Here is a 57,425-nt window from a genome sequence, read left to right on the forward strand (position 1 = left end):
CAACACGGAGAACGTGGACTACTACGTGGCCTACGACAACTTCCAGGTCGGCGAGCTCCAGGGCCAGGCCCTGCTCGACGGCATGGAGGCGGCCGATCCTGAGGGCCCCTACAATATCGAGCTCTTCGCCGGCTCGCCCGACGACGCCAACGCGAAGGTCTTCTTCGACGGTGCCATGAGCATCCTGCAGCCGGAGATCGACAACGGCGACGTCGTCGTCGTCTCGGGCCAGGAGACCTTCGACCAGGCCGTCACGCAGGGCTGGAAGGCCGAGAACGCGCAGAAGCGCATGGACACGCTCCTCTCCGGCAACTACGGCTCCACCGAGCTCGACGGGGTCCTCTCCCCCAACGACACCCTCGCCCGCGCCATCCTGACCTCCGTCGAAGGTGCCGGCAAGGAACTGCCCGTGGTCACGGGGCAGGACTCCGAGGTGGAGTCCGTGAAGTCGATCATGGCCGGCAAGCAGTACTCCACCATCAACAAGGACACGCGCGCACTCGTGGAGCACACCATCGAGATGGTGAACAACCTGCAGGCCGGCGAGGAACCCGAGATCAACGATCCCGACTCCTACGACAACGGCGTCAAGACCGTTCCCGCCTATCTCCTCGAGCCGCAGATCGTCACGAAGGAGAACGCCGCCGAGGCCTACGAGAACGACCCGACGCTCGCCGAGCTGACCAAGTAGTACGATCCACCGGCCTGCGGGCCGACCCACGGAGCGCCCCGGCCACCGGCCGGGGCGCTCCTGGCGTTCCGGGACACCGCCCGTCCTCGTCGGCGGACCCTACCGGCGTCGAGGATGGACGCCGGACCGGGCAGCCGCGAGGATGGTGCCATGAATCCCCACCGCATCGTCCCTGCCCCCTGCGCCAGAGCAGGCGCTCCGAGTCCCCTCGCCGCCACCGGCCGTCCCCTGAGGTGGGGCGTCGTCTCGACCGGCGGCATCGCGCAGAAGGTGACGGGAGATCTGGCCCTGCTCGAGGACTCCGTCCTCCACGCCGTCAGCTCCCGCAGCTCCGACAGCGCTGCCGCTTTCGCCGCCCGCTTCGGCTTCTCCAAGAGCTATGGGGACGACGGCGGGACGACCGGCTACCAGCGGCTCATGGACGATCCGGAGGTGGATGTCGTCTACATCGCCACTCCCCACGGCCAGCACTTCGAGGTGGCCCGGGCCGCGCTGGACGCCGGCAAGCACGTCCTGTGCGAGAAGGCCTTCACCATCAATGCGGCCGAGGCACAGGAGCTCGCCGACCTCGCGGCGGCGCGCGGGCTGTTCCTCATGGAGGCGGTCTGGACCCGATTCCTGCCGAGTGTCACCCGCGCCTGGGAGTTGATCGACGCCGGCGTGCTGGGCGAGATCCGGTGGATCCAGGCCGATCTCGGTTTCACGGCGCCGCAGGATCCCACCAGCCGCCTGTGGGATCCTGCGGCCGGCGGAGGAGCACTGCTCGACCTGACGGTCTATCCGCTGACCTGGGCCCTGGGGTCCCTCGGCTTCCCCGACGTGGTCGCGGCGGTCGGGAGCCTGAACGACGACGGCGTGGACGTCCAGAACGTCCTGACGCTGAGCTACGACAGCGGCGCCTTCGCCCAACTGTCGTCGTCGTTCGTCTCGTCCTGTCCCGGTCAGGCGACCATCAGCGGGTCGAAGGGGTGGCTGAGGACCGAAGGCAGGCTCAATAATCCCAGCGACCTCACGATCGTGGTGGACCAGGAGGAACCCCGCACCGAGCGCTTCGAGCAGATCGGCGCCGGCTACACCCACGAGCTCCGCGAGGTCACCCGCTGCGTGCAGGAGGGTCTGACCGAGAGCCCCACCATGCCCGTGGGCGACACCCTGCGGACCCTGCGCCTGTTCGACGACGCCCGCGCGCAGCTCGGCGTCCGGTATCCGAACGACGACGCCTGATCCTCCCACCGCCCACGCGTGATGCCCCTCCGCGCCCGAACGGTCCGGGCGCGGGGGGCCGGGCGCACCACCGGCCGGCCCAGCGCACTGGACCGGCCGGTGGTTCGTCCTAGGGTGTGGGGATCCTACGGCGTGAGGATCGCCAGGACCTCGGAGAGCTTCGCCGACGGACGCATCACCTGCGTGACCTTCTCGACGTCGGGGTGGAAGTACCCGCCGATGTCCGCGGGGGACCCCTGCACGGCGAGCAGCTCCGCCGCGATGGTGTCCTCGTTGCCGGTCAGGGCCTCGGCCACGCGTGAGAAGCTCTCCGCCAGCGCGGCATCCTGCTCCTGCCGCGCCAGTTCCTCGGCCCAGTAGCGGGCCAAGAAGTAGTGGCTGCCCCGGTTGTCGATCTCCCCGACCTTCCGGCTGGGCGACTTGTTCTCCAGCAGGAAGGTCCCCGTGGCGCGGTCCAGCGTGTCCGCGAGGATCTGGGCGCGCTCGTTGCCGGTGGTGGTGGCCAGGTGTTCGAAGCTGACGGCCAGGGCCAGGAACTCGCCCAGGCTGTCCCAACGCAGGTGGTTCTCCTTGACCAGCTGCTGCACGTGCTTCGGAGCCGATCCGCCGGCGCCGGTCTCGAAGAGTCCGCCGCCGTTCATGAGCGGCACCACCGAGAGCATCTTGGCGCTGGTCCCGAGCTCGAGGATGGGGAAGAGATCCGTCAGGTAGTCACGGAGCACATTGCCCGTGACGGAGATGGTGTCCTCGCCCCGGCGGAGCCGCTCGAGCGTGAACGCCGTGGCGTCCTCGGGCGTCATGATCTCGAGCGTCACGTCGTCGGTGGTGTGCTCCGCCAGGTACCCGGTGACCTTGGTGATGAGATTCGCGTCGTGTGCGCGGTGCTTGTCGAGCCAGAACACCGCCGGCGTCGCGGAGGCCCGGGCACGGGTCACGGCCAGCTTCACCCAGTCGAGGATCGCGGCGTCCTTGGTCTGGCAGGCGCGCCAGATGTCACCCGGGGAGACGTCGTGCTCGATCAGGACCGTGCCCTCGGCGTCGACCACCTGGACCTTGCCCTCCGACCGGACCTCGAAGGTCTTGTCGTGGCTGCCGTACTCCTCGGCGGCCTGGGCCATGAGGCCCACGTTCGGCACGGTGCCCATGGTGGTGGGATCGAAGGCCCCGTTGGCGCGGCAGTCGTCGACGACCACCTGGTACACCCCTGCGTAGCTGCTGTCGGGGATGACGGCGAGGGTGTCGGCCTCCTCGCCGTCGGGCCCCCACATGTGGCCGGAGCTGCGGATCATGGCCGGCATGGACGCGTCGACGATCACATCGCTGGGCACGTGCAGATTGGTGATGCCCCTGTCGGAATCGACCATGGCGAGGTCGGGGCCGTCGGCCATGCCCCTGTCGATGGCCTGCCGGACTCCCTCGCGGACGTCGTCGGGCAGCGTGTCGAGTCCGGCGAGGATCGAGGCCAGGCCGTTGTTCGGGCTCAGGCCGGCCGCGGCGAGCTGCTCGCCGTAGGTCTCGAAGAGCTCCGGCAGGAAGGCGCGGACCACGTGACCGAAGATGATCGGATCGGAGACCTTCATCATGGTGGCCTTCAGGTGCGCCGAGAAGAGCACGCCCTCCTCCTTGGCCCGGGCCACCTGCGCCTTCAGGAAGGCGTTCAGCGCACCGGCGCGCATGACCGTACCGTCGACCACCTCGCCCTCGAGCACCGGGAAGGAGCTCTTCAGCTCGGTGACGGCGCCGTCGGCCCCGAGGTGGCGGATGCTGATGCTGCCGTCCGCGGAGATGATCACGGACTGCTCGTTGGAGCGGAAGTCGTCGCTCGTCATGTGCGCCACGTTGGTCTTCGACTCCGGTGTCCAGGCACCCATGCTGTGGGGATTCTGGCGCGCGTAGTTCTTCACCGAGGCCGGCGCGCGGCGATCCGAGTTGCCCTCGCGGAGCACGGGGTTCACGGCGCTGCCCTTGACCCGGTCGTAGCGCGCGCGGATCTCCCGCTCGGCGTCCGTGGTCGGGTGGTCCGGATAGTCCGGCAGGGCGTAGCCCTGGCCCTGGAGCTCTGCGACGGCGGCCTTGAGCTGCGGCACGGAGGCGCTGATGTTGGGCAGCTTGATGATGTTGGCCTGCGGCGTCTTCGCCAGGGCGCCGAGCTCGGCGAGCGCATCGGCTTGTCGCTGGTCCTCGGTGAGGTGGTCGCCGAAGAGCGCGATGATGCGGCCCGAGAGCGAGATGTCCCGCACTTCGACCTCCACACCTGCCGTGGAGGCGAACGCCTCGATGATCGGCAGGAACGAGTAGGTGGCCAGCATCGGCGCTTCGTCGGTGTGGGTGTAGATGATCGTGGACATGGGCGGCATCTCCTGCGGTGCGTTGCGGTGAGCGGTCTGGTGGGGCGAACCCGTCGGCTCCAACCTATCGCGTCGCCCGCAGGCGGGCGGCCCGGGACGCAGGCGGGGTGAGGTGGGAGGGCAGGTCGGCTGGCGGCCGGGCAGGCCGGAGGGCAGGCGGACGTCAGTGGTGGAAGTGGCGTGCCCCGGTGAGGTACAGCGTCACTCCCGCCGCGTTCGCCGCGTCGATCACTTCCTGGTCGCGGACCGACCCGCCGGGCTGCACGACGGCGCGGACGCCGGCGTCGAGCAGGAGCTGCAGTCCGTCGGCGAAGGGGAAGAAGGCATCGGAGGCGGCCACGGAGCCACGTGCCCGTTCGGAATCGGTGAGCGTGTTCGCCCGCTCGACGGCGAGGCGGCAGGAATCCACCCGGTTGACCTGTCCCATGCCGATACCCACCGAGGCACCGTCGCGGGCGAGCAGGATGGCGTTGGACTTCACGGCGCGGCACGCCGTCCAGGCGAAGGCGAGATCCGCGAGCGTGGCGTGGTCGCCGGGCTCGCCGGCGGCCAGGGTCCAGGCGGAGGGGTCGTCGCCGTCGGCCTGCAGCGTGTCCGCGACCTGCATGAGCACTCCCCCGGACACCTGGCGGAACTCCACGGGGTTCCGGCCGTAGCCCTCGGGGAGGGTCAGCAGGCGGAGGTTCTTCTTCCGGCTCAGGATCTCCACGGCGTCGGCGGAGAACGACGGCGCGATCACGACCTCCGTGAAGATGTCCTGCACCGTCTCGGCCATGCCGGCGGTAACCTCGCGATTGGCGGCGATCACCCCGCCGAACGCCGAGACCGGGTCGCAGGCGTGCGCGCGGGCATGCGCGTCCGCGATCGGGTCCTGGGCGTCGGTCGAGCCGACGGCGACGCCGCACGGATTGGCGTGCTTGACGATCGCCACGGCCGGTTCGTCGAAGTCGAAGACCGCGCGGAGTGCCGCGTCGGCGTCCACCACGTTGTTGTAGCTCAGGGCCTTGCCGTGGAGCTGGTCCGCCTGGGCGATGCCCGGCACGGCCCCCTGCTCCACGTAGAGGGCCGCCTGCTGGTGCGGGTTCTCGCCGTACCGCAGCACCTCGGAGCGCTCCAGCGCCAGGCCCGCGTAGCCCGGCCACGTCACCTCACCGCTCGCGTCGTCCTCCACGTCGAGGTGCTCCGCCGTCCAGGCGGCCACCGCCGTGTCGTAGGCGGCGGTGTGCGCGAACGCGCGTGCCGCAAGCCGGCGTCGGGCCCCCAGCCCGAAGCCGCCCTCACCGGCTGCCGTGACCACGTCGCCGTACCGTGCCGGGTCGACCACGACGGCGACGGACGGGTGGTTCTTCGCCGCGGAGCGGACCATCGCAGGTCCGCCGATGTCGATCTGCTCGACGACGGCGTCGGGCTGCGCACCCGAGCGCACCGTCTCCACGAAGGGGTAGAGATTGACGACGACGAGATCGAACGCCTCGATGCCCAGGTCGGCGAGCTGCTCCACGTGCTCGGGACGCCGCCGATCGGCGAGGATGCCCGCGTGCACGCTCGGGTGCAGCGTCTTCACGCGCCCGTCGAGCGTCTCCTGGAAGCCGGTCACCTCGGACACCTCGGTCACAGGGACGCCTGCGGCGGCGATCCGCTGCGCCGTCGACCCGGTGGAGACGATGGACACACCGGCGCGGTGCAGGCCCTGCGCAAGCTCCTCCAGGCCGGTCTTGTCGAAGACCGAGATCAGGGCTCGGCGGATGGGTACACGGTCCAGCTGGTCAGGGCTCACGCGGGTCTCCGTCACTAGGGCGTCGTGGGGGCTCGGACGAGTCTATCGGTGCGGGTGCCCTGCAGGGATTGCCGCCGTGCGAACGGCTACGTCGCCAGGTCAGGCTCCAGGTGGAGGTACCGGCCTCGGTAGAACAGCAGCGGATCACCGGAACGGTGGATCCCCAGTCCCTGCACCGACGCCACCACGATGGTGTGGTCGCCGCCGTCGTGCTCCGCCTGCAGGTCGCAGTCCAGCGAAGCGAGGATTCCCGGCAGGCGGGGGGACCCGTTCGGTGACACCGTCCACTCCACACCGGCGAACCGGTCCACACCGGACCGGGCGAAGGTCGTGGACAGCACCTCGTTGCCCGCGGACAGGATGTTGATGGTGAATCTGCCCACGCGCCTGATGCGCGGCCAGGAGGACGACGTCCGCGCCGGCGAGAACGTGACCAGCGGCGGATCCAGCGACAGCGAACTGAAGGACTGGCAGGTGAATCCGAGCGGCCCCTCCGCGCCCAGCGCGGTGATCACCGTAACACCGGTCCCGAAATGTCCCACCACGTCGCGGAACGTGCGCTGGTCGACGACGCCGGGACGGGCCTGTGGAACGGCTGATGTGGTCATGACTCGTCCTTGCCCGACGTGCCGGGCGTCCCGGGTGCCATCAGGACGCAACGGCATGGTCGCCGACCCGGAACCGGCTGCCCCTGTGGTCCGGGGGAAGCCTGTCCCCGGCCCCGAAGAGCTTGTTCCGCAGCGTCCCGGGCTGATACTCCTCCGGATAGGCGCCACGGCTGCGCAGCTCGGGCACCACGTACTCCACGATGTCCTCGAAGGTACCGGGCGTGATGGCGTACGCCAGATTGAAGCCGTCCACGTCCGTCTCCTCGACCCAGGAGATCAGTTCCTCCGCCACCTCGGCACCCGAGCCGACCAGCCGCGGACCGAGCCCGCCGATCCCCGCCCGCTCGACGATGTCGCGCAGCGTCCAGACATGGCCGTCGTCGTTGCTCTGCTGCAGGTTCGCGACGGCCGACTGGATGGCATTCGACTTCACGTCGCCGATGGGCGCATCGAGGTCGTACTGCGAGAGGTCGATCCCCATCCACCCGGAGAGCAGCACCAGGGCACCCTCGTGGCTGGCGTACTCCTTGTAGTCCTCGTGCTTGGCCTCGGCCGCCTCGGGTGTGGCACCCGTGATCACCGTGAGCAGCGTGTAGATGCGGACCGAGTACCGGTCCCGGCCCTCGGCCTCGACGGCGTCGCGGATCCTCGCCACGGTGTCCCGCAGGATCGCCGTGGTGGGCGAGGCGACGAAGACGGCCTCGGCGTTCCCCGCGGCGAACTCGATTCCCCGGGACGAGGCACCCGCCTGGAAGATCACCGGCGTCCGCTGCGGCGACGGCTCGCTGAGGTGGATGCCGGGGACCTGGAAGAACCTGCCGTCGTGGGCGATGCCGTGGACCTTCGAGGGATCCGTGAACACACCCGTCGACCGGTCGCGGACGACGGCGTCGTCCTCCCAGGACCCCTCCAGCAGCTTGTAGACCACCTCGAGGTACTCGTCCGCGTGGTCGTAGCGCTCGTCATGCTCGAGCTGGTCCTCGTTACCCATGTTCCGTGCTGCCGACGGCAGGTAGCCGGTCACCACGTTCCAGCCCACGCGACCATTGGTCAGGTGGTCGAGCGTGGAGAGCCGCCGCGCGAACGGATACGGATGCTCGTAGGCAGTGCCTGCGGTCACACCGAACCCGAGGTGCTCGGTCACCAGCGCCATGGCGGAGACGAGGAGGAACGGGTCGTTCACGGGCACCTGCGTACCCTGCCGCAGCGCCGCGTCGCTGGATCCGCCGTAGGTGTCGTAGGTGCCCAGCACGTCGGCGATGAAGAGGCCGTCGAAGAGGCCCTTCTCCAGGGTCCTGGCCAGGTCGGCCCAGTAGCGCAGGTCCTTGTACCGCCACGACTGGTCGTCGGGATGGCGCCAGAGTCCGGGCGACTGGTGGCCCACGCAGTTCATGTCGAAGGCGTTGAACCGGATGTGCCGACGCTGCTGTGGGCTGTCGGTGGACGCATGAGTCATCAGGAAGATCCTCTCCATCGGTCCTGGCAGTAGCACCCTGAGCAGGATTTCTCCTGTCATGGTTGCTGCGGCGTCACAGAGCCAGATCTCTCGGCCGCTCGGGATGGTTACGGACACAGTCCACACCACAGTGGGCCGCGCGTAAACAGGTGTCCGTCACATGTCGTAACGCGCCCATCCGGACAACGTCGCTCCCCGGCGTCCTTCACGGTCCCTGCGGAAGGACGAAGGTGCAGCCGCGCAGCGGTACAGTTCTCGCAGGAACCCGCCCCTTCACGAAGGCATCATGAGCATCAATACTCAGCTACCCACAGGCGACCAGGTGGTCCAGGAGCTCCCCTGGCGCTGGAGGGTCCAGGGCAAGATCTTCCTCATCGGTGGTCTCGGCTTCATGTTCGACGCCTGGGACGTGACCCTCAACGCCTATCTGATCCCCCTGCTGATCGGGGACTGGGGCATCTCCCCCGGCCAGGCTGCCTGGATCGCGACGTCGAACCTGATCGGCATGGCCGTCGGCGCCTTCGTGTGGGGTTCCGTGGCGGATCTGATCGGGCGGAAGAAGGCGTTCACGCTCACGCTCCTCGTGTTCTCCGTCTTCACGGTCCTCGGCGCGTTCTCCCCGGACATCCTCTGGTTCTGCGCCTTCCGGTTCCTCGCCGGCTTCGGCCTCGGCGGCTGCATCCCGGTGGACTACGCGCTCGTGGGCGAGTTCACCCCCCGGCGCCAGCGCGGCCGCGTCCTCACCGCCATGGACGCGTGGTGGCCCATCGGCGCCTTCCTCTGCGGTGTGGTGACGACGGCGGTGGTCGGCACCACCGGCGACTGGCGGTACGCGATGCTCGTGATGGTCCTCCCCGCGCTGCTGGTGTTCTGGGTCCGCCGCGGCGTCCCGGAGTCCCCCCTCTTCCTCGTGCAGCGCGGCCGCCCGGAGGAGGCCCGCGCCGTCATCGACGAGCTCGTGGAGCGCACCGGCGGCGAGCAGCGGTCGTGGCGCCTGCCCGATCCGGAGCAGACACCCAAGCTCTCCCTCGGGAACGTCTCGAACCAGCTCACGGGACTGTGGCGCTACAACTGGCGCATCACCCTGACGGCCTGGAGCCTGTTCCTGACCATCCTCCTCGTGTACTACGGGGCGCTGACCTGGATGCCGCGGATCCTCATCAGTTCCGGGTACGCGCAGTCGGTCGCCTTCATCACCACCACCTTCATGACGGGCGTGGGTTTCCTCGGCGTCGTCGCGGCGGCCCTCCTCGTGGAACGCGTGGGGCGCAAGTGGCTCCTGGCCATCACCGGGCCGGGCTCGGCCCTCCTCCTGGTCGCCTTCGCCCTGACCCTGGACCTGCCGATGGTCGCGACGGCGTGGCTGCTGGCCTTCGGCCTCGTGGTCCAGGTGGCCATCCCCGTGCTCTACACCTACGTCTCGGAGCTGTATCCCACCGAACTGCGGGCGAGCGGTTTCGGCTGGGCCTCGACCATCTCCCGCATCGGGGCGGGTCTGGTCCCGCTGATCTTCGGCACCCTGCTCTGGCCCTACCTGGGTCTGCCGCTCACGTTCGCGATCATCGGCGGCCTGGTGCTCCTCGCCGTGCTCTTCATGGCCTTCAACGCCCCCGAGACGCGGCGCGCCAGACTGGACTGATCCCCGGGGGAACGGGTCCCTAGAGCCAGCGGTTGCGCCGGAACGCCCAGTACAGGCCGGCACCGAGCGCGATCATGAGGACGATCGCGAACGGGTATCCGAGCCGCCAGTGCAGCTCGGGCATCAGGTCGAAGTTCATGCCGTAGATCGAGGCGATCAGGGTCGGCGCGAAGAGGATGGCGGCCCAGGAGGAGATGCGCTTGACCTGCTCGCCCTGCGTCAGCGACGTCTCGGTCAGGCGCGTCATCTCCTCGTTCTGCCGCTGGGCCACGAGCGTGGAGTGCACGGTCAGGGCGTTCTGCAGCAGCGTGCGGAAGGTGTTGATGCGCTCGACCACGCGGATCACGTGGTCCTGGACGTCGCGCAGATTCCGCGCGAGCTCGTCGTCCATCCGGTACTTCGAGGCGCCGCCGAGCAGCCCGTCCAGCATGTCCTGCAGCGGCTGGGTGGCCCGCTGGAACTCGATGACCTCACGGTGGAGCTGGTAGATCCGCCGTGAGACGTCCGGCGCTCCCCCGAACAGGTCGTTCTCGATCTCGTCGACGTCGTTCTCGAGCCCCTGGACCACGGGCCGGTACTCGTCCACCACCTGGTCGAGCAGCGCGTACAGGACGGCCTGCGGGCCGGCGGCGAGCAGTTCGGGATCGGCCTCGAGCCTGCGCCGCACCACACCGAGATCGGGTGATTCGGCGTGGCGGATGGTGACGACGAAGTCCTGCCCGATGAACAGGTGCAGCTCACCGAACTCCACCTTCTCCTCGGCGTCGAGATAGCGTGCCGGCCGCAGGACCACGAACAGCGTGTCGCCGTAGCGCTCCAGCTTGGCCCGCTGGTGGCCCTTGGTGGCGTCCTCGACGGCGAGGGGATGCAGACCGAACTCGGCCTCGACGGCAGCGATCTCCCCGGCATCGGGCCGGTAGAGGCCGATCCACGCCATCCCGCCGCTCTCACGCATGAGCTCGAAGGTCCGGTCGAGGTCCTCGGGCGCGATCCGCTTCTTCCCGTCCACGTAGACGGCGTTGGTGATCAGTGGCATCTCAGGCTCCCGTACCCGTGGTGCGTGCGGCGAGGTCGGCGAGCGTCGCGAGGAGCAGCCGGCGCTCCTCGACCTTGATGCGCTCGTGCAGCGTCTGCTCGGTGTCGTCGGGCAGGACGGCGACGGCGGCCTGGGCGAGGATGGGGCCGGTGTCCACGCCGGCGTCGGCGATCATGACCGTGCATCCCGTGACCCTGACGCCGTGCGCCAGGGCGTCACGCACCGCGTGGGCGCCGGGGAAGTTCGGCAGGAGGGCGGGGTGGGTGTTGAGGTAGCGGTCCGGGAAGCGGTCCAGGAACTGCTGGTCCACGATCCGCATGAAGCCCGAGGACACCACGTAGTCCGGTGCGTACCCGGCGACGGCGTCGGCGAGCGCCCGGTTCCACTCCGGGCGCTGCGGGTACTCCCGGAAGTCGACCTCGAAGGTGGGGATCCCGGCGTCGGCCGCCCGCCGCACGCCCCCGGTCCCGGTCCGGTCCGCACCGACGGCGGCGACGGTGACGGGCAGGGAGCCGTCGGCGACCGCGTCGATCACGGCCTGGAGGTTCGACCCGCTGCCGGAGACGAGGACTACGATGCGCATGGATCAACCTTAGGGTCTGCCCTCGCCTAGGGTTGAACCATGCCGACGGAGACCAGATGACGCAGCAGGACACGGGACGGGGCGGGCCGGACCGCTCCGGGAACGGGCGGCAGGAGCCCGACGACGTCGTCGCCTCGCGCCGCACGTCCGCCCGGCTGTGGCTGCGCCTGTTCGGACTGGCGCTCCTCGGGGCCGTGCTGCTGGGATCCCTGGCGCTGCCGTGGAAGGTGCTCACGCTCGTGCTCTCGGTGTTCGCCGTGGCCGCCGGCGTGGTCGCCCTGATCAAGGTGATCGGTGCGAAGCTGCCCCGCCTCGTGCTGCTGGCCACCTCGATCGGCCTCGTGTCGGCCGTCTTCCTGACGGTGGGGACGGCCGTGTCGGTGCTGCTCTGGCCCGTCACGCAGCACTATGAGGAGTGCATGTCGCGCGCGCTGACCTTGCAGGCCAGGAGTGACTGCGAGGACGCGCTGCGGAGGTTCGAGACCGCGGGCTGACGCCTCGGCGTCAGCGACGCCGGGGCTGCCGCTCCAGCAGCGGCCCGGCGGCGTGACCGAGGACGGCGCCCACCGCGACCTCGAGCGCGAGCCATGCTCCGAGCAGGAGCGGGTCGGGGCCGAGCTCCGTGAACCGTCCGAGTCCCAGCGAGGCACGCGAGACGAGTGCCACGAGGACGCCGCCGAGCCCTGCCGTGAGCCCGATGAGCACGGCGAGCGCCAGGGTGGACGCCGTCGCCGTCAGCCACCGCAGCCGGCTCCTGAGGACGAGCCACTCGTCGAGGTGATTCTCCCCCTCCCGGAAGAACCACCACCCGGCGAGGGCCCCGGCGAGGACGGGGACGGCCAGGGCGGCGTACCCGTAGTCGAGCGTGCCCGCGGGCAGCGCCCCGAGGACGGGGATGGCCGGCAGGGGTCCCACGGTGCTCGCCAGCGGCGTGAGGGAGCTGCCGGTCCCCAGGGCGAACCCGGCGCCGGTGGTCCAGGACATGGTCCAGAGCACCAGATTGGGCAGGAAGCCCAGCTGGAGCAGGGTCAGGACGGAGGCCCCAACGACCCCGCCGTCGAGCCGCTCGTAGATGGCGGCGATCCCCGCCCAGTTCAGCCCGATCGTCACCGCCAGCAGGGCGGCCGAGAGGCCCGCCGCCACGAGCACGGCGAGGGCGCCCGAGCGCAGGACGGACCAGGCGTAGGACCCCGCCCAGCGGGAGGGCTGGCTCGCGCGGTCCACGGCTGCCGCGAGGTCCACCCCGACCACCCGGCTCCAGGTGCCGGCACCGCGGTGTGCTCCCGCGATCAGCCCCACACCCGCGGACACCGGCGGGACGAGCGCTCCAGTCACCAGCGAGGCGCCGGCGTCGGGCGTGCTCGACAGGTGGGCCACCCCCATGCCGGCCGCGGCGTAGGTCAGGAGGGCACCGAGCAGGCCCTGCCAGAGCTGGTCCGAGGAAGCCCGCGCCAACCGGCGTCCGGCACGCCGGGCCAGCAGCAGCGGTACGAGGACCAGGCCGAGGGGGATCACGTGCAGCAGACCCGCCACCGCGTCGTCCCCCGCGACGGCCGGGGGGAAGCGGAGGACCAGGGGCACCCCGTGCATCACGAGCCACCCCTGGCCGGCCAGCCGGGCGACGGAGTCGACGGAGCGGTCGGCAAGACCTCCGGAGAGCCAGACGGCGGCGACCGGGACGATCACGACCAGCGCCGAGATCAGGGCGGCCTGCCCGAGCTCCAGCGCGCCCTGCAGCCACAGGGGCATCGGGAGGGTACGGGGTTTGGTGGGGAGTTTCATCCCCTCCATGGTGCCATCGGCGGGCCACCCGGCCCGCACCTTCCCCGCGTGGGGCGTGCTCACGCCAGGATGTCGATGGTGCCCTTGACGACGGCGAGCCCGGCCCCCACGAAGGCGATCACGATCACGAACAGGCGCGCATGGTCGTCGCGGACGAATCGGCCCAGTTTCTCGCCCAGGACGATTCCAGCCACGATGACGAGGCCGATCGCCGCCCACATCCACGGAGCGAGGACGGGCGCCTGTGCGGGGTCGAGGAGGAACTTTGTGACGAGCGTGACCAGCCCGATGCAGACGAAGAACGGCTGCAGCGTCGCGGCGAAGGGGCGCTGGGGCCAGCGGGAGAGCACGGCGTAGGCGCTCACGGCGGGGCCGCCAACCCCGGCCATGGAGTTGGTGAGCCCGGCAGCGAACCCGGCGAACGCCTTCGGTGCGTTGCCCCGGACCACCACTTCGGTGCGCTGGAGCACGAGCGAGAGTGTCAGCGCCACCAGGACGATCACCCCGACCGTGACCGACAGGGGTGCGGCGGGGACGGCGACGGCGAGGAACGAGCCGGGGACGGAGCCGGCCAGGGACGGCACCACCAGCCAGCGGAACATGCTCCAGTCGATGTCCTTCCACACCCGGCCCACGATGATGGACGAGGACACGACCGCGCAGGCGTTGACCAGGAGGATCCCCTCGTGCGGACCGAGGATGATGACGAGGAACGGTGAGATCAGCAGCGCGAAGCCCAGACCCGCGATGCGCTGTGCCACGGCCCCCACCAGGATGGAGGCGAGGACGATGAAGAAGATGCCGAGAGCCACCCGCTCACAGTACGCACCCACGCGCCGCCGCCACCGTCCACCGTCCACCGTCCACCACCGGCGGTAGCCTGTCCTCATGACAGCAACCTCCGCCCTGGCCACGGCCGACTGGCGCCGGCGCGTCTTCGGTCTCTACGCCGACGTCCGCGCATGCGCTGTCTCCGAGTCGCCCGAGACCGCCCACGGACTGTGGCGGCGGGGACGCGACGAGCTGTTCCGCGACCATCCGGCGTCAGCGCTGGACGCCGGTGTCCGGTCCGCCTTCACGGGTCTCGCCGTGGCGCCCTACGACCCCGCCTTCCGCTTCGAGGCACTCGTGGACCCCGAGGGTGAGGGCGAGGTCATGGAGGTGCCCACCGGCACGGACGGCGTCGTCCCGTTCCGCCGGCTCGGCTCCGTCATGCTGCAGGGACTGGGCACGCTGGGCCTGTGGGAGCTGGGCTCCTACGGCGGCGGCCTGTTCCTCCCCCTGCACGATCGGACCGCGGGGAGGCCCGGCGGGTCGTACGGCGGCGGGCGCTACGTCCTGGACACCGTCAAGGGCGCGCACCTGGGTGAGGGGCGGGCCCCCGGCAGCCTCGTGGTCGACCTGAACTTCGCGTACAACCCGTCCTGCGCCTACGACGAGGAGTGGGCGTGCCCGCTGCCCGGACCGGCCAATCGGCTCGCGGGCGAGGTCCCGGTCGGCGAGCTGTACCGGGACTACCGCTAGCGGACCCCGCACCACCCGTCCGGAAGCGGTCCGGGACCCGTGCGGACCACGCCGTCGCCCCTCCACGATGACGCCGAATCGTTGGCCCGGAATGCTGGACTGCTCCATGCCGGGACGGTATGGTGCCCCCTCGCACATCGGTGACCGGGCCAGGCTCTATCATGGGAAGCACGCACCCATACTCCAGGAGGTTCCGATCACAGACACGGCTGCCCAACACGACATCTACTTCGGAGCACCCGAGCCGGAGAATGAAGCCGAGATCCTCGCCTCGGCGTCTCGCGCGGCGGTCGCCCGGTTCGAAGGCCGCTCCGACATCACGACGGTCAAGCGCCGCTTCACCCTGATCAACCAGGACCGCACCCCGCAGCAGGCCATGGTGGAGGATCTGCTGTTCATCCGTTCCGCCCTGGACACGGCAGGCATCGACTTCCTGCTCGTGCGCGGGAACGACCAGCGTCCGGTGATCGCCGTCGACCTCGCCAACCGCGAGAGATTGCGAGCCGCCCTGGTGGAGGCCTGCCGCGACGAACCCTTCTACTCCCGCACGGTCGACACGAAGCGCCGCACCACGCTCCTGGTCAGTGACGGGCGGCTGTCCAGCAGTGAGAAGGCGAGGATCTTCCGGCTCTTCCGACCGCGCATCGAACCGCTCGGCGGCCTCGCCTACGGGCCCTCGGCCGGCGTGCAGATCGAGCTGTGGACCCTCGGCGACACAGCGATCGAACTCCCGGTGGAGAACTCGCTGACCCGGCGCACCCTGCCCGCGGCCGAGTTCGTGCGCGGCGAGGTGGTGCGGCACGGCCTCAGCTGGCCCACGATCGACAACATGTTCGCCGACCACGCGACCGACATCGACTTCGACATCGACCTGGTCTACTCCTGGGTGGACGGCAGCAGCCCCGAGTACCGGGCCGCCCGCGCCGCCCGCATGCAGGGCGTGACGGTGGGCGAGGGCGACGACCACGAGGCGCGCTACCGGCAGATCGACGAGCTCAAGTACACCCTGCGCTCCGTCTACATGTTCGCGCCCTGGGTGCGCCGCATCTTCATCGCGACCGACTCGGAACGCCCCGCCTGGCTGGCCGAGCACCCGTCCGTGACCTTCGTGCGCTCGGAGGAGCACTTCCTGGACACCTCCGTGCTGCCGACCCACAACTCGCAGGCCGTCGAGGCGCAACTGCAGCACATCCCCGGACTCTCCGAGCACTTCCTCTACTCCAACGACGACATGTTCTTCGGCCGGCCGGTCGCACCGGACCTCTTCTTCTCCCCCGGGGGCATCACCAAGTTCATCGAGGCCGACACGCGGATCGGTCTCGGGGAGAACGACGCCGAGCGCAGCGGCTTCGAGAACGCCGCACGCGTCAACCGGCGCCTGCTGCACGAGCGGTTCGGCCGCATCACCACGCGGCACCTCGAGCACGCGGTGACGCCCCTGCGCAGGAGTGTCCTGCTCGAGATGGAGGCGGAGTTCGCCGCCGAGTTCGCGGCGACGGCGGCGTCCCGCTTCCGCGCCAAGGACAACATCTCCGTGACCAACTCGCTGTACCACTACTACGCGCTCCTCACCGGCCGGGCCGTCACGCAGGAGTCGGCGCGCGTGAAGTACGTGGACACCACGGCGCGTTCGGAGCTGAAGAGCCTGAACAAGATGCTCGACAAGCGGAACCGGGATCTGTTCTGCCTCAACGACGGCAGCACCTCCGACATCCCGGCCGACGAGCGGGCCCAGCTGGTCACGGCGTTCCTCGAGAAGTACTTCCCCGTCAAGGCGCCCTGGGAGGTCTGAGCAGGCCGCCGCACCCCCGCGACTGGCGGGGGCATACATCGTCGCCGTAGGCTCTCACGCGGACCACTATCAGCAGCGAAAGGCATCACCATGGGTTTCCGTCCCAGTCACATCCCCCTCCGCCTCATCACCGGGGCCTTCATCCTCAACTCCGGCCTCGGGAAGAGGGGCCTCGACGAGGGCACCGCCGGTTATCTGCAGGCGATGGCCGCCACGGCGTTCCCCCAGGCCGCCCAGCTCGAGGCCGGCCAGTTCGGCAAGCTCCTCGCCTCCTCGGAGATCGCCGTCGGGTCCGCGCTGCTCGCCCCGTTCGTGCCCAGCAGGCTCGCGGGCCTGGGCCTGCTCGCCTTCTCGGCCGGGATGATGACGATGTACTTCCGCACCCCGGAGCTGACGGAGAAGGACGGCATCCGCCCCACCCAGGACGGCATCGCCGTCGCGAAGGACAGCTGGATGGTCGCCATCGCCCTCGCGCTGGTGCTCGACGGCAAGAAGAAGACGAAGTAGTCCGGAGCCCTGCGTACCCGAGCGGGCGCAGGGCACCCCGGTCCGCCGAGCAGACAGGATCTCCCGCATGTGCGGACGCTTTGTGATCGCCGGTTCGAAGGCTGATCTCGTCGACGCCTTCGAGGTGGACGAGGCGGTCACCGAGGAGGTGGAGCGATCCTGGAACGTCGCTCCGACCGACGTCGTGCAGCTCGTGGTCGAGCGGCTCCACCCGGAGACCGGGGAGCTGACGCGGCGGCTCGAACCGGCACGCTGGGGACTCATCCCCTCCTGGGCGAAATCCGCGTCCGTGGGCGCCCGGATGATCAACGCACGCAGCGAGACGGTGCTGGAGAAGCCCTCCTTCCGTGCCGCGGCGCTCCGCCGCCGGGCGATCGTGCCCGCCGACGGATACTACGAGTGGCGGAAGAACGACGACGGCTCGAAGACGCCGATCTACCTGCACGGCCGCGACACCCCGCTGCTGGGCTTCGCCGCACTGTACGAATTCTGGCGCGACCCCTCGACGGCGTCGACAGCGGACCCGCAGGGCACCTGGGTGGTCAGCTGCACCATCATCACCCGCCCCGCCACCGACGCGCTCGGCCGCATCCACGACCGCACGCCGGTCATCGTACCGGCGGAGCTGCACGGCGAATGGCTCGATCCACGGACCGACTCGCGGCCCGCGGTCCAGGAACTGCTCGATGCCATCCCCGATCCACACCTCGTGCCGCGCCTCGTCGGGAGCCGGGTGGGATCCGTGCGGAACAACGGACCGGACCTCATCGAACCGCTGCCCGGGGACGACGACCCCGACCGGTACTGATTGCCCATGACGTCCCAGGAGACTGCCCCATGACCTCCACGCCCGACGAGCGGACCGCGTCCTCGACAGCTCCACAGCCCGACGACCGGCGTCAGACGCTGGTCATCATGGGCGCCCAGGGCGATCTGACCTCCCGATTGCTCCTCCCCGGTCTCGGTGGTCTGATCGCCGCCGCCGCCCTGGACGACCTCGTGCTGATCGGGAGCGGGCGAGGCTCCTGGAGCCGGGAGAAGTGGCGTTCGGTGGTCGCGGAGGGGTTTGCCGCGGGCGAGGCGGAGGGCCCCGCCGTCGCCGCGGTCGCGCAGAACGCCGAGTACCTCCGGGCCGATGTCACCGACGAAGGCGATCTGCGGACGATCCTCGCGGCCGGCGAGGGCCGCATCACCTTGTACTTCGCCCTCCCTCCCGAGGCGACCATCGCCGCGTGTCGCGTGCTGGCCCGTATCGGGGTGCCCGAGGGCACGCAACTGGTCCTCGAGAAACCCTTCGGCGTCGACCAGGCGAGCGCGAACGCCCTCAACGAACTGCTCCACGGGCTGGTACCGGAGGACCAGCTGTACCGCGTCGATCATTTCCTCGGCATGTCTACAGTGCTGAACATCCTCGGGATCCGCTTCGCAAACCGTGTGGTGGAACCCCTGCTGACGTCGGAGCACGTGGAGTCCGTCGACATCGTGTTCGACGAGACCCTCGGCCTGGAGGGTAGGGCCGGGTTCTACGACGGCACCGGCGCGCTGCGCGACATGATCCAGAACCATCTGCTCCAGGTCCTGACCCTCGTGGCGATGCAGCCCCCCGCAACCGTCGATCCACGCGATGTACGGGACGCACAGGCCCAGGTGCTCCGGGCCACCCGGGTGTGGGAGGACGACCCCGAGCACTACAGTCGCAGGGCCCGCTATTCGGCGGGGCAGGTCGGCGGGAAAACGCTGCCGTCGTACACGGACGAGGACGGGATCGACCCCTCCCTGCAGACCGAGACACTGGCCGAGGTGGTCTTCGCCATCGATACCTGGAGATGGTCAGGGGTGCCCTTCCGGGTGCGATCGGGCAAGGCGATCGAACCGCCACGCCAGGAGGTGGTGGTGACCTTCAAGGATCCGCCCCAGGTGCCGGGCGGGCTCGGCGGCGGGGACATGGTCCCGAACCGGCTCAGGATCGGCCTGGGACCGCGCCGCGTCGACCTCGAGCTGAACAGCAACGGAAGTGGTGACCCGTCCTCGACCTCGCCGCTGACCCTCGGATCCGGCTTCGGCCCCGGGGACCTCCTGGAGTACGGCGAGGTGCTCAGAGGTGTGCTGACCGGCCAGACGTCCCTGTCGGTGCGGGACGACATGTCGGTCGAAGCATGGCGGATCGTCCAGCCCGTCGTCGATGCCTGGCAGGACGACAGGGTACCCCTCGACGAGTACGGCGCCGGGACCGCCGGGCCGGCGACCTGGGAACACCTGCCCTGGTCCAGCGAGGCGATACGCTGAAGCCCATGGGCTCGACGAAGCATCAGACGATCATGGGATTCGCCCGCACCACGGCCAGGCGCGCCGCCCTGGCGATGTTCTCGGCGCAGGTCGTCGTGATCCTGGGAGTCGTCGGGGTGGATGCCTACCAGAAGCGGCAGCGCACCAGGCGCGAGGGCTTCCCCCAGCCGGGGACCTTCGGCACGACGATCAGCGAGACCGAGACCACGGTCTACACCTACGGCGAGGACCTCTTCGACGCGATGATCGACGCGATCGACGGGGCCGAGCACCAGGTGCTGCTCGAGACGTACATCTGGAAGGGTGACGCCGTCGGCGCCCGCTTCCGGGACGCCGTCAACAGGGCGGCGGAGCGCGGTGTGAAGGTCTTCGTCATCTACGACGGCTTCGCCAATCTGGTGGTCAGGCCGTCCTTCTACTCCTGGCATCCCCTCGTCAACGCCTACCGCTTCCCCGTGCTCCGCCTCTCCATCCTCTTCACCAATATCCGCGGCACGGGGCTGGACCACCGCAAATTGCTGGTGGTCGACGACGAGGTCGGTTTCCTGGGCGGGTACAACATCGGCTCCCTGTACGCGACCAAGTGGCGCGACACGCACCTCGAGGTCCGCGGCCCGAGCGTGTGGGACCTGCGCGAGGCGTTCGTCGGCTTCTGGAACCTGCGCGCCAGGGCGGGCCGGACCGAGTTGCCCGATCTCAGCGCCACGTTCTGGGAACCCCGGATCCGCGCGGTGAACAACATCCCGGCCAATCTCGTGTTCCCCATCCGCGGCATGTACCTCGACGCGATCAACCGCGCCCAGCGGCACATCTTCATGACCACGGCCTACTTCATCCCGGACCGCCAGATTCTCGATGCCCTGCTCCGGGCCAGCAGGCGCGGGGTGGACGTGCGCGTCCTCCTGCCGGAGGACTCCAACCACGTGGTCTCCGACTGGCTGTCACGCGGCTTCTACTCCTCGCTGATCGGCGCCGGGGTGCAGATCCTGCTCTACCAGAACTCCATGATCCACGCGAAGACCGCGACGATCGACGGCCAGTGGAGCACCGTGGGCACCGCGAACATCGACCGCCTCAGCCTCACGGGGAACTACGAGATCAACCTCGAGATCTTCGACCAGCGGCTCGCCGCCATCATGGAGAACATCTTCGAGGTCGATTCCTCGAACAGCCGTGTGCTGACGGAGGAGGAGTGGGACCGCCGCCACTTCGTGGCCCGCGCGAGCGAGATCATCCTCGCCCCCCTGCGTCCGTTCCTGTAGTCGGCCCGTTCCTTCAGTCGTCCCGGACGTGCCTCACGGGTCGGTCTGGTCCGGCCCGGCGAAGCGCTGCAGGTAGCCGCGGCGGGAGGAGTCCACGTGCCCGCTCATGAGTCGCCCGGCGTCGGGCTCGTTCCCGGCGTCGATCGCCGCCATGATGGCCCGGTGCTCCCCCCACGACTGCCTGCCCCGGTGGTCCACGTCGACGGCGTAGAGCCACTCGATCTTCCCGGAGATCTGACGGAGGAGGGCCGCCAGGGAGGCGCTGCCGCTGAGCTCGGCGACGCCGAGGTGGAACCGGATGTTCAGTTCGGGCAGTTCCGCCAGGGCGTCGGCTGCCACGGCGCGATCGCCGGCGTCGAGGATGTCCGTCAATGCCCGGCGCGCGGTCCACCAGCGGCTGCTCGGGGCATCGCCTGCGAACTGCTCCGCCGCCCTGCGGGCAGCACGACGCGCGATGGTGGACTCGATCACGCCACGCACGGCGAACAGGTCCTCGGCGTCGTCGAGGGGGATCTCGGCGACGGTGGACCCGGCATAGGGCCGGGACTCCACGAACCCCTCGGCCTCCAGCGCTCGCAGCGCCTCCCGCACCGGCACGCGCGACACACCGTACTTGGAGGCCAGCGCGGCCTCGGTGACGCGGGAACCGGCCGCCAGGGCACCGAAGATGATGTCCCGCCGGATCGCATCGAGCACGCGCTGGGGCGCCGCGACGTCCTGGTCAGGCCGCAAAAGCCGCACCGGGAATGGCCCCGAGGAGCTCCCGCGTGTAGTCCGCCGTCGGATGGTTGAAGACCTCGTCCACGGTGCCATTCTCCACGACGACGCCGGATCTCATGACCACGACACAGTGGGCGATCTGCCGCACCACCGAGAGATCGTGCGTGATGAAGAGATAGGTGAGCCCGAGCCTCTCCTGCAGATCCGCCAGCAGTGTCAGGATCTGGTCCTGGACGAGCACGTCCAGCGCGGAGACGGCCTCGTCGCAGATGAGGAGTTCGGGTTCGAGGGCGAGCGCGCGGGCGATGGCGACCCGCTGCCGCTGTCCGCCGGAGAGTTCGTTGGGCCGGCGCTGGGCCACGGTGCGCGGCAGGGCCACCTGGTCGAGCAGTTCCGCCACGCGGTCCTGGCGGCTGCTGCGGCTGCCCACGCCGAAGATCCGCAGGGGCTCGTCGATGAGGCGCTCGATGCTGTACGTGGGGTCGAGCGAGCCGTACGGGTCCTGGAAGACGGGCTGCACCTTGCGGCGGAGGGCCCGGCGTCGCGCGCCGCGCGTGGTGGTCAGGGATTCGCCGTCGATCAGCGCCCGGCCGGACGACGCCGTCTCCAGGCCCAGGATGATGCGCGCCACCGTGGTCTTGCCCGAACCGGACTCCCCCACCACGGCCGTGGTGGTACCCGGCTCCACCTCGAAGGAGACGTCGTCCACCGCGCGGATGCTGCTGCCTCGCTGGCCGCGCAGGGCGAACTCCTTGACCAGGCTCTCCACCACCAGGATGGATCCGGCGCGGGCGGGGTTCTCCGGTGTCGGATCGGCCAGGGTGCCGGCGCCGAGGGCAGCGGCGACCGACGGCGCGGCGGCGACGAGCTGCCGGGTGTACTCGTGCTGGGGATCGAGCAGGATCTCCCGGGGAGTGCCCACCTCCACGATGCGGCCCTCCGACATGACGATGATCCTGTCCGTCCGGTCCGCAGCCAGGCCGAGGTCGTGGGTGACGAACAGCAGGGAGGTGCCGCGCGCGTCCACGAGCGACTGCAGGTGGTTGAGGATCTGCCGCTGCACCGTGACGTCGAGCGCCGAGGTGGGCTCGTCCGCGATGAGCAGTTCGGGTTTTCCGGCGAGCGCGATCGCGATGAGGACACGCTGCCGCATGCCGCCCGAGAACTCGTGCGGGTACTGGCCGTAGCGGCGCTCGGCATCGGGGATACCGGCCTCGGCCAGGAGCGCCACGGCCTGGCTGCGGATCTGCGCGCGATCCGGCTTCCCCTCGGTCGTCCGGTTGGCCACGAGGGCATCGGCGACCTGCGCGCCGATCCTCATGGCCGGGTTCAGATTGGACATCGGGTCCTGCGGGACGAGCCCGATCCGCTCCCCGCGAATGGCCCTCATGACGGGTTCGGAGGCGGTGGCGAGGTCCTCGACCTCGCCCCTCGTCGTTCCGCCGCCCAGCACGATCGATCCGTGCGTGATGCGTCCGCTGCCGGGCAGCAGCCGCAGGATCGCGCCGATGGCGGTCGACTTCCCGGAGCCCGACTGTCCCACGATGGCCACGCGCTCCCCGCGCCGCATCGAGAAGCCGATCCGGTGCAGGACCGGGGTCCCGCCGAAGGCGATCTCGAGATCGGTCACCTCGAGGATGTTCTCAGCGTCCTGCAGCATAGCCCTGTGCTCCTCGTGGATTGGCGGCGGCGGAGAGCACGCCGGTCCGTGGGTCCCTGACGACCGAGGAGAGGCGGCCCAGCGCCCAGTCCCCCGCCCGCGTGATCATGTGCCCGCGGGCCTCGAGCCCGGCGATGACGTCCTCGCCCAGCCGGTCCTCGACGACGGCGCCGCCGGGCTCCCAGGTACGCGGCCAGAACGACCCCGGGACGGACGTGGTGTGGAGGGCGGGGGCGTCGATGGCCTCCTGCGGCGTGTACCCGCCGACGATGGTCCGCAGCAGGTAGAGCAGCTGCCACTGGTCCTGCTGGTCACCGCCGGGTGAGCCCAGCGCGACCACGGGCTCCCCGTCCTTCAGGACGAGCGTGGGAGTGAGCGTGGTACGGGGCCGCTCTCCCGGCTGCAGGGTGGAGGGCGCCCCCTCCTCGAGCCACGTCATCTGCAGGCGTGAGCCGAGGCAGAAGCCCAGCTCCGGGATGGTCGGCGAGGACTGGAGCCACCCACCGCTGGGGGTCGCGGAGACCATGTTGCCCGCGGAATCCACGACGTCGATGTGGCACGTGTCCCCGCGCGTCTCGCCGCTCCGGGAGACCGTCGGCTCACCCACGCCGGCGAAGCTGCTGCCGTCCGCGAGCGCCGGGGGCGTGTAGTCGGTGCGCAGGGGCGGGACGAACGCCGTGCGGCCGGGGACGCTTCCCGGGCGGAACTCCAGCGAGGCCGTGTCCGCGATGAGGGCGCGCCGCTCGGCGGCGTACTCGGGAGAGAGGAGGTGCTTGAGGGGGACGTCGCCGTCCCCGTAGTAGGCCTCGCGGTCCGCGTAGGCCAGCTTCTGGGCCTCGAGGATGGTGTGCGCCCCGAGCGCCGTGGACGGATCGAGGTGGTCGTCGTCGAAACCGTCGAGGATCGCGAGGGTCTGCAGCAGCGCCGGCCCCTGGCCCCAGCCACCGGTCTTGGCGATGGTGTGGCCGCGGAACTCGAGCGTGGTTGCCTCCTCGTAGCTGGCTTCGAAGTCAGCGAAGTCCTGGACTGTCATGACCCCGGCGTGATCGAGCCCCGAGGAGTGCCGGTGCGGTGTCCTGATGAACTCCGCGGTGGCCGTCGCCACGAGGCCGGTCCGCCATTCGCGCCGTGCGGCGTCGATCCGCTCGCCGCGCGTACCACCGCCGGTCGCAGCGTCCGCGAGGGAGTCGAGGACGCGCGCGTACGCCTCGTTGCGGATGATGTCGCCCTCGCTCGGTGGGACGCCGTCGGGCATCCAGAGCGCCGCCGAGGTGGGCCAGTGCTCCGTGAACAGCTCGGCGACCGTGGCGATGGTCGCCCCCACGCGGCCGAGGACGGGGTGCCCGTCGCGGGCGTAACCACTGGCGAAGGCCAGGACGTCGCCGAGCTCCCAGGTACCGTGGTCGCGCAGCAGGAGCAGCCAGGCGTCGACGGCGGCGGGCACGGCTGCGGCGAGGGCACCGGCGCCGGGGACGAGTTCCAGGCCCTCATCGAGATAGTGCTCGCGGGTGGCTGCGGCCGGTGCCGGGCCCTGGCCCATGAGGACGATCGGCCGGCCCGGCTCCTCGGCCGTGGCGAAGACGCCGGTCATGTCGCCGCCGGGGCCGTTGAGGTGGGGTTCGACGACGTGCAGCACGAAGGCGCCGGCCACGGCGGCGTCGAACGCGTTGCCGCCCCGCTCCAGGACGGCCTGCGCGGAGGCGGTGGCGAGCCAGTGGGTGGAGGCACTCATGCCGAAGGTGCCCTGCAGGGTGGGTCTGGTGGTGAACGGCTCGGGGGGTGTGTAGGTCACGGGGTCACTTTCGGGTGGTGTCGGTCGGGTCGAAGGCGTCACGCAGGGCGTCCCCGAAGAGATTGAAGGCCAGGCAGATCGCGGCGATCGCCAGACCCGGGAAGATCGCGGCACTGGGTGCCCGGAAGATGTATTGCTGGGCATCGGACAGCATGATGCCCAGGCTCGGTGTGGGCGGCTGGATCCCGAGTCCGAGGAACGACAGCAGGGCCTCACCGATGACCGCCACGGGCATGATGACCGTGGCCTGCACGATGATGGCCGAGGTCGCGTTCGGGAGCACGTGGCGGAGCATGATCCAGGCGGGTGAGGCGTCCATGGTACGGGCGCCGAGCACGAAGTCGCTCTCCTTGATCCGTAGCGTCTCGCCGCGGACCACGCGGATCATCGTCGGGATCTGCGCGATCCCCAGCGCGATCGCGGCGTTGTTCAGGCTCGGTCCGCTGATCGCCGCCAGGCCCACCGCGATGATCAGGAACGGGAAGGCCAGGGTCACATCGGTGAGCCGGGAGATCACGGCGTCGAACCCGCGGGAGTAGCCGGCCAGCAGACCGAGCGGGGTGCCGATGACCACGGCCAGGAGCACCGAGAGCACTCCCACCTGCAGCGAGGTCTGGATGCCGAACAGCAGCCGCGAGAGGACATCGCGCCCCAGATCGTCCGTACCGAGCGGGAAGCCCTCGGTCAGGGGCCGCTGGAACGGGGTGTCGAAGTGCACCTCGGTGGGCGGGTAGGGCGCGAGGATCGGGGCCAGGAGTGCGGCCAGCACGACGACGAGGAGCATGATGCCGCCGGCGATGCCCAGGGGATTGTGCCGGAGGGAGGACAGGATGCGGCCGCGGCCGGAGCCGAGGCCGGCGCCGCCCTCCACGGGGGTCAGTGTCTCGACGGCCATCAGGCAGCTCCTCCGACGCGGATCTTGGGGTTGATCACCGAGTACAGGATGTCCACGGCGAGATTGATCAGGATGTAGCTGACGGTGATGATCAGCACCACGGCCTGGATGACCGGGTAGTCACGCGTGAAGACGGCGTCGAGCGTGAGCTTGCCGAACCCGGGCAGGGCGAAGATCCGCTCCGTGACCACGGCCCCGGAGATGAGCCCGCCGAGCTGCAGGCCGACGATCGTCACGACGACGATCAGCGAGTTCCGCAGACCGTAGCGCACGAGGACGCGGCCCCGGCCGAGGCCCTTCGCCCGCGCGGTCCGGACGTAGTCGGTGGTCATGGTCTCGATCATGGAGGCCCGGGTCTGCCGCATGATCACCGCGGCCAGGCCCGTGCCCAGGATCAGGGCCGGCAGGGTCAGGTAGTAGAGACCGCGGAGCGGGTCCGAGAGCACGTCCACGTAGCCCGACGCCGGGAACCACCCCAGCGTCACGGCGAGGTAGAGGATCGCGAGGATGCCGAGCCAGAAGTTCGGTACGGACAGGCCGATCAGGGCCATGGCGTTGGCCACCCACTCGGGCCAGCGTCCCCGGAAGCGTTCGGCGACGACGCCCAGCAGGATCCCGACGACGATGGCTACGACGATCGCGTAGGCCGAGAGCCAGAGGGTCACCGGCAGGGTGGTGGCGACGAGCTCCGTGACGGGCGTGCCGGTCCGCGTCGATTCGCCGAAGTCCCCCTGGAACATGTTGCGGACGAAGGCGACGTACTGCGTGAGGAGCGGCTGGTCGAGGCCGAGATCGGCGCGGACGGCGGCCAGCTGCTCCGGGCTCGCCTCCTCCCCCGCCATCGCCAGCGCCGGATCGCCGGGGAGCTGACGCACCCCGATGAAGACCACGAGGGAGGCGAGGACCAGGGTGAGCACCGACTGCCAGAGCCGGGTGAGGACGTAGCGCCCCATGTCAGTTCTCCTTCTCGACGAAGGCCGCACTGCTGAGGTGCACCACGCCGTCCGTGAAGGTCTCCACACCGGTGACGTCGGTGCTGTAGGCCGTCAGATTGCGTTGCCGGTAGAGGTAGATGATCGGATTGTCCTCCTGGAGGAGGGCGACGGCCTCACCGTAGAGCTTTGCGCGCTCGTCGACGTCGTTGCTCCGTGCCGCGCCGGCGAGGAGCTCGTCCATGGCGGGACTGCTGTAGCCCGAGTAGTTGTTGCCCCCGCCGGTCGAGAGGAAGTTGGACATGTTGCCGTGCGGGTCCACGCGTCCCGACCAGCCGAGCTGCAGCGCCTCGAAATCGCCGCGGGACTGCACATCGAGCAGCGTGGAGTACTCCACGGGCACCACGTTCAGCTCGAAGCCGCCGTCGCTCACCGCCGCCTGGAGCGCCTGGGCGTAGCGCAGGGTGTCCGGGGTGTTCGTGACCTGCATCTCGATGGCGTAGGGCACCTCCACCCCGGCGTCCTCGAGCAGCTGCCTCGCGCCCTCTGGGTCGTAGGGCGGACACGCCGCGCTGACCTCGGTCGCGAAGGGGCTCGTCGGGGAGATGGGCGAGCACGCGGGCTCGAACCAGCTGTTGAACACCGTGTTCACGAGCGCCTCGCGGTCCACCGACATGGACAGGGCCATCCTGACGGCCCTGTCCTGCGCGAGGGGGGTGTCGATGGTGCCCGGAGGCTCTCCCGCACCCTCGGTGTTGCCGACGTTCACCGTGAGCGCCTGGTAGCCCAGGGATCCCACCTGGAGCACACCGACGCCGTCCTCCTTCAGGAGCGCATCCACGTCCTGCGGGGAGATGGTGTCGGCGACCTGCACGTCGCCCGAGCGCAGGTTCGCGGCCCTGATGTTGGCGTCCGTGATGATCCGGTAGGTGATGGTGTCGAGGTGGACGCTCTCGCGGTCGTAGTAGAGGGGGTCCCGCTCCACCGAGATGGAGGTCTGCGGCACCCGGTCGACGAATTTGAACGGGCCCACGCAGACCGGGCTCTCGCCGAAGTCCGCGCCCTTCTCCTCGATGGCCTGCGGCGAGAGCATCATGCCCGCCCGATCGGCCAGCGCCGCGGTGAGCGGGGCGAACGGCTTCTCGTAGGTGATCTCGACCGCGTCGGAACCGACGGCCCGGATGTCGCTGATCGGCCCCAGCTCGCCCTTGCGCGTTGAGCCCTCGAAGGTCAGATGCCTCTCGAGGGTCGCACGGACGGCCTCGGCGTCGAACGGCACACCGTCGGCGAACGTGGCATCGGTGCGCAGGGGGACGGTGACGGTCAGGCCGTCCTCCGAGACCTCCGGCAGCGCCGTCGCCAGCTGCGGGACGATCTCGCCGGCCGCATCGATGTCGTACAGCTTCTGGCACATGGTCTGCATGACGTAGCGCGTGTAGAGGGAGGACGACGTCGTCGGATCGAGCCGGTCCGGCTCGGCGGAGAGGGCCATGACGAGGTCCCCGCCCTCCTGGATCGCCTGCGTCCCGGCCTGGGCGGAGGTCACGTCCTCACGGTCCTCCGTGGCGGGCAACGGCTGGATCGGCTGGCACGCGCTGACGGTGACGACGACGGCGGCGGCCGCCGCGAGTAGTCCGGCAGCTCTGCCGGGAGTCCTGCGGTGGGCTGTGATGCGGGTGGGATACTGCATGGGTTCCTCACGAACGGGCGGGTGGGAACTGCTTCGGTCATGCTCTCCTCGATTGAATACAATCGCAGAACCGACTGTAGGCTTCGTATACAAACAGATCAAGCTTTTTTGTGAAGGACATCACTGTGCGGAAGTATCGAGTGCCGACGGAGCGCCTCCAACTCTGGCTCATGCTCGCCCTGACCTTCTCGACCGGCGTGATCGACGCGGTGGGCTATCTGGGCCTGGACCGCGTCTTCACGGGCAACATGACGGGCAATGTGGTGCTCCTCGGCATGGCCTTCGCGGGCGGTGCCGATCTGCCGATCCTCCGGCCCGCCCTGGCGCTCGTGTTCTTCATGGTGGGCGCGGCACTGGCCGGGCGCGTCCTGCGCAAGGGTCCGGAGGGCTGGTCCGCCCACACCTCCCGCTCCCTCCTCACGGTGACGCTCGGGCTGGCTGCGGTCGCGGTGTACACCGCTCTCGTGGACGTCCACGCCGAGGAACTCCTGGGCAGCATCACGACGTCGGGGCTCGCGACGATGATGGGCGTCCAGGCCGCGACCGCGAAGCGCCTGAAGGTCGCCGAGATCACCACCGTCGTCGTCACGTCGACCATCACGGGTCTCGCCGCCGACTCACGGCTGGCGGGGGGCAGGAGTCCGTTCTGGGTCCGGCGGTTCTCGGCGATCGCCCTGATCCTGGCGGGCGCCGTGGTGGGAGCGCTGACGCTGAGGGTGGACCTCTGGCTGGGCATCGCCGTCTCCGCGCTGCTCTCCGCCGTCGTCACCGTGCTGGGACACGTACGGTACCGGCAGGACCGCACCGTGACCGCCTCAGAGAACGTGAAGAAATCCGCACTACGGTAGGAGGCATGGAACAGGTCGATCAGCCGTACGAGTACCACCGACTGGCGCTCTCATGGCCGCAGCACCGCTGGTGGAAGCCGCTCGTCACCGCCCTGCTGGGTACGGCGATCTACGTGGTCTTCACCATCGCGCTCCTCGTCGTCGCCGTGATCGTCCTCTTCGCGACCTCGGCGGACCTCGACCGGTACCTGGACGCCGCCGCTGTCATCGATCTGAGCGATCCGGCGATCTTCGCCTTCACCCTCGTGTCCCTGATCCTCATGATCCCGGCTCTCGTCCTGGCCGTGCTGATCATGGGACCGAAGCCCATCGGTCTGCTCTCGTCCGTGGCAGGCCGGATCCGCTGGCGCTGGTTGCTGGTCTGCGGTCTGGCCGCCCTGGGCGTCTTCGCCGCGAGTCTCGTGGTGTCCTTGGTGATCGGCTTTTTCTTCCCGGAGGAGTCCGCTGCCGTGCCCGTGCCGCAGGACGGCTCGCTGCTGGTGTTCATGCTCGCACTGTCGATCCTCGCGGTGCCCTTCCAGGCCGCCGCGGAGGAGTACGTGTTCCGCGGGTTCCTGATGCAGGCGATCGGCAGCTGGCTGCGCCACCCTGCCTTCGCGATCCTGCTGCCCGTCCCGCTCTTCGTCCTCGGGCACGGCTACGACCCCCTGGGCCAGACCGATGTGGCGATCTTCGCCGTCTTCGCGGGCTGGATCACCTGGCGGACCGGCGGTCTGGAAGCCGCGATCGCGGTCCACACGGTCAACAACATGACCATCTTCGTCCTCGGCGCCCTCGGCCTCGTCGACGTCAACTCCTCGGAGGGCTCCATGGGCGGGCTCGTGGTCTCCGTGGTCACCACGATCGTGATCGCCGTGGTGATCCTCCGTCTGGCGGAGCGCCGCGGGATCTCGCGGACGCGGTCGGTTCCTCCGCCCGCTGCGATCCGCCCGATCGCCCAGCCCGCCTGGGCGGGGCCTCCCCACGGCAGGAACGATCGCTCCGGCGGGCAGCCCCTGGCGCCTGTCGGGCTTACGGCGCCTGCCGGGCCGTCGATGCCTGGTGCCTCCTGGGACCCCGAGCAGTACGATCCGGCGCAGTACGCTGCCGCGCACCGTGATGCAGTGCACCGTGATGCAGCGCACCGCGAGCCTGCGCCCCACGACCCCGCGCGGTGGCCGACCGCCGACCAGCAATCCGCAGCCGCGCAGCAGCCCGAGCCCGCACAGCGGCCGACGTCGTCCGCTACTCCGGAAAGCCGGCCGGACCGCAGCGAGGACGCCGTGAGTGGAGTGACGACCGCCGCGGTGCCCCCTGCCTCGGCGCCGACCCCGGTCACCCCTCCGGAGATGCGGTGTGCGGACCCGGCGCAGGAGTCGCAGGCCGGGGGCCATCCCTCCGGCCCGGCGCATCCGCCCGGTCCGGGCTACCCTTCCGGCACCCCCTACCCCGGCGGGCCGGGATACCCGGGCGCAGGGAAGGACGGCTCGGAGGCAGGGCCTCCGGCACCATGATGCCGGCGGACCGCTTGGCTGCTCAGCCCTCGACCCGTAGACCCATGCTCTCGGCCAAATAGGGCGCCAGCAGCTGCAGCTGGTAGTCGTCCACGGTCGCACCACGCAGACCATCGAGCCCGTTGATGGTGCGGAAGCTGCTCGTACGCAGATCCACCTCCTTCAGCTGCGCACCGTCGAGAGTCAGCGTCCCGAGGGTGCAGTCCTGCAGGGCCACGCGCGTGGCTCGCGCACCGGAGAGATCCAGCTCCCCGATGATGCAGCCGCTGATGAGCACATCGGTCAGCCGGGAGCTGCGGAGATTGACGTAGTCGAGTTTGCCGCCGTCGAGGTGGACACCGTCGAACCGGCTGTCGTAGAGCTCGGCCGAACCCCAGCGCGTGCTGCGCAGGGAGGTCTCGCGCCAGCTGCTGCGCGCTGCGCGGAAGACCGGGGCGAACAGATCCTCGATGGCGCACTCGATGAAGCGAGCGCCGCGCAGCTCGGTGTCGTCGAGGGACACTCCGTCGAGGATGCACTCCTGCAGCGTGATTCCGGCCAGATCCCTGCGGTCGAGGGCGAGCCGCTCGTAATGCTCCCCTTCGCGGTGGTCGCCGTCCAGCAGGCGGGGCTCCGCGACCACGGTCATTCCCTGGGGCGGTCGCAGGGACAGGTGTGGCGCCTGGGTGGCGCCGCGTGGTCGCGGGGGCATCTTTTCGCTCCGATCATCGGGATGCTGCTCTCGGCGTCGCAGCGGCGCCTCCATCAAACCACTCGACGACGTCGGGGGGGCCGCGTCGGCGCCGGGAGGGCGTCTGCCGTTGATCGTGACGGTCTTTCACCCCAGCCCCCGCAGACCTACAGTGGGTGGACCCGACCCGGAAACCGCAGCCGGGGCCACAGCCGGACATCAGCGGGACCAGCACGAGAACGGAGCGGTCATGTCGAAGCAGGAGACCACAGCGGAACACTCGCTCCTGAAGGTCCTGGGTAACTGGGACGCCCTCGCCCTGGGTTTCGGTGCCATGATCGGTTTCGGGTGGGTGGTGCTCACAGGAGGGTGGATCGCCTCGGCGGGGACGGGCGGAGCAGTGCTGGCCATGATCACGGGTGGGGTGATCATGGGCGTGGTCGGCCTCACCTACGCAGAACTGACCGCGGCCATGCCGAAGGCCGGCGGTGAGCACAACTTCCTGCTCCGCGGTATGGGTCCGCGGTGGTCCTTCGTGGGGTCCTGGGCCATCACGGGCGGCTACGTCACCATCGTCGCGTTCGAGGCCGTGGCCCTGCCCCGGACGGCCGAATACATCTTCCCCGATCTCAGCCGCATCCCGCTCTGGACCGTGGCCGGCGACGAGGTGCATCTGACCTGGACCCTCGTCGGAGCCCTCGCGGCGGTGGTCATCACGCTGATCAACATCCGTGGCGTGAAGATCGCCGGGGCGGCGCAGACCTTCGTGGTCGTCTTCCTCCTCGTCATCGGGCTGATCCTGATCCTCGGCAGCTTCACCGGCGGCTCGACGTCGAACATACAGCCGCTCTTCACAGGAGGGACCGCGGGCTTCTTCTCCGTCCTGGTCGTGGTGCCGTTCCTGTTCATCGGCTTCGACGTCATCCCGCAGTCCTCGGAGGAGGTGAACATCCCGGCCCGGCAGATCGGGCGGCTCGTGGTCGTCGCCGTGATCCTCGCGACCCTGTGGTACGTCATGACCATCCTGACGACGTCGTCCGCCATGCCGGCGGCCGACCTCGCCGACGCCGACATCGCGACGGCCGACGCCATGGGCACCATGTTCGGCTCCGATCTCATGGCCAACGTCCTGATCGCCGGCGGGATCGCCGGCATCATCACGTCGTGGAACTCGCTGCTGCTGGGAGCCTCCCGACTGATGTACTCCATGGCGCGCTCCGGCATGCTGCCGCGCTGGTTCGGCGTACTGCACCCGCGCTACCGGACCCCGGTCAACGCGCTCGTCTTCATCGGCGCGCTCTCCTTCGCGGCCCCCTTCTTCGGCACGGAGATGCTCGGTTGGCTGGTCGACTCCGGAGCCCCCAGCATCGTGCTGGCCTACATCCTCGTCTCCGTCGTCTTCGTCATCCTGCGTCGGCGCGAGCCCGGGATGGACCGGCCGCTGCGGGTCGGCGGCCGCGGCCGGGGCGGGGTGGTGATCGGCTGGCTCGCCGCCGTCCTCTGCGTGGCCCTGCTCAGTCTGTACCTGCCGGGCATGCCCGCGGCGCTCACGCCTCCGCCGTGGATCCTGTTCGGCCTGTGGTGGGTGCTCGGGGTCGTCTTCCTGCTGCGCATCCCGCGCGGGATCGCTGCCGGCCCCGATGCCGAGGAGCGCCTCCTCGATCGGCTGGCCCAGCCGCGCTGACCCGCACCGCTGCAGGAGAGCGGCAGGAGTGCGCCGTCCGGCACCCTAGGCTGGACAGCATGGAATCTCCGATCGAGAACTATCTGAAACTCATCCACGCGGAGATCTCGGAACTACGTGACGGCAAGCCTTACAGCACCATCCCGGCGATGGCGGCGGTCAATCCCGACAACTTCGGCATCTGCCTCACCACGGTGGACGGCTACATGTACGAGATCGGTGACACGCGTGAGGAGTTCACCATCCAGTCGATCTCCAAGCCCTTCACCTACGGCCTGGCGCTGTCCGATCTGGGGATGGACGCCGTCGATGCGAAGGTCGACGTGGAACCATCGGGGGACTCGTTCAACGAGATCTCGCTCGCTCCGGGCAGTGGCCGTCCGTCGAATGCGATGATCAACGCCGGCGCACTGACGGCCACCTCGCTCATCCGGTCCCGCGGCGGCAACACCCGTTTCAAGCGCATCGCCAACATCTACTCGCAGTTCGCCGGCCGGCAGCTCGGCGTGGACGAGAAGATCTTCCGCTCCGAGCTCGAGCACGGCCACCGGAATCGGGCACTGGCCTACCTGCTGCGCTCCTTCGACATCATCGAGGACGATCCGACGCCGGTGGTCGAGGACTACTTCCGCCAGTGCTCGATCATGGTCAACTGCATGGATCTCTCGGTCATGGCCGCGACGCTCGCCAACTCGGGCCGCAACCCGCTGACGAACGTCCAGGTCATGGATCTCCTCCCGGTCGAGCGGGTGCTCTCCGTCATGACCACGTGCGGCATGTACGACGACGCCGGGGCCTGGCTCACGACCGTGGGCATGCCCGCCAAGAGCGGTGTGGCCGGCGGGACCATCGCCGTCCTGCCCGGACAGGTGGGCCTGGCCGTCTACTCCCCGCCCCTGGACGAGCACGGCAGCAGCGTCCGTGGCGTGGCCGCGAGCCAGCGGCTGTCCCGCGACATGGAGCTGCACTTCGTCAGGGCCGCGCGGGCCGGACGTTCCGCGATCCGCGCCACCTACGACATCACGGCTGCACCCTCGGGCATCCGGCGCACGGACGAGGCCGTGGAGGTGTTGCGCGCGGAAGGGCACCGTGCCATGGTGATCGAGCTCAACGGCGACCTGCTCTTCGCCGGGACGGAATCGATGGTGCGCGAACTCAGCAGCCTGTCCGAGGACATCACCTACGTGATCCTGGATCTGCGCCGCGTGGACGAGGTGGCCGACGTCTCCCTCCGCCTGCTCGGTGAGGCCCGCCAGAATCTGCTCGATGCGGGCTGCGAACTGGTGCTGATCGACCGCGAGAGCACGCTCACCGAGACGTTCAGCGACGCCGACCACCCGGTCCCCACGTTCGACACACGGACCGCTGCCATCGAGTGGTGCGAGAACGAGCTCATCGGGCGGTACGGCGAGGATCTGCTGATGCCGACGGAGGTGGAGGTGGGCCAGTGCCCGGCGCTGAGTCCGCTGAGAGCGGCCCACATCGCCGCCCTGACCCATCGGATGGAAGAACGCGTCTACGAGAAGGGCCAGGTGGTCCGGCGCGTGGGGCAGTCGTTCGGCGGTGTGTACTTCATCGTGTCCGGGAAGATCCTGACCTCGGCACCCGGGCCCACCGGCGAGCGCCTGAAATTGAGCACACTCAGCGCCGGGATGACCTTCGGCGAGCTGGCCCTCGGCAGTGACGACCGCCAGGAGACCACGGTCAAGGCCCTGGAGCGTTCGCGGGTGGAGGTCCTCACCGCGCAGACCATCCAGGAGATCGAGGAGGAGGATCCACGGCTCGCCGCGGAACTCTGGAAAGCGCTCACCCGCGACGCCTACGCCCGTGTGGACCTGTACCTGCGGGAGACGGCCGTGCGGATGCGCGACTGAGCAGGATCCCGGGTCGGGTGCGCGGCCCGGTCAGCGGACGACGTCTGCCTCGGCGACCTCCTTCAGTCTCCGGAGGGTGCGCCGGATGTTGCCGCGCTGGAACGCCGCGAAGGTCCTGCCCCCGGTGGCGAGGTGATCGAACACGCGAGCGATGGCATCGGGCCACGGCCTGTCGTCCGTCCAGGTCTCGGTGACGAGGGTCCCGCCGTCGTGGTCCCCGAAGGTGTACCGCCAGGTGGCGATCCGGGCGGCCAGGCGGCGCTTCGGGCCGCCGATCTCATGGACGCGGAACGCGAACTCCCTGCCCGGCTCGGCGCGCGTGACGGTGCAGAGCGTGCTCCAGCTGACCCGGCCACGCGTGTTCCACCCGACGAACTCGTCCCCCACCCGGGCCGCGCCGTCGTTCCGGCGCCTGGCCCCCTTGTTCTCGGGGCTCCACTCGCCCATCCTCGTGACGTCACCGACCATCCCGTACAGCTCCAGCGGTGACCGGTGGATCACGATGCTGTCCGTCACCGACGTCGTTCGTGCCGCATGCCCCGCACGTCCCATACTTTTCCCTGGCCTCCCGCGCATCCCGCGCATCCCGGGACCGGGCCACTCCGCCCCGGTCGCGGGTCAGTCTACGGGCGGAAGCACGTGGCAGCCGGGTCCCGGCCCGGTCGGGCGTGGTGCTGCAGCACCTAGACTGGCCTCGGCGCGGCCGGGGCGGACCGCATGGAACCGAGGACGGGACACACGCGATGACGGTGCTGATAGCGGGCTGCGGAGATCTCGGGACCGAGGTGGGGCTGCGCCTGGCGGCCACGGGCGAGCGCGTGATCGGCTGGCGGCGCTCCCCGCAGCACCTGCCGTCCGACATCGAGGGCGTCGCAGTCGACCTCACCCAACACCTGCCGACCATCCCGCACGATACCGACGTCGTCGTCATCGCCACCGCCGCCGGGGAGCGCACCGAGGCGGCCTACCGCAGCGCCTACGTGGACGCGACGGGGAACGTCCTCGATGCCCTCGAGCGCGACGGCGTCAGGCCGCGGCGCGTCCTCTTCGTCTCCTCGACGGCGGTGTACGGGGACTTCGACGGTGATTGGGTCACGGAGGAGTCACCGGCCGACAGTGCCGGCCCGACGGCCCGTCAGGTCAGGGCCGCCGAGCAGGTCCTCCTCGAACGCGCCCCCGGCAGCGGTGTGGTGCTGCGACTGTCGGGGATCTACGGCCCGGGCCGTACCCGGCTCATCGACCAGATCACCGGTGGGTCGGCCGTCCTGCCCCGCGAGATCCAGTGGACGAACCGGATCCACCGGGATGATGCGGCGGCGGCGATCGTGCACCTGGTGACCGCGGTCGAGTCCCCGGAACCGGTCTACCTGGGAAGCGACGAGGAGCCGGTGGATCTGGCCGAGGTGCTGCAGTTCCTCGCCCGGGAACTGGGAGTGGCCGAGCCCCCGCGCGGGGAGGCGTCGTCGGGCCGGGGTGGTGCACGCCGCGTGGACAGCAGTCTCCTGCGCTCCACGGGTTTCTCCTTCACCTACCCCACGTATCGCCAGGGGTATCGGGCCGTCCTGGCCGCAGAGGGTGTCAGGCATCCCTAGGGTGCACGCCGGCAGGCCCGCGGGTCGGCGCGGCCAATCGGCCCAGCCGCACCAGTGACCAGACGAAGATGCTGACGACGAGCAGATTGCGCAGGGTCAGCAGCACGGCGACCGCCGACTGCAGATCGTAGCGCAGCGCGTCGTAGAAAATCGGGTAGACCAGTGTGGTGAGTCCGGCGGTCACCAGCATCGCGATCGCCGGGTACCGCCACCGCACCGCCTGGCCGAGCGCGAGTCCCACGGCGATCACGGCCGCGATCCACAGCATGAACTGCGGCGAGCCCACCTTGTTGAAGACCACGAGGGCGCTCACGAGGGCCAGCGAACCCGTGGCCAGGAGGGCGTCGCCGGGAACGCCACGATGCCTGGCGACCGCGAGGACGACGGCGATGAGGACCACCGAGAGGACCAGTAGCGGCGTCATCAGGGCCCCCACCACTTCGCTCAGCGCCCCGCGGACCTCCATGGTGTTGATGACCTCGTCCTCGAAGAAGTAGGCGCCCGAGGTCCCCGCGATCGCCTGCCACACCCCGGGAGTGCTCAAGGGCGCCTCGAGCTGCATGCCGCGGGCTCCCTGGGCGCTGAGGAACCCCGAGAGGTGACGGAGGTCCCCGAAGATTCCCACGACGACGGCGATGACGGCAGTCAGTGCCGCGCCGGCAGCCAGGATCGCCAGGCGTGACCTCTGCAGGACAACGAGCGCGGCCAGCAGGACGACGGCGGGCCAGACCTTCATCCAGGTCGCCGCGCTCAGCACGAGGGACGCGATGAAAGGGCGGGTGGCGATGACGAGGAGGGCGGTGATGACCATCGGCGCCGTCAGACCGTCGATCCGTCCCACCGCCACCGGGCCCAGCAGCGCGGTCACGCCGAGCCACCAGTAGGCGGCGGTGTACGACGACGGTGTGCCCCGCCGGACGAGGACCGCCGTGGCCACGGCGTTCAGCGCGGCGAAGAGGACGAACCAGGCCAGCTGGTACAGGTGGGGGCCGAGGATCGTGGCGACGAGCATGGGCACGAAGGCTCCCACGGGATATACCCAGGCCGTGTCGATGCCCTCCCAGATGCCGTCGTTCAGGGCCTGGTACGCCCACTCGCGGTAGAACCGGATGTCACTGAGCACTCCCCCGCCGATGATGAAGGGCAGCAGACGTGCGAGGAACCCGACATGGATCAGCCCGAAGACCACCCATACCGGGCGGGCGCGGTTCCGGATCTCCGGTCGGGGCGGGCGGATACGCACGGAGGACTCCTGATCGGCGGGTGGCGGCAGGCGCAAGTCTGTCATTCAGTGCGGATCGCGCGCCACTTCGCGGATCAGGGAGACATCCTTTTCGTCCGTCTTCTCGTGGACTGACTGTGCGGTCTGCAGTTCGATCATGCGGTCAAATCGAGCGGATAGACCCGGAACCTCACGCCGTCGACCTTGCGATCGGCGAGCGGACGGACGTGGTGCCCGTCGCCCTGCAGGCCGCCGGTGAACGGGCCGGACGCCGTGGTGGCTTTCACCGAGCGACTCGTTTCCTGCACGACGTGCCCGAGGGGGTCCGGGCAGGCGCCTTGGAGTTCCAGCACTACCTGGCTCGCGAACGACTGGGCATCATCCCCGACGAGCTTCCCGGCGGACACCTGATCGCGCCGGCCATCCCGCGGGGTGTAGCGCAATGGCTCCTGAACGTCGCCGCTCGGGCCTGAGACAGAACGCTGTTGTTCGAACGAGGGGCTGGCTGTCATGGCGGTGGTCAGTGTCAGACCCATGTGACTGTGTCTCGATCCGTCGACCGGACTCAGCTGCGATGAAGGCGCTGGGGTCCTGAAGGCCACGTGAGACGGCGTCGGACGCCCTACGCGTCGTCGTCGAGCGGCGGGCCGACGGCCTCGAGACCGTAGGTGGAGCCGACCCTGTTCCACTTCGGCACCTCGACGTCGGGCGTCTGGCCGTCCGTGCCCGGCAGCCGGTGCTCGGCGGCGGGAATGCCCACCTCGTCGTAGAGATCGAACAAACCGCCGGGCTGGGCGAACCCGATGAACCGGACGGGTACAGCTCCCGTGACCCGGAAGGCGTGGGGCAGACCGGCGGGAAGCCAGACGAAGTCACCTGCACCGAGGTGGAAGGTCTCCTCCCCGGCCCGGTAGGTCATGGTGCCCTCGAGCAGGAAGAACTCCTCGGCCTCCCTGGTGTGCCGGTGCAGGGGCGTCGCCGTGCCCGGAGGCTGGGTGACGACGGCGATGTCGAGGCTTCCGCTCTCGCGTGAGGAGATGAGGCGTTCGAACAGGGAGCCCATGGCCCAGGTAGCAGGCGCCGTGCCCGCTGCGCGATGCACCACACGCGCGGAGGGCCGCGCCGAAGTTGTACTCATCGCGGCTGTGTTCATCACTGCCTTATTCATCACTGCCTCCAATTGGGTCGAATCAGCTTCGGATGAATACTGGTACCGTAGACCCCGTGCCCGCCCCCATCAAGAGACGCACCTACCACGCTCCAAGCCGTCGCCAGGCTGCCGCAGCGACCCGCGATCAGATCGTCGCCGCTGCCCGGTACCTGTTCATCCGCCACGGATATCAGCAGACAGCCATGTCGGCCGTCGCGGAGCGGGCGGGCGTTTCGGTGGACACCGTCTACACCTCGGTGGGGAAGAAGCCCACCCTGGTCAGAGCAGTCATCGACGACGTCCTAGGCGAGGGACGCGGCCCAGTCACTGCGACAGAGCGCAGCTACGTCCAGGAAATCCGCGCCACGCCAGGCGCCGCCGCCAAACTCGCGGTCTATGCGCGGGCCCTGGGTCGACTGCAACCGGATCTCGCACCCCTGACGCAGGCGCTGCACGACGCCGGAATCCAGGACCCAGGGTGTCGAGAGGCCTGGCGGGAGCTCGTCGAACGTCGGGCGTCGAACATGCGCTTGCTCGCCGCGGACCTGCGCGCCACCGGTGAACTGCGCGAGGACCTGGACGACGATGCCGTGGCCGACGTCGTCTGGGCCACCAACTCCCCCGAGTACTTCCTGCTCCTGGCCTCACGGGGCTGGACGAGCCGACAGTACGCCGAGCATCTTACCGATCTGTGGGTCAGGTTCCTGCTCCGGGGCCGCCAGGGTCCGTGTGCACGGCATCTCGACGTCGCCCGATGATCACGGCACCGGCGGGGTCTAACGGCCCACCACCCGACCACCGGCATCGAGCGCAGCGAGTACCGGGCCAGGGCCCTCAACCTCGGTGATGCTCACCTGCGTCAGGCCCGGGAGTGTTCCAGGCCTGTTGTAGCGCCTCCGGGCGGACCCGTGCCCCTGAGCAGGAAGCGGTGGTGCAGTCTCGGCACGCGGTCCGGGTCGATCTGACGTGGCGGCGTGAACCATGGCAAGCCAGTCCCGGGGTCGATCAGGATCTGCCACTGCACCTGGGCCGACCTGTTCGGATCCGGTTCCACGAGGCGGTGGTGGTACGGGCACAGCAGAACGCCGTTCGAGACACAGGTGGTCCCACCGGTCCACCACGGCCGAGTATGGTGCCCCTCGCAGGCTGCGGGCGGGGCATCACAGCCGGGGAACACGCATCCCTGATCGCGTAACACCAGGGCGGCCCGGATGGGTTTCGTGAAGAACCGATGGGTCCGCCCCACATCCAGCACCTCCGAGGCACCGCCCAGCACGGTGGGGGTGATGTGCGCGTCACACGACAGGCGCCGGGCCTCCCCTGCGGACAGCGGTTCCCCGCAGGCCAGCATGGTGCCCACCCCCATCCCATGGACCAACGCCTCCAGGCCCAGGGTCACCAGTACCTGCGGCCGGTCTCCGCCCACTGCCGGAAGCTCACCCGATGCGGCGGCGATCCCGCACCACCGCACGAGCGCATCGGCGCGTCGCGCCGACCGGTCCGGAAGCTCCCCCGTCAACCGGTAGGAGGCGGCCGACGGCGTCAGCGCCGTCAGCTGCGTCAGGAACAACTCCCCATCGGCGATCGGCAGCTGACCGCGGATCAGCATCGACCCATGATGATCCGGCGCCACCACCAGCGCGCGCCGCGCGTGGGCCACCCTGGCGTCCCGCTCGATGCGGTCGGCCTCCAGTGCCTCGGCACGTTCCGGGTCGATCACCTCGGCCATGCGCTCGGCGACGACGCGCAGCTCGTCAGGATCCAGTCGATCAGCGAAGCCGACGAGCTCGGCCTGGCAGGCATCGAGTTGTGGTCGCGTCAACGCGACGGGCAGGTGCTTCAGTCCTGCGACGATCCCGCGGGCCTGCTGACCCGACACACTGCCGTCGCGCCATGCCTGCACGATCAGGGGGAACCGGTTCGACAGGTCGCAGGCCAATCGCACGTCGCGACGCGAGGAGGACAGTGACACCCGATTGGTCGCATGGAGCCGCTCGGCCACGCTCAGTCCTGGCTCACCACTCACCTGCGCCTCGTGCAGCAGGTCCATCCGGACGCCCTGGAGGCGGTCGCACAGTGCGTCGATGCGGGATACGACGTCGAGCGCTCTGGAGGCGTTCCCCCTCACCGTCACCGCCAGAGCCGCGACCTCGTCCAGAACAGCATCCAGCTGCTCCGGGCCCGTTTCCGTGATGTCCTCCATAGCAGCAATTCTCGCAGCCGCCACTGACAGAAATCGAACACCTGTACCAATAATGTGGGAATCACGCTTAGCGTTACTCTCATTACAAACGCGCTCAACCAGCTCGCGGACAGTCACCGGAGCAGGCCGACGTCGTCCTGACGACCAACCATTCACAGCTGGACGGCGACCACTGCGGCAAGTGCCGGGTCAGGACTGGATGTCGATCGTGCCGTCGTCGGAGACCTGGAAAGCGGGGGCGAACGCCGCCTCCCAGACGTGCCCGTCGGGGTCCGCGAAGTACCCCGAATAGCCGCCCCAGTCGGCCCGCGTACCCGGCTTCACCAGCCGGGCTCCGACGGAGACGGCATGGGCGAGCGCGTCGTCGACGGCGCTCTCGTCGTTGAAGTTCAGCGCCAGGGTGACCCCGCGGAACTGCGGAGGCTCTTCGGCGGCCACGCCGACGTCCGCCGCAAGATCTGCCCTGCCGAAGAGGCCGATCCACGTGCCCGATGTCCGGAACCACGTGATGCCCGCCGACGCGTCCCCGCGCTGCTCCCAGCCCAGTGCCCGGTAGAACGCGGCGCTGCGCTCCAGATCCGCGACGCCGAGGGTGACGATGGTGAAGGCCGGTGAAATACCCATGGACCATTCTCCCACCGATCCTTCTGGTGAGGTCCAGCACGAGGGCGCAAATTCCGGTCGATCGAAACCGGCGCACCGTGCACGGGCCTGGACCAGCCGGTACGGCGTCGACCAGTCCGGTCTCCTCACCCACCTGTCACCCACCTGCCCCAATGGTTCGGAGCCGCGGCCCTGTTGTGCAGGTGCGTCCGGGAATAGTGTCGTATCCGAGCATCGCCGTTCGTGGAGTAGATGCGAGGCCCCACTCCGGGGGTCCGCAGCCGGGGAACCACGCCAGGGATCTCGCGACGACGAGAGGGGAAGACAGTGCCGAACTATCTGATCGCGTTCAACGACGAATGGGTGCCCGAGCAGACGACCGACGAGCTGCACAGCAAGAGCGAGGCGTCGCACGCCCTCCTCGAGGAGATGAGGACGGCCGGCGTCTTCGTCTTCGCGGACGGGGGCATCGACGCCTCGACCGCGCTCTGCAGCGTGGTGAGCAAGGACGGCCGGCCCGTGTTCACCGACGGGCCGTTCGCCGAGACCAAGGAACACCTCGGCGGGTTCACGGTCGTGGAGGTGCCCGACGACGACGCCGCGCGCTACTGGGCAGGGCGTCTGGCCGTGGCCCTCGACTGGCCGCAGGAGGTCCACCGCTTTCCCTCGGAGCTCGCGGAGATCATCGATCGTCGACTGCAGGAGAGTGAGTGACATGGCACGCTACATGTTGTCCGTGTTCGGATCGGCAGAGCGCGGCGAGTTCGGCGACTACCCCTCCCGGGAGGCGATGCTGCAGGCCTTCGCCGACACCGGTGCGTTCAACGAGAAGCTGCAGCACGAGGGCCACTTCGTGTTCGCGGACGGCCTCGAACCCGCCACCACGTCCACCACCGTCGACGGGCAGGGCGGCACACCGGTCCTCACCGACGGACCCTACCTCGAGACCAAGGAGCATCTCGGCGGCTTCTGGGTGGTCGAGGCCGCCGATCTCGACGAGGCCCTCGCTCTCGCGGCAGAGGCGTCCAGAGCCTGCCGTGGCGTGGTCGAAGTGCGTCCGTTCCAGTCCGCGGCATCGATCGAAGCTCTTCTGGAGCCGTGACCGGATCCGCGGTCGAGGAGGCGATCACCCGTGCCCACCGTGATGAGTGGGCACGGGTGGTCGCCGGTCTCGCCCGACGCTTCGGCGACCTCGACCTCGCCGAGGAAGCAGCAGCCGACGCGTTCGTCGCCGCCGTGGAGCGGTGGCCGCACGACGGCGTACCGCCCAATCCCGGCGGCTGGCTCACCACCACCGCCGGTCGCAAGGCGACCGACCGGCTGCGTCGGGAGTCCCGGCGCAGCGCCAGACACCAGGCGGCCCAGATGGTGTCCTACAACCCTCCGCCCGAGGCGACCGGACCGGTCGGTGACGATCGGCTCCGGCTGGTCTTCACCTGCTGTCATCCTGCCCTGGCCATCGAGGCCAGGATCGCACTGACCCTGCGCCTGCTCGGGGGTCTCACCGTCGCAGAGATCGCGAGCGCGTTCCTCGTCCAGGAGACCACGATGGCGCAGCGGATCACCCGCGCGAAGGCGAAGATCAAGGCAGCGCACCTCCCCTACCGGGTGCCGTCGGCCGAGGACATCGGCGAACGGCTGGCCGGTGTGCTCGCGGTGGTGTACCTCGTCTTCAACGAGGGATATCTGACCAGTGCCGGGGAGAATCCGCTGCGCACCGACCTGACCGAGGAGGCCGTCCGTCTCGGGCGCCTGCTGCGCACGCTCCTGCCCGACGACGGCGAGGTGACCGGTCTCCTGGCACTGATGCTGCTGACGGACGCGCGGCGCTCGTCGCGCGTGTCCCGCAACGGCGAACTGGTGACGCTGGAGGACCAGGACCGCGGGGCGTGGGACCGGGCCCTGATCATCGAGGGGCACGCCCTCGTCCGTGAGCGGCTCGCTGCGGTCGCCGCCGGCAGCGAACCACCGGGGCGGTACCAGCTCCTGGCCGCGATCAACGCGGTGCACACCGACGCCGCGACCGCGGACGAGACGGACTGGTCCCAGATCCTCCTTCTCTACGACCGCCTGGCAGCGCTCGATCCGTCGCCGATCGTGCGGCTCAACCGCGCTGTCGCGGTCGCGGAGCTCAACGGCCCCGACTTGGCACTCGCCGAGCTGGATCGACTCTCCGGGGCGCTCGACGGGTATCACGCCTTCCATGCCGCGCGTGCCGCCCTCCTGCGGCGTTGTGGACGGGATGGTGCAGCACGCGCCGCCTACGACAGGGCCATCGACCTCACCGGCAATCCCGCCGAGCGGGCGTATCTCACCCGCCGTCGTGGCGGCCTAGTGAGCTGAATCCGGCAGGGCTGCGACAGCCCACCGCGGGCGGCGCCGGCGTCCCCGCTCGTCCAGCGTCATACTGGGTCACCACCGCATATCGAGGCCCCCATGGCAGGAGGCGGTGACGGGCTTCCTCCGCGAGCACAGCGGATGATCCCGGTCCCTGACTGCTGGCTCCTGAAGGAGCGCTGCGGTCAGCGGCGGGTCGAGGGGACGTACCCCAGGGCCTTGTCGACGACGCCGGGCAGCGGCTCGTCCGCCAGCCAGAGCAGGAGGTTCCGCTCGAACTGCGCCGCGAGATCGTCCAGCCAGGAGTCGGCGTTGCTCGCCATGTGGGGTGTGACGAGGACCGACGGCAGGGACCACAGCGGATTGTCCGGCGGCAGGGGCTCGACGGCGAACGTGTCCAGGACGGCCCCGGCGAGCGTCCCGTCCCGCAGCCGCGCGACGAGCGCCTCCTCGTCGAGCAGCCTGCCGCGGCCCACATTGATGAGCACGGCCGAATCCGGCAGCGCCCGGATGACAGCTGCGTCGACCAGATTCTCCGTGGCCGGGGTCAGCGGCGCCACGAGCACCAGCCAGTCCACGTCACCGACCACGCGGGTCAGATCCGCCGCGGCATGGACGCGCCCGAAGTCGTCGTCGTGCTCCGAGGCAACCCGTCCCACACCCTCCACCCGGATTCCTACGGCCCTCAGGAGCCGCGCCGTCCTGCGCCCGATGCTGCCCGTGCCCACCACGAGGGCGCGCGTGCCGGCGATGTTGCGGCCCTCCCGCCAGATCCAGTCCCGCTGCGACTGCTGGTCCCGCAGGGGTCCGAAGCCCTTGGCGGCGTGCAGCACGGCTCCGAGGACGTACTCGGCCATGGGCTGGTCGAAGACGCCGTGGGCGTTGGTCACGACGACGTCGGAGGCCACCAGCTCGGGGAAGAGGAGTCTGTCCACCCCGGCCGCAGCGCAGTGCAGCCACTGCAGCGAATCGGCGGCGTGCCAGGCGGCCGGCAGCGCGCCGGAGAAGAAATCCCAGAGATAGAGGACCTCCGCGCCGTCGAGGGCCCGCGCCAAGCCGTCCGCCTGCACCACGCGGAGCTCCGAGAGCTCGCGCACGCGCTCCAGGCCCCGCACCGGTCGGGCGCCCTCGAGCACGGCGATCACCGGCGGCCGCGTCACCCGGTGGCTCCGGTCGCCTCGGGATCCTCCTCGGGCCCTGCGGCCGCCGGGTGCTGCTCGATCGACTGGTCCCGGAGGTACTGCAGGACGACGATCGCCACCGCCGTCGTCGGGACCGCGAAGAAGGCCCCCACGATCCCGAACAGCGTGCCACCCGCGGTCACCGAGGCGAGGACGACGACGGGGTGGATCTCGAGGGTCCTCCCGACGAGCAGCGGCTGGATGAAGTTGCTCTCGAGCTGCTGGACCAGCACCACGAGTCCGAGGACCAGCAGCGCGCTCACCCAGCCGTAGGCGAGGAACGCGACGAGCGTCGCCACGAGCCCCGACACCACGGCACCGACCACCGGGATGAACGCCGAGAAGAAGACGAGCACGGCGAGCGGGATGGCCAGCGGGATGTCCAGCAGTACCAGGCCGAGACCGATGAACACCGCATCCACCAGCGCGACGGTCGCCTGGGCGAAGATGTAGTGCGACAGCGCCTTCCAGGTCCCGTTCGCGATCTTCGCGGCGTGGCCGTACGCGGTGGAGTTCGTCCAGCGCGACGCCCACGGCATGAAGCGGTCGCCGTCCTTGAGGAAGAAGAAGGTGAAGACGAGCGAGAGCAGCACCACGATGGTCCCGGACGTCAGTTCGCTCAGGCCGGCGGTGATACCGCTGATGATGTTGCCCACGTTGGACTGCAACTCGGTCAGCGCGGTGTCCACGAGGCGGTCCAGATTGGCGGAGTCGAGATCCAGGGGCAGCCTCGAGGCGAACTCCACCATGTCGCGGACGTTCTCCTGGGCCAGCGCCGTGAGCTCGGTGATGCCGCTGGCGATCGTGGGGATGGTCAGCGCGCCGATCCCGACGACGACGCCGATGAACCCGAGCAGTGTCACCAGCGATGCCAGTATCCTGGGAAGGATCTTCCGCAGCACCCGGTTGACGGGCCACAGCACGGAGGCGAGGAGCAGCGCGAAGAGCGTGGGCAGGACGATCGACCAGAGTGCGCCGGCGACGAACCAGAGGATCACGAGACCCGCGAGCACGACGATCCCGCGTGCGGTCCAGAGGGCACTGGCCTTCAGTCCGTCCGCCATGGCGTTCGGACGGAAGCGCCTGGCCGTCGATGCCCCGTGCCGCTCGGTGCCCTCCGACTCACCCGGTGAGGGCTCGGTGGACGGAGGGAGGATCGGGGGCTGGCGATCCTGTGGGTCGGACTCTGCGCGTGTCACCCAGCCATCCTGCCCTAGTCACGGCCCCTCGGAGCGTCGGTCCGGGCACGACGCGCGGAATTCGTGGCTCCTGCTGGCAGCGTCGGTGTCCGTGGTGTCAGGAGAACGTCATCGGGCCGGGTGCCAGCAGGGCGAGCGGAGCGGCACGGCGCACCTGCTGCACGAACCAGTCGACCATGAGCCGGCCCGCCCCGAGGTGCACTGCACGCCCGTCGTGCTGCTGCGCATGCCAGCGTTCGACGTCGGCGGGCGCATCGACGGCCGAGAGGAACTCGCTGAGCGGACAGACGTGCAGGTCCCGGGCATGCGGTGAGCCCAGGCGCGCGAACTGCCAGTGGTAGGCGAGCGCTCCGAGGTGGGTCCGGAACCGGTCTGGGTGGAGCCGCTCGCTGAAGCGGGCCACGAAGGCCGGAATCTCGTGCGCGGGGAGCGGCCTGCTGAAGTAGAAGCCCTGGCCGAGCGCTGCTCCGAGGACGGTGACCGCCTCGGCCACACCCCGTTCCTCGATACCCTCGATCACCACCGTCATCCCCACGTCCCGTCCGAGCTGGATCATCGCCGCGATCATGCTCAGCGCATCGGTGGGCCTGCTGTGGATGTCGGCGAGCAGATCCTGGTCCAGCTTGATGGTGCTGAACGGGAGCGAGGAGAGCCGCTTGAGGCTGCTGTACCCCGCACCGAGATCGTCCATCGCCAGGCCGACCCCGAGTCCCACGATCCGCAGCAGCACGTCGCGCTGCGCATCGGAGTCGAGATGCCCCGACTCGAGCAGTTCGAGCGTGAGTCGCCGCGGCTCTATCCGGTGGTGGGCGAGCCGATCGCTCAGGAAATCGATCAGATCCGGACACTCCAGCGCGGTGGGCGGCAGATTGACGGACAGCTCGGCCGTGACCCCGGCGCTGCTCCACCTCCCGAACTGGGCCAGTGCCTCGTCGAGGACCAGGCGGAACAGCCGGTCGACGTCGGCGTCGTCCAGGTACGGCAGGAACTCGGCGGGGGCCAGGACTGACCGGTCCGGCAGGGCGAGCCTGGCCAGGGCTTCGAAGAGATGCACCGTCCCCTCGCGCAGCTCGATGACGGGCTGCAGATGGACCTGCAGCCCGGTGTCCAGGGCACGTCGGCAGGCCTCGCCCAGGGTGTCCCCGGACACCCTTGAGCCCTCCCCGGTGGAGGGGCGGGTCTCCGTGCCGTCGTCGGCACCGAGCTCCCACCACCGGGTCCGGTCGGCCTTGCGCTGCTTCACGGAGTAGAGGGCTTCGTCGGCCGTCCGCAGGATGTCCGCGGCGTCGGTCACCCCGTCCGTCACGAGCGCTATGCCCATGCTCATGCCGATCAGCACGGCTTCGCCGTCGATCATGAACGGTGAGTCGGTGACCTCGTTCAACGGTTCGAGGAGGCGTTCGAACGCCTTGCGTGCTCCGGTCCGCGGGACGTCACGGAAGATGACCACGAACTCGTCCCCGCCCATCCTGCCGAGGAAGTCCTCGTCGCGGAGCCGGCTCTGGAGCCGCAGGGCCCACGCGCGCAGCAGCAGATCCCCGGCGGCGTGGCCGAAGGTGTTGTTGATGATCCGGAAGTCGTCGAGGTCGATGACCCCGACGGCGTCCACGGTCTCGGCGGACCGCGGTACGGCCATGAGCTGCCCGATGCGCGCCCCCATGTCCACCCTGTTCGGCAGCCCGGTGACCTGGTCGTGCAGAGCCTGGAAGCGCAGCTGCTCGAGCAGGGCCATCCGCGTGTTGATGTCCCGCTGGACGCTCACGAAGTGGGTGAGCTCGCCCTCCGGTGAGAACAGCGGGGTGATGCGCAGCGCGTTCCAGAAGGCCGAGCCGTCCTTGCGGTAGTTGAGGATCTCGCCGTCGAACGGTGTTCCGGACACCAGCGCGTCGCGGATGGCCGCCGTCGTCGCGCGATCCGTCCCCGGCCCCTGGAGCATCCGGCAGTTGCGGCCCAGGACCTCCTCCCGCGAATATCCGGTGATGGTCACGAACATCTCCGACACGTACCGGATGTTCTGCTCGGCGTCGGTGATCATGGAGACCTCCGAGGTGGCCTCCAGGGCCCTCACGAAGAGGTCCTCGGGCACGCCCGTCCCGTCGACGTCCGGCCAGTCCGCCCGGTACATGCGGTCTCCCCTCCTCGTCGAGTCCACCACAGCGGCCCCACGGGGTGACGGTGACACTCTCCTAGCATGGATGGTAGCGGGTCGACGGCCGAGGCGGGCGTCTCCTTTAGGGTGTGAATGACCCCGGACCCCTCGGAAGGAATCGCCATGCAGTATGTGAAGCTCGGATCCACCGGACTCGACGTCTCCCCGCTCGCCCTCGGCTGCATGAGCTACGGGACTCCGGAGCGCGGCAACCACCCGTGGACGCTTCCCGAGGAGCAGAGCCGACCCCTGATCCGGGCGGCCGTCGAGGCCGGCATCAACTTCTTCGACACGGCGAACGTCTACTCGGACGGCTCCAGCGAGGAGATCGTGGGGCGCGCCCTGGCCGACTTCACCCGCCGCGACGAGGCCGTCATCGCGACGAAGGTCCACGGTCGGATGCATGCCGGGCCCAACGGAGCGGGGCTGTCCCGCAAGGCCATCATGACCGAACTGGACAACAGTCTCCGCCGGCTCGGGACGGACTACGTGGATCTCTACCAGATCCACCGCTTCGACCCGTCGACACCGCTCGAGGAGACCCTCGAGGCCCTGCACGACGTCGTGCAGGCGGGCAAGGTGCGCTACCTCGGAGCCTCGTCCATGTTCGCGTGGCAGTTCTCGAAGGCGCTGTACCTCCAGCGACTGAACGGTTGGACGCGCTTCGTGACCATGCAGGACCACTACAACCTGATCAACCGCGAGGAGGAGCGCGAGATGTACGGACTGTGTGCCGATCAGGGCATCGGCGTCCTGCCCTGGAGCCCGCTCGCGCGCGGCAAGCTCACCCGACCCTGGGACGAGACGACGCAGCGCTCGGACTCGGACGAGTTCGGCAAGACCCTCTACGGTACGGTCGACGCCGATCGCCGGGTCGCCGACGCCGTGGGGACGGTCGCGACTGCTCGCGGTGTGAGCCGTGCGCGGGTGGCCCTGGCCTGGGTGTCGCGCAACCCGGTGGTGTCGGCGCCGGTCGTCGGCGTGGGCAGGCCGCTCCACCTCGAGGACGCCGTCGCCTCGCTGGAGCTCCACCTGACCGAGGACGAGGTGGGCCTGCTGGAGGAGCACTACGTGCCGCATCCGATCGTCGGCTTCTGATGCCCGGCACCCCGCCCCTCCCTGCGCCGCATGGCCGCTGACCTCGTCCTGACGGGCGGTCGGGTGTTCGACGGGCACGCCGTCCGGCCCGGCGCCACCACCGTCGCCGTCACGGCGGGGATCATCACCGGTGTCGGGACCGAGGCCGGGCTGGGCGACGTCGTCGGGCCGGCCACCGACGTCGTGCAGCTGGAGGGACGTCTTGTCACCCCCGGATTCGTCGACGCCCACGCGCACACCTTCATGGGTGGTATCGAGGCGCTCGCGTGCGACGTGGGGCAGAGCCACGGGGCCGCCGAGGTGCAGCGTGCCGTCGCCGCCCACGCTGCGGCGTCCACGGGTCCGGCTCCCGGCTGGATCACGGGCGCCGGCTGGTACAAGGGTGACTACGACGGCGGTTTCCCGGACGCCGCGGTGCTCGACGCCGTCGCGCCCTCCCGCCCCGTCTATCTCATCAACCGGGACCACCACAGCGCGTGGGTCAACACGGCGGCGCTGCGGCTCGCGGGCATCGACGACCACACCGCCGATCCTCCGGACGGACGCATCGACCGCAGGAGTGACGGCTCCGCGAGCGGCATCCTGCACGAGGGCGCCATGGCGCTCGTGTCCCGGGTCCTCCCGCCGATCACGCGCGGGACCGTCGAAGCCGGGATCCTCCACGGACAGCGGCATCTGCACTCCCTCGGTATCACGGGCTGGCAGGAGGCGATCATCGGCGACTACGCGGGCTACCCCGATGCCGCTCCCGCCTACGGCGCTCTTGCCGCGTCGGGCCGGTTGAGCGGCAGGGCGTCGGGTGCCCTCTGGGTGCCGCGCGGCATCACCCTGCCGGAGATCCCCGCCCTCGTCGACGAGTTCCGCGAGCGCCGTCGGAGCAACGCGGCGGCGGGCTTCCCGACGTCGAGCGCCAAGATCATGATCGACGGCGTCCCCGAGAACCGCACGGCAGCGCTCCTCGACCCGTACGAACCCGCCGGCTGCGGGTGCGTGCCGGCGGGCGCCGTGGACCGCGGGCCCAGCTATCTCCCGGAGGACGTGCTCCACGCCGTCGTCGGAGCACTGCATGCAGCCCGCTTCGATCTGCATCTGCATGCGATCGGCGACCGCGCCGTCCGGACCGGGCTCGATGCCGTCGCCGGGGCGCGCGCGGCCGACCCTGACCCGGTTGCGTCCACGTCGCCGTCCGCGGAGGCATGGGAGCCGCTGCACAACATGGCGCACGTGCAGCTGGTCCACCCCGACGACGTCGCGCGCTTCGGTGCCCTCGGGGTGACGGTCAACGCGCAGGGGCTGTGGGCGTGCAGCGACGACCAGATGCGGGCCCTGACCGTGCCGCTGATCGGAGCGGAGCGGGCAACGTGGCAGTATCCGTTCGCGTCACTGGTGGGCGGTGGCGCTCCGCTGGCGATGGGCTCCGACTGGCCCGTGTCCGACGCCGATCCGTGGCAGGCCATCCACGTCGCGGTGAACCGCACGCACCCCGCCTACCCGGGCGTCCCTCCGCTGGTCCCCGCGGAGGCGCTGACCCTCCTGACGGTCCTCCGTGGCTACACCTCCGGATCGGCACGCGTCACCCGCTCCCCTGCGGGGCTCATCCGGACGGGTGCCCCGGCCGATCTCGCCGTGCTGTCCGTGGACCCCTTCGCGCTGGAGGACGCCGATCTGCACGCCGTCCGCGTGGACCTGACCGTGGCGGGCGGGCGCGTGATGTTCGAGCGGTAGGGCTTCCGCGCGCCCCGTCCCTCCCACTGCTGGGGCCCGGGTACTGGGAACGACGAGGTCCGGCGGCTCGCTCCCACTGCTGGAGCCCGGGCGCTGGGAACGAGGGCCCGATCCCGCTGCAGCAGCTCGAACAGTGGGAACGACCGGAGGAGCCGCAGCCCATCCCACTACTGCTCGCCGAACAGTGGGAACGACCGGAGGGGCCACCGCCGATCCCACTGCAGCAGCTCGAACAGTGGGAATGACCGGAGGGGCCACCGCCGATCCCACCGCAGCAGCTCGAACGGCGGGAACGACAGCTCCCTCCCACTCCTGGGACCCGAGTACTGGGAACAGCCGAGGCGCAGCGACCCGCTCCCACTGCAGCGCCTCCAACACCGGGAACGACCGCGTGGGACACCGCCGATCCCACCGCACCACCTCCAACACCGGGCCCCTCCCCGGACACCTGCGACCGCGGAGCTAGCGCAGGACGAAGCCTGGGGCAATACTGCTCTGCCCTCGGAACGGTGTTGTACGTTGTGACCACTCTCCCGAAAGGCACGACGATGACCATTTCCAGACGACAGATACTCGGAGGGGCAGGCCTCCTCGCAGCCGCTGCGGCGCTCAACGGATGCGCCGGCTTCTCGGGCGGCGGGAACAACAACGGCGGCGACGGCGACAACACGCTCTCGTTCACCACCTGGGGCAGTCCGGCGGAGGAAGAGGGCTTCCGTCGCGGGATCGACGCGTTCAAGGCTGCCAATTCCGGCGTGGAGGTGGAGCTCAACCTCGTGCCCTACGAGCAGATATTCACGAACATCGACGCCCAGCTCCAGGCGGGTACCGCGCCCGACCTCTTCCGGGTCGACTACGGCACCATCGGCGCCTACAGCAGCCAGGACCAGCTCCTGGATCTCAGCACCTACTTCGATACCGCCGCCGGCGAGGAATTCCTGCCCTCCATGTGGCAGGCCATCCAGTTCGAGGGCAAGCCGTTCGGCGTTCCGCACCAGACCGACACCTCGGCCATCGTCTACCGCACCGACCTCTTCGAGCAGGCCGGGATCACCAGCGTCCCCGACAGCCTCGACTCCGCCTGGACCTGGGACGAGTTCCGGGCGGTCGCAGAACAGCTGCGCGGTTCCCTACCGGACGAGCTGTATCCCTTCGTCTACAACTGGCAGCTCGGTGGTTCGCCGCGCTGGCTGAGCTGGCTCTTCCAGGCCGACGGCAGGCTGTTCAACGAGGACCTCACGGCGTCGGCCATCGAGTCCGACGCCGGGATGAAGGCGCTTGCCTTCACCCAGGGCTTCTTCACGGACAATCTCGTTCCCCCGAGCAGCTCGGTGAAGTCCTCCACCTATGCGGACGACGCCTTCTCCGCCGGTACCACCGCCATGGCCTTCGTGGGCAACTTCGTCCTGCCGAGCCTCGACGCCGACATCACCGACTTCAAATGGGGCGCCACCTACATGCCACGGGATGAGCGGGGTGCCTCCGATCTCGGAGGCAACGCCCTCGTCGCCACGAAGAACGCGCGCAACCCGGAGCTGGCGGCGGAGTTCCTCAAGTTCATGACCCAGCCGGAGCAGATGTCCGATTTCTGCGCCAGGGCGATGGAGCTCCCCACGCTGAAGAGCCTCGTGGACACCGAACTCGACTACCAGACGCGCCCGGACATCGCCGGCATCTTCGTGGAACAGGCCACCACCATCGAGCCCTCCGACGTGGAACAGCTCACCTCCCCCGCGATGGCCACCATCAACCCCACCCTCCGTGACCAGCTGGAAGCGGCGTTCACGCAGGGCCAACCCGTCGAGGAGACCCTGGCGAAGATCGCCGCCGCCGTGGACGAAGCGGCCGGCTGATGTCCGCGGACACCTCGTCCCGCGAGGGGTCGACCACCGAACTCAAAGCACCCCTGCCGGCCACGACCTACACCGCCCGGTCGGGTCGCGCCGCGACGAGGCACCGCGCCACCCTGGCGTCCTACGGTTTCCTGGGGCCCAATCTGATCCTGCTCGGACTTTTCCTGTTCCTGCCTCTCGGCTGGGCCCTGCTGATCAGCTTCCAGGAGTCGAGCGGCTTCGGCGCCACCGGCTGGGTGGGGCTCGAGAACTATCAGCGCCTCGTGGGAGATCCGACCTTCTGGCAGTCCACCGTCAACACCGCGGTCTTCACCCTCATCACGGTCCCACTGAGCCTCGCCCTCGGGCTGGGCCTGGCCGTGCTCATGAATTCGGTGCTGCCGGGCCGGAAGCTCTTCCGCACGCTCATCTACCTGCCGATGGTCATCTCCGGTGTTGCCACCGCACTCATGGGTGTCCTCCTGTTCGACGAGTCGACCGGCATCGTCAACAAGCTGCTGCGCGGAGGCGGCCTCGCGGGTCTCCCCTGGCAGTCCGAGGGGACGGCCGCGTTCATCTCGATCATCCTGGTGACACTCTGGATCCGCGTGGGATTCAACATGGTGATCTATCTCGCGGGTCTGCAGGGCATCTCCCCCGAGCTCTACGAAGCCGCGAAACTGGAGGGCGCGACGTCGTGGCAGCAGTTCCGCTACCTCACCGTGCCCCTCGTGGGACCCTCCACCTTCTTCCTGCTGATCATGGACGTCATCTACTCGTTCCAGGTCTTCGACACCATCTTCGTCATGACGGCAGGCGGTCCCGGCCGGTCGACCTCCGTTCTCGTGACCTATGCGTACGAGAACGGTTTCGTCACCCGGGACCAGAGCTACGCCGCAGCGATCGGCATCGTCATCTTCCTGATCACGCTGATCTTCACGGCGATCCAATGGCGTGGCAACCGCTCGCGCGACACCGCCGGATAGCAGCCGGATCAGGACGACAGCTCACCAGGACAGGACTCCCATGGTTCCCTCTCACCCCGTCGGCACCCGCGACACCGCGCTGCGGACCACGGACGACGACGCCGCTCCCGCCGTCGTCGAGCGTGTCCGGCGCGTCTCGGCTGCGCAGCGCTCATCCTTCGTCGCCCGCCTCGTCCTGGCGATCGTCGTCGGGCTCATCATGATGTTCCCCCTGTACTGGATGATCACCCTCGCCTTCTCACCGCGGACCGACGTGTTCAGCCGCGAACTGAATCTCTGGCCCTCGGAGTGGACGCTCGAGAACTTCCGCACCATCTTCAACGGCTTCCCGACGATCACGTGGTTCGGTAACTCCGTGGTCATCACGGTGATCGTCACGATCCTGACGGTCACCGTGAACCTCCTGGCCGGTTACGCGTTCGCCAAGCTGGACTTCAGGGGCAAGGGCGCCATCTTCCTGCTGGTGCTGAGCACCATGATGATCCCGGTGCAGGTGCTGATGGTGGCCCAGTTCCGCCTCGTGACGGAGCTCGGCATCTACGGCACGTTCTGGGCCGTCATCTTCCCGTCCGCCGCATCGGCCTTCGGGATCTTCCTGGCCCGCCAGTTCATGATCGGCATCCCGGATGAACTGATCGAAGCCGCGAAGGTGGACGGCGCCGGCACGATCAGGATCTTCCTCCAGATCATCCTGCCGCTGTGCAAGCCGCTGATCGCGGTGCTGGTCCTCCTGACGGTGATGTACCAGTGGAACGACTTCGCGTGGCCGCTGATCGCGCTGAAGGACAGTCAGCTCTTCACGCTGCCGATCGGCCTGCTGTACCTGCGCGGCCAGTACGGGGCGGACTACGGCGCGATCATGGCCCTGGCCCTCCTCTCCATCACCCCGATCATCATCCTGTTCCTCGCGTTCCAGAAGTACTTCGTGCAGGGCCTGGCCCGCAGCGGCATCCGGTAGCCCGACACCCTGGAGCCTGCGGGGCCCGGGGCTCCGCCGGCTGACCGGCTGACTGCCCGCCCGTCGTTCCCACTGCACGAACCTCGCTACCGGGAACGACGGCTCGTCCCCACTCCCGCGCCCCCAGTGGTGGGAACGATAAGGACGACGGCGTCCGGCACCCCTGCAGCCGGTGCATCCGTATCTCGGATCGGCACGGCGCCCGGCGGGGTCGGTGGGCCTCGCTAGTCTGGGACAGGTACCCGACCCCCGTTCGCCCGAGGAGATCCATGCACCGCCCTGCACACCGCATCGTGCTGGCAGGTGTCTGCTCCCTGCTCCTGACCGGCTGCACGGGTGGTTCCCTCATCGGCGTCCTGGATGAGGACCAGGCGGCCGAGGACGTCCTGACCATCCAGACGGATCTCGACGGAATCGACCTCACGAGTACGCGCCTCCTGGCCGAACGCGAGGGTGTGGAGTACTTCGTGGCCCGCCCGGAAGCCGAGGCTGGAGCCGGGGCCGAAGTGGACGGTGGAGCCGGGACGGGCGCCGGGACTGGAGTAGGGGACACCGTGTGCCTCCTCGTCGAGGAAGGGATCGGCGTCGGGCTCGAGTGCGGACCCCTCGAACGCGGTGCGGCCGGCCCGACCATCCGCGACAGCCGGGTGACGGTGGTCCTGCTGCCGGACGACATCGACAGGAACGATCTGGCCGATCAGGGCTTCGAACTGCTGCACCCCAATCTGGCGATCAGACCCGCCGATGCCGGCTAGACCTGCACCCGTCCCGACGGTGGCCCGGAGGTACACCCTCCGCCGGGACGAACCGACCCGCGCTGTCGCGGGAACGCCGCCCATCGCGACACGGTAGTGGGACCGACCATCGGTACTCCTCGACGGTGGCGCCGTCTCGACAGTGGTGCCGTCGCAGGCGCCGACAGCGGAGATTTCCTGATCGGGTAGGCTCGGGCGACTGCCTATAATCGGGGGTGCTCACAGCAGGAGTGGATCTCGCCGCAGAACCCAGGGGAACCGCCCTCGCCCTCCTGGACTGGTCCGGGCCGATCGTCACGGTGGACGTCCGCGTCGGGGTGACCGATGCGGAGATCGCCGCGACGGCGCCCGGGGTGGGGAAGCTCGGCATCGACTGCGCCTTCGGGTGGCCCGACGACTTCGTCACGTTCGTCACGCGCCACGCCCGGGGCGAACGCGTGGAGCTCGCCGACGACGAGGGCATGGCCTGGCGCCGACGCCTGGCGTATCGGGCCACCGACCGCGCCACGCGCGCCATCACCGGACGCTGGCCCCTGAGCGTCGCCACCGACCGGCTGGGGCTGACGGCCATGCACTGTGCCGCCCTGCTCGACGCCGTCTCGGACGCGCTCGGCGAACCCGTGGACCGCTCGGGCGCCGGTACCGCCGTCGAGGTGTACCCCTCCGCGACGCTGCGCGGCTGGCAGTTCGATACCCGCGGCTACAAGACCGACGTCGGGGCGCGCCGCACTCTCGTCTCGCGGCTCCTCGACCGCGCGCCCTGGCTCGGCCTCGACGACGCAGCCGAGGAACTCGTGGTGGCGTCCGACGACGCGTTCGACGCCGTCGTCGCGGCCCTCGCCGCCCGGGCCCATGCCCTCGGGCTGACGCATCCCGTGCTCTCCGGGTACCAGGACCAGGCGCGCCGCGAAGGCTGGATCGCCCTGCCCGTGGGACCGTTGGAGGATCTGGCTCCCTAGCAGCCCGGCCGTGGACGGAGCCGGAGGGAAGGCCCGGACAGCGGAAGGACGGCATCCATGGACCTGACGGAGTACGCAGCCGGCCTGTATGCCCTTCCGCTCGATCGCTTCATCAGCGCGCGGAACACCGCTGCGAAGGATGCCACGCAGGCCGGTGACCGGGAGCTGGCAGCCAGTCTTCGGGCGCTGCCCAAACCGTCGTCGGCCGCCTGGCTCGTGAACGTCCTCGTGGTGCACCGCCGCGACGAGGTGGAGGAGGTGTTGGAGCTCGGCGCCGCTCTCCGGACGGCGCAGGCCGACGCCGACCGCGCGCGGTTGCACGCACTCGGGCAGCGACGTCAGCATCTCATCGCCGCCGTCGCGGGTCGGTCCCTCGAGGCAGCAGCGGACATCGGGTACGCGGTCGGCCCCGCCGCCCTGCCCGGCGTCGAGCGCACCCTGCGAGCAGCTCTCGCGGACCCGGCCGCCGCAGCCGCCGTGCTGACCGGGCGCCTCACTCGTCCCCTGGAGTCGGCCGGCTGGGATCCGGTGGATCTGGACGGTGCGGTCGCCGGACCGTTCAGCATTCCACCAAGCGATGACGACTCCGCTGATACCCAGCACGGCGCCCGGGCCCAGGCCGAGCTCACGACCGCCGAGGAAGGATCGGCCGAGTCGCGGCGGGAAGCCCGACAGCTGGCACGGCGGCGCACGCGGATCGTGG

51 protein-coding genes and 1 riboswitch (2 of these 52 only partly in view) are annotated in these 57,425 nt (G+C 69.6%); of the genes, 27 read left to right on the forward strand and 24 right to left on the reverse strand.

The genetic code is table 11. The annotated features are described in order from the left end of the window. Positions 1–691, forward strand: the 3' portion of a protein-coding gene (locus Q0747_RS08740) for a sugar-binding protein (protein ID WP_298253631.1). 407 nt of this gene lie to the left of the window's left edge; 691 of the gene's 1,098 nt are visible here — the last part of the coding sequence; its start codon lies off the left edge, out of view; the stop codon is at positions 689–691. A 150-nt stretch (positions 692–841) separates the two neighbouring features. Next, positions 842–1,915: a Gfo/Idh/MocA family protein gene (locus Q0747_RS08745; protein WP_298253633.1), complete on the forward strand. Its 1,074-nt coding sequence runs from the start codon at positions 842–844 to the stop codon at positions 1,913–1,915. Between the two features lie 125 nt (positions 1,916–2,040). Here the strand turns inward: Q0747_RS08745 and Q0747_RS08750 are convergent, their stop codons facing one another. The 4 genes from Q0747_RS08750 to Q0747_RS08765 all read right to left on the reverse strand — a co-directional run bounded on the left by Q0747_RS08750 (position 2,041) and on the right by Q0747_RS08765 (position 8,104). Further along, the gene (locus Q0747_RS08750; protein WP_298253635.1) at positions 2,041–4,263 is read right to left on the reverse strand and encodes an NADP-dependent isocitrate dehydrogenase; all 2,223 of its coding nucleotides are present in this window, start codon (positions 4,261–4,263) and stop codon (positions 2,041–2,043) included. A gap of 163 nt (positions 4,264–4,426) precedes the next feature. Further along, positions 4,427–6,040, reverse strand: coding sequence for a bifunctional phosphoribosylaminoimidazolecarboxamide formyltransferase/IMP cyclohydrolase (purH, locus tag Q0747_RS08755; RefSeq protein ID WP_298253636.1), 1,614 nt, complete (start codon positions 6,038–6,040; stop codon positions 4,427–4,429). A gap of 86 nt (positions 6,041–6,126) precedes the next feature. After that, positions 6,127–6,648 carry a flavin reductase family protein gene (locus Q0747_RS08760; RefSeq protein WP_298253638.1) on the reverse strand — a complete coding sequence of 174 codons (522 nt, stop codon included), beginning with the start codon at positions 6,646–6,648 and terminating at the stop codon, positions 6,127–6,129. A 40-nt stretch (positions 6,649–6,688) separates the two neighbouring features. Beyond that, positions 6,689–8,104, reverse strand: coding sequence for an LLM class flavin-dependent oxidoreductase (locus Q0747_RS08765; protein ID WP_298253640.1), 1,416 nt, complete (start codon positions 8,102–8,104; stop codon positions 6,689–6,691). Positions 8,105–8,115: 11 nt separating this feature from the next. Then, positions 8,116–8,214: riboswitch (SAM riboswitch) on the reverse strand. Positions 8,215–8,390: 176 nt separating this feature from the next. On the opposite strand from Q0747_RS08765, the gene Q0747_RS08770 reads away from it, so the two are divergent. Continuing rightward, a complete protein-coding gene (locus Q0747_RS08770) occupies positions 8,391–9,743 on the forward strand; it encodes an MFS transporter (RefSeq protein ID WP_298253642.1) in 1,353 nt (450 codons plus the stop codon). Positions 9,744–9,762: 19 nt separating this feature from the next. On the opposite strand, the gene corA is transcribed toward Q0747_RS08770, so the two are convergent. Then, positions 9,763–10,779 (reverse strand): magnesium/cobalt transporter CorA, encoded by a 1,017-nt coding sequence (gene corA / locus Q0747_RS08775; RefSeq protein WP_298253644.1) that lies wholly within the window; start codon positions 10,777–10,779, stop codon positions 9,763–9,765. A 1-nt stretch (position 10,780) separates the two neighbouring features. Further along, entirely contained in the window at positions 10,781–11,362 is a 582-nt protein-coding gene (gene purN, locus Q0747_RS08780) for a phosphoribosylglycinamide formyltransferase (RefSeq protein ID WP_298253646.1), read from the reverse strand. Between the two features lie 56 nt (positions 11,363–11,418). On the opposite strand from purN, the gene Q0747_RS08785 reads away from it, so the two are divergent. Beyond that, positions 11,419–11,856: a hypothetical protein gene (locus Q0747_RS08785; protein WP_298253648.1), complete on the forward strand. Its 438-nt coding sequence runs from the start codon at positions 11,419–11,421 to the stop codon at positions 11,854–11,856. A gap of 10 nt (positions 11,857–11,866) precedes the next feature. Here Q0747_RS08785 and Q0747_RS08790 read toward each other — a convergent pair whose 3' ends face one another. Both Q0747_RS08790 and Q0747_RS08795 read right to left on the reverse strand, forming a co-directional pair. Continuing rightward, positions 11,867–13,144, reverse strand: a complete 1,278-nt coding sequence (locus tag Q0747_RS08790; RefSeq protein WP_298253780.1) for a DUF6350 family protein — start codon at positions 13,142–13,144, stop codon at positions 11,867–11,869. Positions 13,145–13,203: 59 nt separating this feature from the next. After that, on the reverse strand, positions 13,204–14,034 hold the full coding sequence (locus Q0747_RS08795) for a sulfite exporter TauE/SafE family protein (protein WP_298253650.1): 831 nt from the start codon (positions 14,032–14,034) through the stop codon (positions 13,204–13,206). On the opposite strand from Q0747_RS08795, the gene Q0747_RS08800 reads away from it, so the two are divergent. From Q0747_RS08800 to Q0747_RS08825, 6 genes are all read left to right on the forward strand, one after another. Continuing rightward, positions 14,033–14,668: a DUF1684 domain-containing protein gene (locus Q0747_RS08800; RefSeq protein WP_298253652.1), complete on the forward strand. Its 636-nt coding sequence runs from the start codon at positions 14,033–14,035 to the stop codon at positions 14,666–14,668. The genes Q0747_RS08795 and Q0747_RS08800 overlap by 2 nt on opposite strands. Positions 14,669–14,774: 106 nt before the next feature. Continuing rightward, complete coding sequence (locus Q0747_RS08805) at positions 14,775–16,460, forward strand: stealth family protein (protein WP_298253654.1); 1,686 nt, start codon at positions 14,775–14,777, stop codon at positions 16,458–16,460. Between the two features lie 90 nt (positions 16,461–16,550). After that, on the forward strand, positions 16,551–16,967 hold the full coding sequence (locus tag Q0747_RS08810) for a hypothetical protein (protein WP_298253656.1): 417 nt from the start codon (positions 16,551–16,553) through the stop codon (positions 16,965–16,967). A gap of 67 nt (positions 16,968–17,034) precedes the next feature. Beyond that, entirely contained in the window at positions 17,035–17,775 is a 741-nt protein-coding gene (locus Q0747_RS08815) for an SOS response-associated peptidase (RefSeq protein WP_298253658.1), read from the forward strand. A 29-nt stretch (positions 17,776–17,804) separates the two neighbouring features. Next, the gene (locus Q0747_RS08820; RefSeq protein WP_298253660.1) at positions 17,805–19,253 is read left to right on the forward strand and encodes a glucose-6-phosphate dehydrogenase; all 1,449 of its coding nucleotides are present in this window, start codon (positions 17,805–17,807) and stop codon (positions 19,251–19,253) included. Between the two features lie 5 nt (positions 19,254–19,258). Beyond that, complete coding sequence (locus Q0747_RS08825) at positions 19,259–20,515, forward strand: phosphatidylserine/phosphatidylglycerophosphate/cardiolipin synthase family protein (protein ID WP_298253662.1); 1,257 nt, start codon at positions 19,259–19,261, stop codon at positions 20,513–20,515. A 33-nt stretch (positions 20,516–20,548) separates the two neighbouring features. Here the strand turns inward: Q0747_RS08825 and Q0747_RS08830 are convergent, their stop codons facing one another. Genes Q0747_RS08830 through Q0747_RS08855 form a run of 6 tightly spaced genes read right to left on the reverse strand, consistent with a single transcriptional unit; the run spans position 20,549 to position 28,204 of the window. After that, on the reverse strand, positions 20,549–21,247 hold the full coding sequence (locus tag Q0747_RS08830) for a GntR family transcriptional regulator (RefSeq protein WP_298253664.1): 699 nt from the start codon (positions 21,245–21,247) through the stop codon (positions 20,549–20,551). Further along, complete coding sequence (locus tag Q0747_RS08835) at positions 21,237–22,895, reverse strand: ABC transporter ATP-binding protein (protein WP_298253666.1); 1,659 nt, start codon at positions 22,893–22,895, stop codon at positions 21,237–21,239. The genes Q0747_RS08830 and Q0747_RS08835 overlap by 11 nt, the downstream gene beginning before the upstream one ends. Then, positions 22,879–24,687: a gamma-glutamyltransferase family protein gene (locus Q0747_RS08840; protein ID WP_298253668.1), complete on the reverse strand. Its 1,809-nt coding sequence runs from the start codon at positions 24,685–24,687 to the stop codon at positions 22,879–22,881. The genes Q0747_RS08835 and Q0747_RS08840 overlap by 17 nt, the downstream gene beginning before the upstream one ends. A gap of 4 nt (positions 24,688–24,691) precedes the next feature. Beyond that, on the reverse strand, positions 24,692–25,582 hold the full coding sequence (locus Q0747_RS08845; RefSeq protein ID WP_298253670.1) for an ABC transporter permease: 891 nt from the start codon (positions 25,580–25,582) through the stop codon (positions 24,692–24,694). Beyond that, entirely contained in the window at positions 25,582–26,535 is a 954-nt protein-coding gene (locus tag Q0747_RS08850) for an ABC transporter permease (RefSeq protein WP_298253671.1), read from the reverse strand. Before Q0747_RS08850 ends, Q0747_RS08845 begins: the two co-directional genes overlap by 1 nt. Before the next feature lies 1 nt (position 26,536). Continuing rightward, a complete protein-coding gene (locus tag Q0747_RS08855) occupies positions 26,537–28,204 on the reverse strand; it encodes an ABC transporter substrate-binding protein (RefSeq protein ID WP_298253673.1) in 1,668 nt (555 codons plus the stop codon). A gap of 125 nt (positions 28,205–28,329) precedes the next feature. Between Q0747_RS08855 and Q0747_RS08860 the strand changes: the two genes are divergently transcribed. Both Q0747_RS08860 and Q0747_RS08865 read left to right on the forward strand, forming a co-directional pair. Continuing rightward, complete coding sequence (locus Q0747_RS08860; protein WP_298253675.1) at positions 28,330–29,052, forward strand: YoaK family protein; 723 nt, start codon at positions 28,330–28,332, stop codon at positions 29,050–29,052. Positions 29,053–29,057: 5 nt separating this feature from the next. Continuing rightward, positions 29,058–30,545: a type II CAAX prenyl endopeptidase Rce1 family protein gene (locus Q0747_RS08865; protein ID WP_298253677.1), complete on the forward strand. Its 1,488-nt coding sequence runs from the start codon at positions 29,058–29,060 to the stop codon at positions 30,543–30,545. Positions 30,546–30,567: 22 nt separating this feature from the next. Here Q0747_RS08865 and Q0747_RS08870 read toward each other — a convergent pair whose 3' ends face one another. Continuing rightward, positions 30,568–31,167: a pentapeptide repeat-containing protein gene (locus tag Q0747_RS08870; RefSeq protein ID WP_298253678.1), complete on the reverse strand. Its 600-nt coding sequence runs from the start codon at positions 31,165–31,167 to the stop codon at positions 30,568–30,570. 298 nt (positions 31,168–31,465) lie between these two features. Between Q0747_RS08870 and Q0747_RS08875 the strand changes: the two genes are divergently transcribed. Both Q0747_RS08875 and glsA read left to right on the forward strand, forming a co-directional pair. Next, the gene (locus Q0747_RS08875; RefSeq protein ID WP_298253680.1) at positions 31,466–32,899 is read left to right on the forward strand and encodes an APC family permease; all 1,434 of its coding nucleotides are present in this window, start codon (positions 31,466–31,468) and stop codon (positions 32,897–32,899) included. A gap of 59 nt (positions 32,900–32,958) precedes the next feature. Beyond that, positions 32,959–34,773, forward strand: a complete 1,815-nt coding sequence (gene glsA, locus Q0747_RS08880) for a glutaminase A (RefSeq protein WP_298253682.1) — start codon at positions 32,959–32,961, stop codon at positions 34,771–34,773. A 30-nt stretch (positions 34,774–34,803) separates the two neighbouring features. Here glsA and Q0747_RS08885 read toward each other — a convergent pair whose 3' ends face one another. After that, positions 34,804–35,289 (reverse strand): SRPBCC family protein, encoded by a 486-nt coding sequence (locus tag Q0747_RS08885; RefSeq protein ID WP_298253684.1) that lies wholly within the window; start codon positions 35,287–35,289, stop codon positions 34,804–34,806. 155 nt (positions 35,290–35,444) lie between these two features. Between Q0747_RS08885 and Q0747_RS08890 the strand changes: the two genes are divergently transcribed. After that, positions 35,445–36,365, forward strand: coding sequence for an SDR family oxidoreductase (locus tag Q0747_RS08890; RefSeq protein ID WP_298253686.1), 921 nt, complete (start codon positions 35,445–35,447; stop codon positions 36,363–36,365). Here Q0747_RS08890 and Q0747_RS08895 read toward each other — a convergent pair. From Q0747_RS08895 to Q0747_RS08905, 3 genes are all read right to left on the reverse strand, one after another. After that, positions 36,352–37,653, reverse strand: a complete 1,302-nt coding sequence (locus Q0747_RS08895; protein ID WP_298253688.1) for a glycosyltransferase 87 family protein — start codon at positions 37,651–37,653, stop codon at positions 36,352–36,354. The genes Q0747_RS08890 and Q0747_RS08895 overlap by 14 nt on opposite strands. A gap of 89 nt (positions 37,654–37,742) precedes the next feature. Beyond that, positions 37,743–38,123 carry a hypothetical protein gene (locus Q0747_RS08900; RefSeq protein ID WP_298253690.1) on the reverse strand — a complete coding sequence of 127 codons (381 nt, stop codon included), beginning with the start codon at positions 38,121–38,123 and terminating at the stop codon, positions 37,743–37,745. An 86-nt stretch (positions 38,124–38,209) separates the two neighbouring features. After that, positions 38,210–38,725, reverse strand: coding sequence for a cupin domain-containing protein (locus Q0747_RS08905; RefSeq protein WP_298253692.1), 516 nt, complete (start codon positions 38,723–38,725; stop codon positions 38,210–38,212). A 62-nt stretch (positions 38,726–38,787) separates the two neighbouring features. Between Q0747_RS08905 and Q0747_RS08910 the strand changes: the two genes are divergently transcribed. After that, positions 38,788–39,495: a TetR/AcrR family transcriptional regulator gene (locus tag Q0747_RS08910; protein ID WP_298253694.1), complete on the forward strand. Its 708-nt coding sequence runs from the start codon at positions 38,788–38,790 to the stop codon at positions 39,493–39,495. Between the two features lie 101 nt (positions 39,496–39,596). Here Q0747_RS08910 and Q0747_RS08915 read toward each other — a convergent pair whose 3' ends face one another. Further along, positions 39,597–40,940: an HNH endonuclease signature motif containing protein gene (locus Q0747_RS08915; protein WP_298253696.1), complete on the reverse strand. Its 1,344-nt coding sequence runs from the start codon at positions 40,938–40,940 to the stop codon at positions 39,597–39,599. Between the two features lie 189 nt (positions 40,941–41,129). Beyond that, positions 41,130–41,564, reverse strand: coding sequence for a VOC family protein (locus Q0747_RS08920; RefSeq protein WP_298253698.1), 435 nt, complete (start codon positions 41,562–41,564; stop codon positions 41,130–41,132). Between the two features lie 306 nt (positions 41,565–41,870). On the opposite strand from Q0747_RS08920, the gene Q0747_RS08925 reads away from it, so the two are divergent. The 3 genes from Q0747_RS08925 to Q0747_RS08935 are packed head-to-tail and all read left to right on the forward strand — an operon-like array spanning position 41,871 to position 43,886. Next, complete coding sequence (locus Q0747_RS08925; protein WP_298253700.1) at positions 41,871–42,257, forward strand: YciI family protein; 387 nt, start codon at positions 41,871–41,873, stop codon at positions 42,255–42,257. Between the two features lies 1 nt (position 42,258). Continuing rightward, positions 42,259–42,645 (forward strand): YciI family protein, encoded by a 387-nt coding sequence (locus Q0747_RS08930; protein WP_298253702.1) that lies wholly within the window; start codon positions 42,259–42,261, stop codon positions 42,643–42,645. Next, complete coding sequence (locus Q0747_RS08935) at positions 42,642–43,886, forward strand: RNA polymerase sigma factor (protein ID WP_298253704.1); 1,245 nt, start codon at positions 42,642–42,644, stop codon at positions 43,884–43,886. Before Q0747_RS08930 ends, Q0747_RS08935 begins: the two co-directional genes overlap by 4 nt. A gap of 179 nt (positions 43,887–44,065) precedes the next feature. Here Q0747_RS08935 and Q0747_RS08940 read toward each other — a convergent pair whose 3' ends face one another. The 3 genes from Q0747_RS08940 to Q0747_RS08950 all read right to left on the reverse strand — a co-directional run bounded on the left by Q0747_RS08940 (position 44,066) and on the right by Q0747_RS08950 (position 48,385). Continuing rightward, positions 44,066–45,040 carry a D-2-hydroxyacid dehydrogenase gene (locus tag Q0747_RS08940; RefSeq protein ID WP_298253706.1) on the reverse strand — a complete coding sequence of 325 codons (975 nt, stop codon included), beginning with the start codon at positions 45,038–45,040 and terminating at the stop codon, positions 44,066–44,068. Next, entirely contained in the window at positions 45,037–46,260 is a 1,224-nt protein-coding gene (locus Q0747_RS08945) for an AI-2E family transporter (protein ID WP_298253708.1), read from the reverse strand. The genes Q0747_RS08940 and Q0747_RS08945 overlap by 4 nt, the downstream gene beginning before the upstream one ends. Positions 46,261–46,357: 97 nt before the next feature. Further along, on the reverse strand, positions 46,358–48,385 hold the full coding sequence (locus tag Q0747_RS08950; RefSeq protein ID WP_298253710.1) for a bifunctional diguanylate cyclase/phosphodiesterase: 2,028 nt from the start codon (positions 48,383–48,385) through the stop codon (positions 46,358–46,360). Positions 48,386–48,532: 147 nt separating this feature from the next. On the opposite strand from Q0747_RS08950, the gene Q0747_RS08955 reads away from it, so the two are divergent. From Q0747_RS08955 to Q0747_RS08990, 8 genes are all read left to right on the forward strand, one after another. Continuing rightward, positions 48,533–49,507 (forward strand): aldo/keto reductase, encoded by a 975-nt coding sequence (locus Q0747_RS08955; protein ID WP_298253712.1) that lies wholly within the window; start codon positions 48,533–48,535, stop codon positions 49,505–49,507. A 30-nt stretch (positions 49,508–49,537) separates the two neighbouring features. After that, the gene (locus Q0747_RS08960) at positions 49,538–51,232 is read left to right on the forward strand and encodes an amidohydrolase (RefSeq protein ID WP_298253714.1); all 1,695 of its coding nucleotides are present in this window, start codon (positions 49,538–49,540) and stop codon (positions 51,230–51,232) included. 548 nt (positions 51,233–51,780) lie between these two features. Next, on the forward strand, positions 51,781–53,085 hold the full coding sequence (locus Q0747_RS08965; RefSeq protein WP_298253716.1) for a sugar ABC transporter substrate-binding protein: 1,305 nt from the start codon (positions 51,781–51,783) through the stop codon (positions 53,083–53,085). Further along, positions 53,085–54,050, forward strand: a complete 966-nt coding sequence (locus Q0747_RS08970; protein WP_298253719.1) for a carbohydrate ABC transporter permease — start codon at positions 53,085–53,087, stop codon at positions 54,048–54,050. The genes Q0747_RS08965 and Q0747_RS08970 overlap by 1 nt, the downstream gene beginning before the upstream one ends. 40 nt (positions 54,051–54,090) lie before the next feature. Then, positions 54,091–55,008, forward strand: coding sequence for a carbohydrate ABC transporter permease (locus tag Q0747_RS08975; RefSeq protein ID WP_298253721.1), 918 nt, complete (start codon positions 54,091–54,093; stop codon positions 55,006–55,008). 269 nt (positions 55,009–55,277) lie between these two features. Further along, on the forward strand, positions 55,278–55,763 hold the full coding sequence (locus tag Q0747_RS08980; protein WP_298253722.1) for a hypothetical protein: 486 nt from the start codon (positions 55,278–55,280) through the stop codon (positions 55,761–55,763). Between the two features lie 215 nt (positions 55,764–55,978). Then, positions 55,979–56,722 carry a DUF429 domain-containing protein gene (locus Q0747_RS08985; RefSeq protein ID WP_298253724.1) on the forward strand — a complete coding sequence of 248 codons (744 nt, stop codon included), beginning with the start codon at positions 55,979–55,981 and terminating at the stop codon, positions 56,720–56,722. A 57-nt stretch (positions 56,723–56,779) separates the two neighbouring features. Next, positions 56,780–57,425, forward strand: partial view of a hypothetical protein gene (locus tag Q0747_RS08990; protein WP_298253726.1) — the 5' portion only. It continues 203 nt past the right edge of the window; only the first 646 of its 849 coding nucleotides appear in the window; the start codon lies at positions 56,780–56,782; its stop codon lies off the right edge, out of view.

The sequence above is a fragment of the uncultured Arthrobacter sp. genome (assembly GCF_947493765.1).
Lineage (GTDB): Bacteria > Actinomycetota > Actinomycetes > Actinomycetales > Micrococcaceae > Arthrobacter_D.

Coding starts and splice junctions, on each gene's coding strand:
- Q0747_RS08750 (WP_298253635.1), bottom strand. CDS start 4,263: ATGTCCACGATCATCTACACCCACACCGACGAAGCGCCGATGCTGGCC.
- Q0747_RS08790 (WP_298253780.1), bottom strand. CDS start 13,144: ATGAAACTCCCCACCAAACCCCGTACCCTCCCGATGCCCCTGTGGCTG.
- Q0747_RS08970 (WP_298253719.1), top strand. CDS start 53,085: ATGTCCGCGGACACCTCGTCCCGCGAGGGGTCGACCACCGAACTCAAA.
- Q0747_RS08875 (WP_298253680.1), top strand. CDS start 31,466: ATGTCGAAGCAGGAGACCACAGCGGAACACTCGCTCCTGAAGGTCCTG.
- Q0747_RS08975 (WP_298253721.1), top strand. CDS start 54,091: ATGGTTCCCTCTCACCCCGTCGGCACCCGCGACACCGCGCTGCGGACC.
- Q0747_RS08900 (WP_298253690.1), bottom strand. CDS start 38,123: ATGGGTCTGACACTGACCACCGCCATGACAGCCAGCCCCTCGTTCGAA.
- Q0747_RS08905 (WP_298253692.1), bottom strand. CDS start 38,725: ATGAGTACAACTTCGGCGCGGCCCTCCGCGCGTGTGGTGCATCGCGCA.
- Q0747_RS08965 (WP_298253716.1), top strand. CDS start 51,781: ATGACCATTTCCAGACGACAGATACTCGGAGGGGCAGGCCTCCTCGCA.
- Q0747_RS08745 (WP_298253633.1), top strand. CDS start 842: ATGAATCCCCACCGCATCGTCCCTGCCCCCTGCGCCAGAGCAGGCGCT.
- Q0747_RS08855 (WP_298253673.1), bottom strand. CDS start 28,204: ATGCAGTATCCCACCCGCATCACAGCCCACCGCAGGACTCCCGGCAGA.
- Q0747_RS08765 (WP_298253640.1), bottom strand. CDS start 8,104: ATGACTCATGCGTCCACCGACAGCCCACAGCAGCGTCGGCACATCCGG.
- Q0747_RS08805 (WP_298253654.1), top strand. CDS start 14,775: ATGCCGGGACGGTATGGTGCCCCCTCGCACATCGGTGACCGGGCCAGG.
- Q0747_RS08950 (WP_298253710.1), bottom strand. CDS start 48,385: ATGTACCGGGCGGACTGGCCGGACGTCGACGGGACGGGCGTGCCCGAG.
- Q0747_RS08785 (WP_298253648.1), top strand. CDS start 11,419: ATGACGCAGCAGGACACGGGACGGGGCGGGCCGGACCGCTCCGGGAAC.
- purN (WP_298253646.1), bottom strand. CDS start 11,362: ATGCGCATCGTAGTCCTCGTCTCCGGCAGCGGGTCGAACCTCCAGGCC.
- Q0747_RS08770 (WP_298253642.1), top strand. CDS start 8,391: ATGAGCATCAATACTCAGCTACCCACAGGCGACCAGGTGGTCCAGGAG.
- Q0747_RS08850 (WP_298253671.1), bottom strand. CDS start 26,535: ATGGGGCGCTACGTCCTCACCCGGCTCTGGCAGTCGGTGCTCACCCTG.
- Q0747_RS08815 (WP_298253658.1), top strand. CDS start 17,035: ATGTGCGGACGCTTTGTGATCGCCGGTTCGAAGGCTGATCTCGTCGAC.
- Q0747_RS08960 (WP_298253714.1), top strand. CDS start 49,538: ATGGCCGCTGACCTCGTCCTGACGGGCGGTCGGGTGTTCGACGGGCAC.
- Q0747_RS08810 (WP_298253656.1), top strand. CDS start 16,551: ATGGGTTTCCGTCCCAGTCACATCCCCCTCCGCCTCATCACCGGGGCC.
- Q0747_RS08895 (WP_298253688.1), bottom strand. CDS start 37,653: ATGACAGACTTGCGCCTGCCGCCACCCGCCGATCAGGAGTCCTCCGTG.
- Q0747_RS08930 (WP_298253702.1), top strand. CDS start 42,259: ATGGCACGCTACATGTTGTCCGTGTTCGGATCGGCAGAGCGCGGCGAG.
- Q0747_RS08865 (WP_298253677.1), top strand. CDS start 29,058: ATGGAACAGGTCGATCAGCCGTACGAGTACCACCGACTGGCGCTCTCA.
- Q0747_RS08795 (WP_298253650.1), bottom strand. CDS start 14,034: ATGAGGACAGGCTACCGCCGGTGGTGGACGGTGGACGGTGGACGGTGG.
- Q0747_RS08760 (WP_298253638.1), bottom strand. CDS start 6,648: ATGACCACATCAGCCGTTCCACAGGCCCGTCCCGGCGTCGTCGACCAG.
- Q0747_RS08915 (WP_298253696.1), bottom strand. CDS start 40,940: ATGGAGGACATCACGGAAACGGGCCCGGAGCAGCTGGATGCTGTTCTG.
- Q0747_RS08820 (WP_298253660.1), top strand. CDS start 17,805: ATGACCTCCACGCCCGACGAGCGGACCGCGTCCTCGACAGCTCCACAG.
- Q0747_RS08955 (WP_298253712.1), top strand. CDS start 48,533: ATGCAGTATGTGAAGCTCGGATCCACCGGACTCGACGTCTCCCCGCTC.
- Q0747_RS08910 (WP_298253694.1), top strand. CDS start 38,788: ATGAATACTGGTACCGTAGACCCCGTGCCCGCCCCCATCAAGAGACGC.
- Q0747_RS08980 (WP_298253722.1), top strand. CDS start 55,278: ATGCACCGCCCTGCACACCGCATCGTGCTGGCAGGTGTCTGCTCCCTG.
- Q0747_RS08800 (WP_298253652.1), top strand. CDS start 14,033: ATGACAGCAACCTCCGCCCTGGCCACGGCCGACTGGCGCCGGCGCGTC.
- Q0747_RS08825 (WP_298253662.1), top strand. CDS start 19,259: ATGGGCTCGACGAAGCATCAGACGATCATGGGATTCGCCCGCACCACG.
- Q0747_RS08920 (WP_298253698.1), bottom strand. CDS start 41,564: ATGGGTATTTCACCGGCCTTCACCATCGTCACCCTCGGCGTCGCGGAT.
- Q0747_RS08835 (WP_298253666.1), bottom strand. CDS start 22,895: ATGCTGCAGGACGCTGAGAACATCCTCGAGGTGACCGATCTCGAGATC.
- glsA (WP_298253682.1), top strand. CDS start 32,959: ATGGAATCTCCGATCGAGAACTATCTGAAACTCATCCACGCGGAGATC.
- corA (WP_298253644.1), bottom strand. CDS start 10,779: ATGCCACTGATCACCAACGCCGTCTACGTGGACGGGAAGAAGCGGATC.
- Q0747_RS08845 (WP_298253670.1), bottom strand. CDS start 25,582: ATGGCCGTCGAGACACTGACCCCCGTGGAGGGCGGCGCCGGCCTCGGC.